Origin of the sequence: Kineococcus sp. G2, from assembly GCF_037154035.1 — a bacterium.
Lineage (GTDB): Bacteria > Actinomycetota > Actinomycetes > Actinomycetales > Kineococcaceae > Kineococcus.
This window is the reverse complement of the sequence record NZ_JBBBEM010000064.1, coordinates 1-46,369: the sequence shown is the minus strand read 5'-3', so window position 1 is coordinate 46,369 and position 46,369 is coordinate 1. Positions and strand designations below refer to the sequence as shown.

At 77.4% G+C, this 46,369-nt stretch carries 29 protein-coding genes; 11 read left to right on the top strand and 18 right to left on the bottom strand.

The features are described from left to right. Positions 1 to 329 precede the first annotated feature (329 nt). Positions 330 to 2,243: a diguanylate cyclase domain-containing protein gene (locus V9U69_RS10695; RefSeq protein WP_337061773.1), complete on the top strand. Its 1,914-nt coding sequence runs from the start codon at positions 330 to 332 to the stop codon at positions 2,241 to 2,243. A 48-nt stretch (positions 2,244 to 2,291) separates the two neighbouring features. Here V9U69_RS10695 and V9U69_RS10690 read toward each other — a convergent pair whose 3' ends face one another. The 12 genes from V9U69_RS10690 to V9U69_RS10635 all read right to left on the bottom strand — a co-directional run bounded on the left by V9U69_RS10690 (position 2,292) and on the right by V9U69_RS10635 (position 26,565). Then, entirely contained in the window at positions 2,292 to 3,116 is an 825-nt protein-coding gene (locus tag V9U69_RS10690) for an aldo/keto reductase (protein ID WP_337061772.1), read from the bottom strand. Between the two features lie 142 nt (positions 3,117 to 3,258). Beyond that, the gene (locus tag V9U69_RS10685) at positions 3,259 to 3,519 is read right to left on the bottom strand and encodes a phosphopantetheine-binding protein (RefSeq protein ID WP_337061770.1); all 261 of its coding nucleotides are present in this window, start codon (positions 3,517 to 3,519) and stop codon (positions 3,259 to 3,261) included. A 101-nt stretch (positions 3,520 to 3,620) separates the two neighbouring features. Further along, a complete protein-coding gene (gene entS / locus V9U69_RS10680) occupies positions 3,621 to 4,862 on the bottom strand; it encodes an enterobactin transporter EntS (protein ID WP_337061769.1) in 1,242 nt (413 codons plus the stop codon). A 10-nt stretch (positions 4,863 to 4,872) separates the two neighbouring features. Then, positions 4,873 to 5,904, bottom strand: coding sequence for a Fe2+-enterobactin ABC transporter substrate-binding protein (locus V9U69_RS10675; RefSeq protein ID WP_337061768.1), 1,032 nt, complete (start codon positions 5,902 to 5,904; stop codon positions 4,873 to 4,875). 11 nt (positions 5,905 to 5,915) lie between these two features. Next, entirely contained in the window at positions 5,916 to 19,589 is a 13,674-nt protein-coding gene (locus V9U69_RS10670) for an amino acid adenylation domain-containing protein (protein ID WP_337061766.1), read from the bottom strand. A 65-nt stretch (positions 19,590 to 19,654) separates the two neighbouring features. Beyond that, on the bottom strand, positions 19,655 to 20,515 hold the full coding sequence (locus V9U69_RS10665; RefSeq protein ID WP_337061765.1) for a siderophore-interacting protein: 861 nt from the start codon (positions 20,513 to 20,515) through the stop codon (positions 19,655 to 19,657). Continuing rightward, complete coding sequence (locus V9U69_RS10660; protein WP_337061763.1) at positions 20,512 to 20,760, bottom strand: MbtH family protein; 249 nt, start codon at positions 20,758 to 20,760, stop codon at positions 20,512 to 20,514. The genes V9U69_RS10665 and V9U69_RS10660 overlap by 4 nt, the downstream gene beginning before the upstream one ends. 39 nt (positions 20,761 to 20,799) lie before the next feature. Further along, entirely contained in the window at positions 20,800 to 22,110 is a 1,311-nt protein-coding gene (locus tag V9U69_RS10655) for a lysine N(6)-hydroxylase/L-ornithine N(5)-oxygenase family protein (RefSeq protein WP_337061761.1), read from the bottom strand. Beyond that, the gene (locus tag V9U69_RS10650; RefSeq protein WP_337061760.1) at positions 22,107 to 22,790 is read right to left on the bottom strand and encodes an isochorismatase family protein; all 684 of its coding nucleotides are present in this window, start codon (positions 22,788 to 22,790) and stop codon (positions 22,107 to 22,109) included. Before V9U69_RS10650 ends, V9U69_RS10655 begins: the two co-directional genes overlap by 4 nt. Positions 22,791 to 22,793: 3 nt before the next feature. Beyond that, complete coding sequence (locus tag V9U69_RS10645; protein ID WP_337061758.1) at positions 22,794 to 24,539, bottom strand: (2,3-dihydroxybenzoyl)adenylate synthase; 1,746 nt, start codon at positions 24,537 to 24,539, stop codon at positions 22,794 to 22,796. After that, positions 24,536 to 25,741, bottom strand: coding sequence for an isochorismate synthase (locus tag V9U69_RS10640; protein ID WP_337061756.1), 1,206 nt, complete (start codon positions 25,739 to 25,741; stop codon positions 24,536 to 24,538). The genes V9U69_RS10645 and V9U69_RS10640 overlap by 4 nt, the downstream gene beginning before the upstream one ends. Positions 25,742 to 25,770: 29 nt before the next feature. Further along, positions 25,771 to 26,565, bottom strand: a complete 795-nt coding sequence (locus V9U69_RS10635) for an SDR family NAD(P)-dependent oxidoreductase (protein WP_337061755.1) — start codon at positions 26,563 to 26,565, stop codon at positions 25,771 to 25,773. Between the two features lie 68 nt (positions 26,566 to 26,633). Between V9U69_RS10635 and V9U69_RS10630 the strand changes: the two genes are divergently transcribed. Together V9U69_RS10630 and V9U69_RS10625 are read left to right on the top strand one after the other, a co-directional pair. Continuing rightward, entirely contained in the window at positions 26,634 to 27,353 is a 720-nt protein-coding gene (locus tag V9U69_RS10630; RefSeq protein WP_337061754.1) for a 4'-phosphopantetheinyl transferase family protein, read from the top strand. A 37-nt stretch (positions 27,354 to 27,390) separates the two neighbouring features. Further along, positions 27,391 to 28,518 carry a hypothetical protein gene (locus V9U69_RS10625; RefSeq protein ID WP_337061753.1) on the top strand — a complete coding sequence of 376 codons (1,128 nt, stop codon included), beginning with the start codon at positions 27,391 to 27,393 and terminating at the stop codon, positions 28,516 to 28,518. Here the strand turns inward: V9U69_RS10625 and V9U69_RS10620 are convergent. The 3 genes from V9U69_RS10620 to V9U69_RS10610 all read right to left on the bottom strand — a co-directional run bounded on the left by V9U69_RS10620 (position 28,443) and on the right by V9U69_RS10610 (position 32,093). Continuing rightward, entirely contained in the window at positions 28,443 to 29,396 is a 954-nt protein-coding gene (locus V9U69_RS10620; protein WP_337061751.1) for a hypothetical protein, read from the bottom strand. The genes V9U69_RS10625 and V9U69_RS10620 overlap by 76 nt on opposite strands. Further along, complete coding sequence (locus V9U69_RS10615) at positions 29,393 to 30,682, bottom strand: RNase A-like domain-containing protein (RefSeq protein WP_337061750.1); 1,290 nt, start codon at positions 30,680 to 30,682, stop codon at positions 29,393 to 29,395. The genes V9U69_RS10620 and V9U69_RS10615 overlap by 4 nt, the downstream gene beginning before the upstream one ends. 124 nt (positions 30,683 to 30,806) lie before the next feature. Then, a complete protein-coding gene (locus V9U69_RS10610) occupies positions 30,807 to 32,093 on the bottom strand; it encodes an MFS transporter (protein ID WP_337061748.1) in 1,287 nt (428 codons plus the stop codon). A gap of 116 nt (positions 32,094 to 32,209) precedes the next feature. Here V9U69_RS10610 and V9U69_RS10605 point away from each other — a divergent pair, with 116 nt between their 5' ends. Both V9U69_RS10605 and V9U69_RS10600 read left to right on the top strand, forming a co-directional pair. After that, a complete protein-coding gene (locus V9U69_RS10605; protein WP_337061746.1) occupies positions 32,210 to 33,100 on the top strand; it encodes a LysR family transcriptional regulator in 891 nt (296 codons plus the stop codon). A gap of 128 nt (positions 33,101 to 33,228) precedes the next feature. After that, a complete protein-coding gene (locus V9U69_RS10600; RefSeq protein ID WP_337061745.1) occupies positions 33,229 to 34,236 on the top strand; it encodes a hypothetical protein in 1,008 nt (335 codons plus the stop codon). Positions 34,237 to 34,246: 10 nt separating this feature from the next. Here V9U69_RS10600 and V9U69_RS10595 read toward each other — a convergent pair whose 3' ends face one another. After that, on the bottom strand, positions 34,247 to 35,758 hold the full coding sequence (locus V9U69_RS10595; RefSeq protein WP_337061744.1) for a hypothetical protein: 1,512 nt from the start codon (positions 35,756 to 35,758) through the stop codon (positions 34,247 to 34,249). A gap of 191 nt (positions 35,759 to 35,949) precedes the next feature. Between V9U69_RS10595 and V9U69_RS10590 the strand changes: the two genes are divergently transcribed. Together V9U69_RS10590 and V9U69_RS10585 are read left to right on the top strand one after the other, a co-directional pair. Beyond that, positions 35,950 to 37,419, top strand: a complete 1,470-nt coding sequence (locus V9U69_RS10590) for a hypothetical protein (RefSeq protein WP_337061742.1) — start codon at positions 35,950 to 35,952, stop codon at positions 37,417 to 37,419. Between the two features lie 154 nt (positions 37,420 to 37,573). Further along, positions 37,574 to 38,878 carry a sensor domain-containing phosphodiesterase gene (locus V9U69_RS10585; protein ID WP_337061740.1) on the top strand — a complete coding sequence of 435 codons (1,305 nt, stop codon included), beginning with the start codon at positions 37,574 to 37,576 and terminating at the stop codon, positions 38,876 to 38,878. Between the two features lie 101 nt (positions 38,879 to 38,979). Here the strand turns inward: V9U69_RS10585 and yicI are convergent, their stop codons facing one another. Beyond that, a complete protein-coding gene (gene yicI, locus V9U69_RS10580; protein WP_337061738.1) occupies positions 38,980 to 41,232 on the bottom strand; it encodes an alpha-xylosidase in 2,253 nt (750 codons plus the stop codon). Next, positions 41,229 to 42,638, bottom strand: coding sequence for a GH1 family beta-glucosidase (locus tag V9U69_RS10575; RefSeq protein WP_337061736.1), 1,410 nt, complete (start codon positions 42,636 to 42,638; stop codon positions 41,229 to 41,231). The genes yicI and V9U69_RS10575 overlap by 4 nt, the downstream gene beginning before the upstream one ends. 185 nt (positions 42,639 to 42,823) lie before the next feature. Here V9U69_RS10575 and V9U69_RS10570 point away from each other — a divergent pair, with 185 nt between their 5' ends. The 4 genes from V9U69_RS10570 to V9U69_RS10555 form a co-directional block, all read left to right on the top strand. Continuing rightward, positions 42,824 to 43,717, top strand: a complete 894-nt coding sequence (locus V9U69_RS10570) for a LysR family transcriptional regulator (RefSeq protein WP_337061734.1) — start codon at positions 42,824 to 42,826, stop codon at positions 43,715 to 43,717. Positions 43,718 to 43,847: 130 nt separating this feature from the next. Next, the gene (kdgD, locus tag V9U69_RS10565; protein ID WP_337061733.1) at positions 43,848 to 44,762 is read left to right on the top strand and encodes a 5-dehydro-4-deoxyglucarate dehydratase; all 915 of its coding nucleotides are present in this window, start codon (positions 43,848 to 43,850) and stop codon (positions 44,760 to 44,762) included. Between the two features lie 26 nt (positions 44,763 to 44,788). Further along, the gene (locus V9U69_RS10560) at positions 44,789 to 46,114 is read left to right on the top strand and encodes an enolase C-terminal domain-like protein (protein WP_442907724.1); all 1,326 of its coding nucleotides are present in this window, start codon (positions 44,789 to 44,791) and stop codon (positions 46,112 to 46,114) included. 28 nt (positions 46,115 to 46,142) lie between these two features. Beyond that, a partial coding sequence (locus tag V9U69_RS10555; protein ID WP_337061730.1) for an aldehyde dehydrogenase family protein occupies positions 46,143 to 46,369 on the top strand: 227 nt, incomplete at its 3' end.

The window sequence follows — 46,369 nt, the reverse complement described above, 5'->3', positions numbered from 1 at the left end:
CTGCTGGGCATCGGCTTCGCCGTCAACGACTCCGGCGCCGCGGTGCCGGCGGTGGGCGCGATGCTGGCGGTGCCGCTGCTGATCGCGACGTGCACGCGGACGATGGAGTCGCTCGAGCCGGACGGCCACCGCGCCGCCGAGCCCTCCCCCGCCCCCCGCTGACCCCGCTGACCCCGCTGACCCCGCCCCACCGTTCTCCCCCGACCCAGCGGTGATCGAGGAAGTGGCAACTTCCTCGATCACCGCGGGGTGGAGGGGCGGGGGCGGGAGTGCCGGATTCACCCGGGCGGAGGGCTCAAGTCCCGGCCCGCACCTGCCGATGAGGGCGCATGAGCACCACGACGCAGCGTCACGACGGCCTGCAGCTCGCCCGCGCGGGGGAGGTGGGTGGCGCCGGGGATCGGAGGGGATCCCGGCGCCCCCTCTCCCCCCGCTCGGCGGGCGTGCGCCTGGCCGTGACGACGGCGGTGCTCGTGGGGGCCCTGGTCGCCCTGACCCCGCTCGTCGGGGGGGACGGCGCACCGCTCACCGCGGTGTGGTGGCCGGCGGCGGGGGCGGCGCTGGCGCTGGCGGTGCGGCGGCCGTCCCGGCGGTGGTGGTGCGTCGCCGGGACGCTCGTCGGCAGCGCGCTGGCGCTGCGCTGGATGGGCGTGGCCCCGGCGCTGACGGCCGTCCTGGCCTGCGCCCAGGCGCTGCAGTGCGCCGTGGGGGCCTCGGTGACGAGCCTGCTGACGGGCGGGCGGCCGGTGCGGATGCGCACCACCCGCGACGCGTGGCGGCTCGCGGTGGGGGCCGTGGCCGGGATCGCGGCCGCGTGCGCGCTGCTGCAGCCGGCGGTCGCACCCGGCGAGGTGCTGCGGTACGCGCCGGCGCAGCTGCTGGGCGTGCTGCTGGTGGCGCCGCTGCTGCTGCCGGCCGGGTCGCCGCGCGCGGTGGACCGGCGCACCCGCGCCGCCCGCGCGGAGTGGGCCACGGCCCTGGTGGTCTCCACCGCCGCGGCCGTGGCGCTGTTCTGGCGCTCGGGCCCCGGCCCGTGGTCGTTCCTGGTGGTGGTCCCGGTGCTGTGGGGCGCGGCGCGCCTGGGGCTGGGCCGCGCGCTGTCCTGCCTGCTGGTGGTGGTGGTCGTGGCGACCACGGGCACCGTCGCTGGCCTGGGCCCGTACGGGCAGTTCGCCGAGGCGCACCGCACCGCCGTGCTGCAGGCGCTGCTGTTCACGTGCGGCGCGGTGACGATGGTGATGTCGCTGGTGGTCCGGGCCCGCGAGCGCGCGCTGGTGGAGGCCGGGCAGCGCGAGGAGCTGTTCCGCCGCACCTTCGACGACGCCCTGCTGGGGGTGGCGCTGCTGCGGCTGCGCACCGACGGCACCGCGGTCGTCGCCCGCGTCAACGACCGCCTGGCCTCGATGCTGGGGCACGACGTGCCGATCGGTTCCGACTGGTCGGCGCAGGTGCACACCGAGCACCGGGAGGCGTTCGTGGAGGCGGTGCGCGAGATGGTGGGTCGCGTCCGCGCGGGGCAGGACGCGCACTGGCACGCCGAGGTGCAGCACGGCGACGGCGACGTGTGGCTGGAGCTGGCCGCGTCCGCGTGGCCCACCTGGCGCGAGGACGGGCGCGCCGGGGAGGTCGCCGCGGTCGTGCAGGTCGCCGACGTCACGCAGCGGCGCCTGGTGCAGCGCAGGTTGCGCGAGGCCGCGCTGCACGACGCGCTGACGGGCCTGCCGAACCGGACGCTGCTGGAGGACCGGCTGCGCCACGCCCTGGGGGCGGCGGCCCGCTCGGGGCGGCGGGTGGCGCTGCTGTACTGCGACCTGGACGACTTCAAGCCCGTCAACGACACCGGCGGGCACGCCGCCGGCGACCACGTCCTCATCGGGGTGGCGCAGCGGCTGGCGGCCGCGGTGCGCCCGGGCGACACGGTGGCCCGCATCGGCGGCGACGAGTTCGCGGTGGTGTGCCCGGACCTGCCGGACGCCTCGGCCGCGGAGGCGGTGGCGGAGCGGATCGTGGCGGCGATGGCGGAGCCGTTCCCGGTGGCCGGGTGGAGCTTCCCCGTCGGCATCAGCGTCGGGTTGTCGATCGCGTCGCGCGGTGCGGACGCGCACCGGGTGCTGCAGGAGGCCGACGCGGCCATGTACGAGGCGAAGGCCGGCAAGGGCGAGCGGGGCCGCGCCCCCGGCGGCGGGGTGCGCTCGGCGTCGGCGCGCGTGGTGGACGTTCGCTCCGCCGACGGCGGCCGCTGACCCCCGGGCCGCGCACGGGCCCCCGCGGGAGCCCGTGCGCGGGGTGCGTCAGCCGAAGGTGTCGGGGTCGGGGCCGGTGCGCTGGTCGCGGTTCAGGGCGGTGAGGTCGGCGACCTGCTCGTCGGTGAGGGTGAACCCGAACACGTCGATGTTGCTCGCGATGCGCGAGGGCGTCACCGACTTCGGGATGACGACGTTGCCGAGCTGCAGGTGCCAGCGCAGGACGACCTGGGCGGGTTCCTTGCCGGTCTCGGCGGCGATGCGGGTGACGACGGGGTCGGAGAGCAGTTCCCCGCCGCGGGCCAGCGGGCTCCACGCCTCGGTGGCGATGCCGTGCTCGGCGTGGAAGGCGCGCAGGTCCTCCTGCACGAGGTAGGGGTGCAGCTCCACCTGGTTCACGGTGGGGACGACGCCCGTCTCGTCGATGATGCGGCGCAGGTGGGTCTTCTGGAAGTTGGAGACGCCGATGGTGCGGATGCGACCGTCGCGGTGCAGCTCCCCGAACGCCTTCCACGTCTCGACGTAGTCGTCGCGCTGGGTGGGCCAGTGGATGAGGTACAGGTCCAGGTACTCGAGCTGGAGCTTGGCCGTGCTCTCGTCGAAGGTGCGCAGGGTGGCGTCGCGGCCGTGCCGCTCGTTGGGCAGCTTGGTGGTGATGAACACCTCCTCGCGCGGCACGTCGCTCACGCGCAGGGCGTCGCCGACACCGGCCTCGTTGCCGTACCCGGCGGCGGTGTCGACGTGCCGGTAGCCGGCGCCGAGGGCGGTGAGCACGACCTCGGCGGTCTGCTCCTGCGGGACCTGCCACACCCCCAGACCGAGCTGGGGGATCTGCACCCCGTCGTGCAGGGTCAGGTTCGGGACTGCGGGCACGTCGTCTCCTCCGTCGTCCGGGCGGGTCGCGCCCGACGCTACGGCTGAGCGCCGCGCCCCGCACCCCGCTCCCCCGCACCCGCCCCCCGCCCCCGCGGTGGCCGAGGGGGCGGGGACCTCCTCGACCACCGGGGCGGGCGGGTCAGGAGCGGGTGGCGAGCAGTTCCTCCCAGCGGCGCAGCACCGGCTGCTCCGCCAGGTCGGGGAACTCCAGGGCGCCGGCGCCGGCGCGGCGCCAGCGCTCGACGAGCGTCATCAGCCGGATGGAGTCCAGGCCCCGGTCGAGCAGGTCCTCGTCGGCGTCGAGGTCGGCCGGGTCGCAGCCGAGCAGGCCGGCGACGTCGGCGCGCAGCCGCTCGGCGGTCAGCGGCGGCGGGGCGGCGGCGGGTCCCGGTGCGGTCATCGGGGTCGTCCTCCTGTCGTGGTCGTGGTCGTGGTCGGCGGTCCGGCGGTGGCCGGTGGTGCGGTCGGGGGTGCGGGGACGGGGTCCTCGGCGGGCGCGCGTCACCGCCACAGCGGTCGGACGGCGGCGGTGAGCACCAGCGCGAGGGCGAGGCCGGCGAGGCCGTGGACGAGCAGCGCCACGTCCGGGGCGAACCAGCGGCCGAGCAGCCCGGCGGCGGCGGAACCGAGCGCACCGCCCGTGACGGCCTGCACCTGCCACAGGCTGGACACCCGCCCGCGCAGCGCGTCCGGGGTGTGCCGCTGCACGAGCGCGAAGCGCAGCACGTCGCCGAGGGCGCGGCCGAGGCCGTGCCCGGCGAGCCCGCAGAACGCCACCGCGGCCACGACCGGTGCGCCGCCGGGGACGCGGGGGGAGGCGCCGAGCACCAGCGGCCCCAGCGCCATCACGGCGACCGCGGCGAGCAGGGCGACGCCGGCGCGGCGCACCCGCCCGGTCCACCCGCTGGTCAGGGAGCCGACGACGGCGCCCGCGGCGGGCGCCGCGTACAGCAGGCCCAGGGTGGTGGGACCGGCGCCCAGCACCCGGTCCACGAACGCCGGCAGCAGCACGAGCGGCCCGCTCGCCAGCGCGGCGAGCAGCCCCACGAGGAGGGCGCTGCGCACGACCGGCTGGCCGGCGGCGAACCGGACCCCCGCCCCGAGGGCGCGCAGCGGGTGCTCGTGCGCCCCGTCGCCGGGTGGGCAGCGCCCGAGCCCGGTGACGAGGGCGACGGTCGCGGCGGTGGCCGCGGCGGCGGCGAAGTACGCCACCGCCACCCCGCCGGAGGCGATGAGCGCACCGGCCAGGGCGGGGGTGAGGACCGTGCCGAGGTCGGTGGTCAGGGCCAGCAGGGCCCCGGCCGCGGGCAGCTGCCGCGCCGGCAGCAGGCCGGGGACCACCGCCATGAGGGCGGCGCTGCTGACCCCGCCGGCGAGCCCGTCCACCGCGGAGGCGGCGTAGAGCACGCCGAGCGAGGGGTCGGGCAGCACGGCGTTGACACCCAGCACCGCGAAGGCCAGCCCGGCGGTGGACCTGGCGAGCTGGATGGTGCGCCGGCGCTCGAAGCGGTCGGCGAGCACGCCGCCGGCGAGGCTGCCGGCGAACACCGCCACCGCCGTGACGACGGTGACGCCGGCGACGTGCCCGCTGGAGCCGGTGAGTCGGTACGTCTGCGCGGGCACGGCCACGACGAGCAGGCCGATGCCGAGCAGGGACACCAGCCGCGCCGCGAAGGCGAACCGGAACGGCCGGCTCTCCCGCAGCGGGGTCAGGTCCACGACCAGCGCGCCGAACCGCCTCACCGGCACTCCCTCACGCGCCGAACTCCTCGGCGATGGCGTCCAGGGCGTCCATCGCGCCGTCGTAGTCGGGCCGGTAGCTCGTCGCGGGCAGCTCGTGCACCTGCCCGTTCCGGAACGCCGGCAGCGCCGCGTACACCGGGTCCTGCGCCAGCTCCTCCACGCTGGCCCCGCCGAGGTCCACGACGAACGCGACGGGGGCGTCGGCGACCTGGCCGAGCAGTTCCGGGCTCACCTCGAAGGAGTCGCCGCTGCCGTACAGGGTGGGGTTGCCCGCCTTGGTGAGGACGTCGTCGGGGGTGAAGCCGACCTCCTCGGCGAGGGCGGGCAGCGCCGCGTCGGCGGGGATCAGGAACGGCTTGCCGACGGGCAGCGAGAGCAGGAACACCGCGTTCCCGTCCGGCACGGTGATGGACGAGCGCACCTCCTCCACCCTCTCGTCGTAGGCGGCGACGAGCTCGTCGACGCCGTCGGTGCGACCGGTGGCCTCGGCGACCAGTTCGAGCTGCTCCTGCCAGCTGGTGGTGCTGGTGGGCACCAGCACGGTGGGGGCGATGTCGCTGAGCTGCTCGTACGCCTCCTGCGCCTGCACGGCGGTGATGCCCTGGCCGCCGCCGATGATGAGGTCGGGGTTCGCCGCGGCGACGGCCTCGATGTTCAGCTGCTCGCCGGCGGGCAGGGCGGTGGTGCCCTGCTCGGTGGCCTCGTCCGCCCAGGCGGGCGGGAAACCGCCCTGCAGGTCGGTGACGCCGAGCACGCGGGTGTCGGTGGCGACCACGGGCGCGTCGAGGGCGAACAGGTACCCGGCGAGGCCGCCGCTGAGCACGGCGATGCGCTGCGGGTCGCCGGGGACCTCCACGGCGCCCTGCTCGGTGGTGACGGTCCGCAGGGCGGGGGCGCTCGAGGTCGTCGCCGCCGGGGTCTGCTCGGCGGCCTGGCCGCTGCCGCCGGAGCAGGCGGTGAGCGCCAGCAGCGCCAGGCCGGAGGCCCCGGCGAGGACCGCCCGCCGCGAGGTGCGGGGGTGGGCGGTGGTGGTCGGTCGCATGGTTCTCCTCATCAGGGGTGGGTGGGGTCGGTGCGCACCGCGGGGTCGGCGTCGAGCAGCGGACCGATGACGGACCACCCCTCGCTCGAGGCGACGCCGACGTGGTCCTGCGGGACGTGGTGGACGACGAGCCGGCCGGGGGCGTGGGCCTGTCGCCACGCCCGCGCCAGCCGCTCGCCGGGGGTCTGCCCGGAGGTTTCCCCGGGGTCTCCGCCGGGGGTCTCCCCGGTGGGGAGGTCGGCGGTGAACAGGGTCAGGGTCCCGCCGTACCGCGCGGGGCGGGAGGCGGCCAGCAACCGCAGGCACTCCTCGTACGAGGCGCGCACCGCGGCCGCCAGGGCGGGTTCCCGCTGCGCGGCGCCGTCCGGCAGGGCGGCGGCGACCTCCCGCTCGACGTCGCGCCCGGCCGCGCGCCGGTGCGCGCGCGGCGGTTCGCTGTCGATCATCCCGGCGAACGCGACCTCCTCGCCGAGGGCGGTGAGCCGCGCGGCCAGCGCGTGCACGACGTTCCCGCCGAAGGAGTAGCCGAGCAGGTGGTACGGCCCGCGCGGCTGGTGCTCGCGCACGGTCCTCGCGTACCGCTCGGCCAGCTCGTCGACGGTCGCGGCGCGCGGGCCGTCCTGCGGCAGCTGCAGGCCGACGACGGGCCGGTCGGCGCGCAGGTGCGGCACCAGGCCCGCGAACGGCCACGCGTACCCGCCGGCCGGGTGGACGCAGAACAGGGGTTCCGCGGTGCCCGCGGCGCGCAGCACGAGAACGTGCTCGCGCTCCGGCGCACCGGGGTGCCGGGGTTCCCGCGTCCCGGGGCCGCGCGTCCCGGGGGCCTGCGCGGCGAGGTGGTGGGCGAGGTCGGCGGCCGCCGGGTGCGCCAGCAGGGTTCCCACGGCGACGGGGAACCCGAGCTCCGCCTCCAGGGCCGCGACGATCCGCATGGCGCTGAGCGAGTCACCGCCCAGGTCGAGGAACCCCTCCTCGGGGTCCACGTCCGCCACGCCCAGGACCCGCGCGAACACGCGGCACACGGCGCGTTCCCGCTCGTCGCGCGGTGCGCGGCCGGCGCCGCGCGGCGGTGGGGCCGGCAGGGCGGCGCGGTCGAGCTTGCCGTTCGGGGTCAGCGGCAGCGCGGGCACCTCGACGACGACCGAGGGGACCAGGTGCCCCGGCAGCGTCCGGCGCAGCCGCGCGCGGGGGTCCGGCAGTTCCCGGCCGGGTTCGGCGACCACGTACCCGACGAGGCGGGCGGTCCCGCCGTCGGTGCGCACGCCCGCGGCGGCGCGGCGCACCCCGGGGCACGCCTCCAGCGCCGCCTCGACCTCACCGAGCTCGACCCGGAAACCCCGAACCTTCACCTGGCCGTCGGCGCGGCCCAGGTACTCCAGGGAGCCGTCGCCGCGCAGCCGCACCAGGTCGCCGGTGCGGTACATCCGGCTGCCGTCGCCGGCGAACGGGTCGGCCACGAACGACGCGGCGGTCGCACCGGGGCGGCCCAGGTAGCCGTGGGCGACGCCGTCGCCGGACAGGTGCAGCTCGCCGGTCGCCCCGGCAGGCACCGGCGCCAGGCCGGAGTCCAGGACGAGGGCGCGGGCGTTGCGCACCGGCCGGCCCAGGCACGGCGTGGCGCTGCCGCGCACCGGGGAACCCATCGCGTTGATGGTGAACTCCGTCGGCCCGTACAGGTCGTAGCCGTCGACGCCGTCCTGCTCGCGCAGCCGCGTCCACAGCTCCGGCGGCACCGCCTCCCCGCCGAGCATCACCAGGACGGGGGTGCGCTCACCGTCCAGCAACCCGGCGGCGACGAGTTCGCGCGCGTAGGAGGGGGTCACGTTCACCACGTCGACGCCCACCCGGCGGTAGTGCCGCACCAGGGCGGCGGGGTCCAGCCGGGCCTCCTCGCCGACCACGTGCACCTCGTGCCCGGCCAGCAGCCAGAACAGCTCCTCCCACGACATGTCGAACGAGAAGGACACGGTGTGCGCGACGCGCAGCCGCCGCCCCGCCGCCGCCTCGGTGGGGCGGAAGATCTCCTCGACGTGGTTGTGGAACATCGTCGTCAGGCCCCGGTGGCCGACGACGACGCCCTTGGGGGTGCCCGTCGAACCGGAGGTGTGGATGACGTAGGCCGGCTGGTCGGCGTGGACGGGGCCGCGCACGGCGCGCTCGGGCACGGCCGGGGCGGCGGCGGTGCCGTCGAGGACGGCGGCGACGGCCGGGTCGTCCAGCAGGACCTCCACCACGGCGGTGGCCTCCCCGTCCGCGGTGAGCGCGGCCCGGGTGGCCGCGGTGCTCACCAGCAGCGTCGCGCGCGCGTCGGCGAGCAGGTGCCGCAGCCGGGCGGGCGGGGTGGATGGTTCCAGCGGCAGGTACGCGGCACCGGTGCGCAGCACCGCGAAGATCGCCACGACGTGGTCGGCGGTGCGGGGCAGCAGCAGCGCCACCGTGCCGCCGGGTCCGGCGCCGCGGGCGGCGAGGACCCGCGCGAGCCGGTCCACGCGCTCGTCCAGCGCGGCGGTGCTGAGCGCGACGTCCCCGCAGACGAGGGCGGTGGCGCCGGGGGCGGCGGCGGCCCGCTCGCGCAGCAGCGCGTCGACGCTGCCGCCGGGTTCGCCGGGCACCGGGACGGGGACCCGGGCGGGTGCGAGCGCCGCCGGGGGCGCCGCCGCGGGCACCGCGGTGGCGGCGACGGTGCGCCCGGCCGCGCCGGGGGCGGCGAGCACGCCGAGGACCGCGAGGAGGCGGTCGAGGAAACCCTGCGCGGCGTTGTCGGGGACGAGGTCGGGCCGGTTCTCCAGCACCACCCCGATCCGCCCGCCCGTCCCGGCCACCGGGTCGACGTCCAGCGTGAGGGCGTAGTGGGTGCCGTCGACCGCGTCGGCGGCGACGATCCCGTGCCGGGCGAACGCGGTGGCGCGGCCCGCCTCGTCGGTGGGCAGGTTGCGGAACACGTACAGCGTGTCGAACAGGGCGGGGTGGCCGGTGGCGCGCTGGATCCGCCCGAGGCCGACGTGGTGGTGGGCGGTGAGCCGGCCCTGCTCGGTGCCGGTGCGGCGCAGCAGGTTCGCCACCGCCTCGCCCGGCCGGGTGCGCAGGCGCACCGGCACGGTGTTCAGCAGCAGCCCCACCGTGCGCTCGGCGCCGGGGACCTCCGGCGGGCGACCGGAGACGGTGGAGCCGAACACGACGTCGTCGGTGCCGGTGGCCCCGCGCAGGGTGAGTCCCCAGGCGGTGGACAGCACCGTGGACAGCGTCACGCCGGCCGAGCGCGCGAGGTCGCGCAGACCGGTGGCGGTCGCCTCGTCCAGGAGCGCGCGGCGGTGCACCGGCAGCGGCGTGCGGCGCTCGGCGGAACCCGGGGCGGGGGGACGGTCGCCCGCCACGAGCGTCGGCTGCGCCAGGCCGGCCAGGTGCTCGCGCCAGGCGTCCTCGGCCGCGGCGGGGTCCTGCCCGCGCACCCAGCGCAGGTGCTCTCGCACGTCCGGCGCGGGCGGCAGCGCACCGTCCAGCTCCCGCGGGCCGGAGCCGCCGCGGGCGAGGTCCAGCAGCTCGAAGAACTCCCGCAGCAGCAGGGCCTGCGACCAGCCGTCGGTGAGCAGGTGGTGCTGGGTCAGCACCAGCCGCGCCCCCCCGCCGGGCAGGTGCACCAGCAGCATCCGCAGCAGCGGCGGGGCGGCCAGGTCGAAACCGGCCGCGAACTCGGCCTCCTCCGCGGCGGCGAGCGCGGCGGGGACCTCCGGCTCGGGGGTCGCGCGCAGGTCGGCCTCCCGGTGCGGGAGGTCGCAGGGCGGGGCGGTGAACTGCACGGGCTCGTCGAAACCGGCGTGGGTGAAACCGGCGCGCAGGTTCGGGTGGCGGCGCAGCAGCGCGGCGCCCGCGGCGCGCAGCGCGGCCGCGTCCGGGGCCCCGGTGCCCGTGGGGCCGGTGCCGAACGTGAACCGGTGCTGCACCAGGTACGCGTCCGCGCCGGCTCCCAGGACCGACTGGTAGTACATGCCCTCCTGCAGCGGACCCAGCGGCAGGACCTCCTGCCAGCCGGGGCACAGCGCGTCCAGGCGGGCTCGCCGGTCGGCGTCCAGCGGGACCGACAGCTCCCCGGCGGCGCCCGCGGGTTCCCGGGGGTTCCCGGCCGGGGTCGCGGCGCGGGCCAGGTCGCCCAGCGTCGAGTGCTCGAACACGTCGGCGACGGTGAGGTGCAGGCCGGCGGCGCGGGCGGCGGCGACCAGGCGCACCGAGCTGATGCTGTCGCCGCCCAGGGCGAAGAACCCGTCGTCCGGGCCGGCCCCGGAGATGCCGAGCACCTGCGCCGCCAGCGCGCACAGGCGGTGCTCGGCCTCGGTGGCGGGGGTGCGCCCGCCCGCCGGGGCGGGGGCGGGTTCGGGCAGGGCCCCCCGGTCCACCTTGCCGTTCAGGGTGAGCGGCAGGGCCCCCAGCACGGCCACGGCCTGCGGGACCATGTGGTCCGGCAGCAGCCGGGCGGCTGCCTCGCGCACCGCGGCGGGTTCCACCCTGGCGCCCGGCTCGGGCACCACCCAGCCGAGCAGCCGGCCGGTGCCGGAGGCGTCGGCGCGCACGGCGGCGGCCGCGCGGGCCACTCCGCCGGCGGCGGCCAGGGCGCCCTCCACCTCGGCCAGCTCGACGCGGAAACCGCGGACCTTCACCTGGTCGTCGACCCGGCGCAGGAACTCCAGGCGGCCGCCGCGGCGGCGCACCAGGTCCCCGGTGCGGTACAGCCGGCGCCCGGGCGCCCACCGGTCGGCCACGAACCGGCTCGCGGTCAGGCCGGGCCGGCCGAGGTAGCCGCGGGTGACCTGCGCACCGCCGAGGTGCAGTTCCCCGGCGACCCCGTCGGGGACCTCGCGCAGGTGCTCGTCGAGGACGCGGGCGTGCACGTCGGTCCACGGCTCACCGATCGTCACCGGGTCGCCGGCGGCGAGCTCGGCGCCGGTGGCCCACACGGTGACCTCGGTGGGGCCGTACACGTTGCGCACGGCCGCGCAGGTGGCGGTGAGGCCGGCGGCCAGGTCGGCGGGCAGCGCCTCGCCGCCCACCAGGGCCCGCACGCCGCGCAGCCCCGGTGCGCGCTCGTGCTCCAGCAGCGGCCGCCACAGCGACGGCGTGGCCTGCAGCACGGTGGCGCCGCTGCCGGCGACGAGCTCGTGCAGGGCGTCGGGGTCGCGCACGGTCCAGCGGTCCGCGAGCACCACGGTGGCGCCGACCAGCAGCGGGCACAGCAGTTCGAGCGCCGCGATGTCGAAGGAGACGGTGGTGACCGCGACGAGCCGGTCGCCGGGGCGGACCCAGCCCTCGTCGACGACGGTGGCGGTGAACGCGGCGAGGTTCGCGGTGGTGACCATCACCCCCTTGGGGCGGCCGGTGGAACCGGAGGTGTGCAGCACGTAGGCGAGGTGCTCGCCGGCCGGGGGCGGGGCGGGCAGCCCGGTGGGCGCTCCCCCGGGTTCCCCGAGGGGCCGGTCGGTGAGGACCGGGGCGGGCACCCGCACCGGCAGGTCCGCGAGGACCGCCGAGGTGGTCAGGGTGCACGCGGGGCGCGCGTCGTCGAGGACCTGCCGCAACCGGTCGGCGGGGTGCTCGACGTCCAGCGGCAGGTACGCGGCGCCGGTGCGCAGCACGGCGAGGATCCCGGCGACCAGGTCCGCGCCGCGCGGCAGCGCCAGGGCCACGAGGCGTTCGGGGGCGGCGCCCGCGGCGAGCAGGTGCCGCGCCAGCTCCTCCACCCGGTCGGCGAGCTGCCGGTAGGTCAGCGTCGCGCCGTCGGCGACGAGCGCGGGCGCGCCGGGGGTCCGCCGGGCCTGCTCGGCGAACGCGACGGCCACGCCGGCGGGGGTGCGCTCGCGCCGGGCGGGGTCGCGCCGGTCGCTCGGCGCGGTGAGCGCCACCTCGGCGACGGGGCGGTCGGGGTCGGCGAGGACCTGCTCCAGCACCCGGACGAGGTGCTCGCAGAACGCCTGCGCGGTGGTGGCGTCGAACAGCTCCGCGTCGGCGACCAGGCGCAGCGCGGAACCGGTGCCGGGCCGGTCCACCAGCCACCACGCCACGTCGAAGCGCGAACCGGTCGTCGGCACGGCGATCGGTTCCACGACGAGGTCGTCCAGCGGCGGCGGGACGGGGACCCGCTCGTGCGCGACGGCGGTCTGGAACAACGGGTGCCGGGCCGTCGAGCGCGGTGGTGCCAGCAGGTCCACGAGCCGCTCGAACGGCAGGTCGGAGTTCGCCAGGCCGTCCAGTGCGGCGTCGCGCACGCGGTGCAGGAGCTCCGCGAACGAGGGTCGCCCGGTGAGGTCGCAGCGCACCACGAGCGTGTTGACGTGGTAGCCGATCGCGGTGTCCGCCCCGGTGTCTCCCGTGCTCCCGCCGGTGTGCTCCCCGGCGTGGTCGCGCCGGGTGACGGTGGTGCCGAGCGGGACGTCGTCGCCGGCGCCGAGCGCCTGCCAGGTGACGGCCACGGCCGCCTGCAGCACCATCAGGGGGCTGGCGCCGTGCTCGGCGCACAGCGCGGTGACGCGTTCGCGCAGCGCGGGCGCCAGGGGGCGTTCCAGCGCGTGCCCGCGGTGCGCCGAGCGCGCCGGCCGCGACCGGTCCAGCGGCAGGTCCAGCTCCACCGGCAGGCCCGCGAGGGCCTGCCGCCAGTACCGCTCCTGCTCGGCGAGCGCACCGCCCGGCGCGGAACCCTCCCGCAGCCGGTCGCGCTCGCGGCGCGCGTGCGCGGCGTACCCGGGCCCGGCGGGTCCCCACGCGGGGGCCCGCCCGGTGCGGCGGGCGGCGTAGGCGGTGCCGAGGTCGGCCAGCAGCGGGCCGAAGGAGGGTTCGTCGATCGCGACGTGGTGCACCACGAGGACCAGCACGCTCTCGGTGGGCGAGAGGGTCAGGAGCGCCGCGCGCGCGGGGGCGGCGGTGGTGATGTCGACGGGCACCGCGAGGTGGGCGGCGATCTGCTCCTGCACCCGCGCGGCCTCGACGTCCCGGACCCGCAGGGCATCGGCGGCCGTCACGGGCAGCACCCGGGCGGTGGCCGAGCCCGCGGCGTCCTCGGGGTAGACGGTGCGCAGCACCGGGTGGCGCTCCAGCACGTCGCTCCACGCGAGCGCCAGGGCCCCGGCGTCCACCGGGCCGTGCAGGCGCGCCACCACCGGCACGTCGTAGGTGGTGGAGGGGCCCCCCAGCCGGTGCAGGAACCACAGCCGCTCCTGCGCCGGGGACAGGGGCAGGTCCTGCCCGGCACCCACGGCCGGGGGTTCCGCACCGGTCGTCGCACCGGTCGGCGCGGGGGTTCCCGCGGGGGTTCCCGCGGGGGTTCCCGCGGGGGTTCCCGCGGGGGGTTCCGCGGGGGGTTCCGCAGGAGTTTCCGCGCGGACCCCGCGGTCCGGGTCCACGTCGGCGCGCGCGGCGATCGCGGCGGGGGTCCGCGCCTCGAACACCTCGCGCACCCCCACCCGCACGCCGTCGCGGCGCAGCCGGCCGACCAGGCGCATCGCGGTCAGCGAGTGACCGCCGAGCGCGAAGAAGTCGTCGTCCGCGGCGACGTCCGGCAGTTCCAGCACGGCCGCCGCGGCGGCGCGCACCGCGGCGACGACGTCCAGCGCCGCCGCACGGCCGGCGGCCTGCCGCCCCACCGCGGGGTCAGCGAGGTTCGCGGGTTCCGCGGGCGGGGCGGGTTCCACCACCGGCGCCGCGGTCGCGTCCGGCGCCAGCGGTTCCGGCACCAGCGGTTCCGGCACCAGCGGTTCCGGCGCCCGCAGGCCCGGATCGGCCGCCAGGCCGTCGAGCAGCTCACCCAGGCGCCGCACCAGTTCCCGCGCCCGCTGCTCCGGCACGGCCGCCGGGTCGTGGTGCAGGACCAGTTCCAGCTCGTCCGCGGGCGGGGCCGTGAGCGTGAGGGGGTAGTGGGTGCGACCGCGGTGCACGATGCCGGTGACGCGCAGCCCGCCGGTCGTGGCCGGGTCGGTCGCCGGCGCGGGGAAGTTCTCGAACACCACGAGGGTGTCGAACAGCCGGCCGAGGCCGACGGCCCGCTCGACCTCCGCCAGGCTCGCGTGCTCGTGGTCCTGGACCGCGAGCTGCGCCGCCTGCAGCCGCGCGAGACCCTCCAGCAGCGGCTCGCCGGGAACCGCCGTGAACCGCACCGGGACGGTGTTGCTGAACAGCCCGACCATGCGCTCCACGCCGGGCAGGTCGGCGGGGCGACCGGACACGGTGGCGCCGAAGACGACGTCGGCGCGGCCGGTGACCCCGGCCAGCACGCTCCCCCACGCCCCCTGCACGAGCGTGTTCACGGTCAGGCCGCTCCGGCGCGCCAGGCCGGCGAGCGCGGCGGGCGTCGCCGCCGCCAGCGGCACCGGCAGCTCGACCGGTTCGGCCCGCCGGGCCGGGTCGGCCGCCGGCGCCAGCAGCGTCGGGGCGGCCAGGCCCGCCAGGCGCTCGCGCCACGCCTCGCGCTGCACGTCCGGGTCGAGGGCCGCGAGGCGCTCCAGGTGGGTGCGGTACGGGGCCGGGGCCGGCAGGGGGACGGCGCCGTGGTGCAGCTGCAGCAGTTCGCGCACGACGACGGGCGTGGACCACCCGTCGGTGAGCAGGTGGTGCGCTCCCAGCACCAGGCGGTGCCGCGGCTCCCCCGTGCCGGCGTCGGGCAGGCGCACCAGCAGCGCCCGCAGCAGCGGGGGCCGGGTCACGTCCACGGCCTCGGCGGCGAGCTCGTCCTCCAGGGCGTCGGCGGCGCGCAGCGCGGCGCGCCCGGGCAGCGCGGACAGGTCCACGTGCCGCCACGGCACGCCGGCGGTGCGCGGCAGCGCCTGCACCGGCCGGTCCAGGCCCTCGTGGTGGAACGCGGCGCGCAGGTTCGGGTGCCGGTGCAGCACCTGCTCCAGCGCGGCCTCCAGGCGCGCGGCGTCCAGCGGGCCGGTCAGCTCCAGGCGGGCGGTGAGGGTGTAGGCGTCGGCGGCGCCGTCGTGGAGGGCGTGGAACAGCAGGCCCTCCTGCAGCGGCGACAGGGGCAGCACGTCGTCCAGGGGACCGTGCAGCGCCTCCAGCTCGTCCAGGGCGCGCTGGTCGACACCCGGGGCGGCGCAGTCCGAGGGGGTCAGCCCGCCGCGGGTGCGCACGGCGTGCGCGGCCAGCGCCTCCAGCGCCTGCTCCCAGTGCTCCTGCAGCGCGGCGACCGAGGCGCCGTCGAGGACGCCGGACGCGGCGGTCCACTCCACGGCCAGGGAGCCGTCGGCGTGCACGAAGGAGTTCAGCGCCAGCACCTCGGTCAGCGCCTTGGTGGCCGGTTCCAGCACGGAGAACGCGTCGTCCTCGGGCAACCGCCACGCGGCGCCGGGGGCCGGGGTGAACCGGCCGAGGTGGTTCAGCAGCAGCTCGGGGTTCCCGGCGGTGGCCAGTCCCGGCGCGGTGGCGGGGTCGAGGTGGCGCAGCACCCCGAACCCGGTCCCGGCGGCGGGGGTGGTGCGCACCGCCTCCTTCGCGGCCTTCAGCAGCCGCCCGGCCGCGGCGCCGCCGGCGAGCGCGTCGGCGAGCGCGGCGTCGGTGCCGATCGCCTCCGCGGGTACCCGCACGGGGAACTCGGTGGTGAACCAGCCCACGGTGCGGGAGGTGTCCAGGTCGTCGGCGAGCTCCTCGCGGCCGTGGCCCTCCACGGCGACGAGCTGCGCCGGGGCGGCGCTCTCGCCGCGCTCGTGCCGCCAGGAGCGCACGGCCAGGACGAGCGCGGCCAGCAGCACGTGGTCCACGCCCGCCCGGTAGGCCGCCGGCAGGGCGGTCAGCAGCGGCCCGGCGATCGACGGCGGGGTCGTGGTGCGGGTGCGCACGGCGGTGGCGACGGTGTCCCGGGCCGGGTCCAGGGCGCGGGCGCCCAGGCGCGGCGCGCCCGGCGCGAGCACGGCGCGCCAGTGCTCCAGCTCGCCGCGCCGGGCCCCGGTGCGGCCCTGCTCGGCGAGCAGGCGGGCGTGCCGGCGCCAGGAGGAGGGCACCGGCGCCAGGGCGGGCACCCGGCCGGCGCGCACGGCGGTGCACGCCCGCTCCAGGTCGGGCAGCAGGACCCGCCAGGAGACGCCGTCGACGGCGAGGTGGTGCACCACGACCACCAGCAGGTCCGGCCGCCCGGCGCCGGTGCGCACCAGCTCCACCCGCAGCACGCGGCCGGCGCGCGGGTCCAGCCGCGCGGCGGCCGCCCGGGCCACCCGCGCGGGGTCCGCGTCCTGCAGCTCGCCGACGACGTCGGCGGCGCGGACCGCGCCGGCTGCGCGCACCACGAGCTCGGGCGCCTCGCCCGGCGCTCCGCGCAGCAGCAGGCGCAGCGCGTCGTGGTGGTCCAGGACCGCCTGCACGCCCGCGACCAGCTCGGGCAGCGCCGGGGCCTCGTCCAGGCGCACCGCGGTCCACTGCGCGTACCCGGCCACGGCGTCGGCGGGGTTCGCCTCCAGCAGGGCCCGCACGATCGGCGGGGCCGGCACGGCACCGGTCGCCACGTCGGCCGCGCCGGGCCGCCGGCCGCCGACCGGGCGCGCGGCGGCGGCCAGCGCGCCCAGGTCCCGGCGGGCCAGGACCTCCTTGGGGCGCACGTCCAGGCCGCGCTCGCGCAGCCGGCTGCTCACCGCGATCGCGGTGATGCTGTCGCCGCCGAGGCCGAAGAAGTCGTCGTCGGTGCCGGCGCTCTCGTGACCGAGGACCTCGGCGACCGTCTCGCACAGCACCCGCTCGGCCTGCGTGGCCGCGGCCCGGCCGCCGCGCGCGGCCGGCGGGACCGGCAGCGCGGCCCGGTCGAGCTTGCCGTTGACGGTCACGGGCAGCGCGTCCAGCACCACCACGGCCGACGGCACCAGGTGGTCGGGCACGCGGGCGGCCAGCGCGTCGCGCACCGCCGCCGGCTCCAGCCGTTCGCCGCGGGCGGGCACGACGTACCCGGCGAGGCGGGTGCGCCCGCCCTCCTCGCGCACCGTCGCGGCGGCCGCCGCGACGCCGTCGAGGGCGGCGAGCGCGGCCTCCACCTCGCCCAGCTCCACGCGGTGCCCGCGGACCTTCACCTGCCCGTCGCCGCGCCCGAGGAACTCCACGCCCAGCCCGGGCACCCAGCGGCCGACGTCGCCGGTGCGGTACATGCGTTCCCCCGGCGCGCCGAAGGGGTTCGCCACGAACCGTTCGGCGCTGGCGCCGGGGCGCCCCAGGTAGCCGCGCGCCAGGTGCGGGCCGGCCAGGTACAGCTCGCCGCGCTCGCCGTCGGGCACGGGCCGCAGCGCGGGGTCCAGCAGGTGGACGCGGGTGCCGGCCAAGGGGTGCCCGATGCGCGGGCCGTGCGCGTCCACGGGCGCGGCCAGCGCGTCGACGGTGGCCTCGGTGGGCCCGTACAGGTTCCAGGCGGCCGCGCCGGAGGCGGTGACGCGCTCCCACAGCGCCGGCGGCGCGGCCTCGCCGCCGAGGACGAGCAGCACCGGGCGGTGGGCGCCGGTGAGCAGGCCGAGGTCGAGCAGCTGCGCCGCCATGGAGGGGGTGGCGTCCACGACGTCGACGCGGTCGCGGGCGAACGCGGCCAGCAGCGCCTCCGCGTCGCGCTGCAGCTCGGCGTCGTACAGGTGCACCTCGTGCCCGCACAGCAGCCACAGCAGCTGGTCGATCGAGGCGTCGAAGGCGAAGGAGGCGGTGTGCGCGGTGCGCAGCGCCCGGCCGCCGGCGAGCTCGGCGGCCCGCGCGCAGATCGTGAAGCGGTGGTGGTGCAGCAGGGCGCTCAGCCCGCCCGCGCGGGTCAGCACCGCCTTGGGCCGGCCGGTGGAGCCGGAGGTGGAGGTGACGTACGCCAGGTGCTCGGGGTGGCGGGCGGCGGCCAGCTCGTCCGGGCGCAGTGGCCCGTCGGGCAGGCCCGCCAGCTCCTCGCGCAGCGACGCGGGGTCGACGGCGGGGCGGCCGGGGGCGCCCAGCGCCCCGGCGAGGCGCTCCTCGGTGAGCACCAGCACGGCACCGGCGTCCTCGACGGTGCTGCGCAGCCGCTCCAGCGGGTGCCCCAGGTCCAGGGGCAGGAAGGCGGCGCCGGCGTCCAGGACCGCCAGCAGCGCCACGACGAGGTCGGCCGAGCGGGGCAGGGCGAGCGCGACGACGTCGTCCGGGCCGGCGCCGCGGGCGCGCAGCGCGCGGGCCAGGCGGTGCACGCGCCCGGCCAGCTGCGCCGCGGTGAGCCGCTCGGCGCCGCACGCCAGCGCGGGGGCGTCGGGCTGCGCGGCGGCCAGCTCCGCCAGGGCGGCCGGCACGTCCCGCACGGGCGCGCCGGCCGGCGGCTCCCCCGCCGCGGGCCGAGCGCGCTCGGCCAGCAGCCGCTGCTCCTGCCCGGGCGCGAGCAGCTCCACCTGCCCGACGGCGGGGGCGGCGGGTTCGGCCAGGGCCGTGATCGTGCGCACCAGGGCGTCCATCCGCGCCTCGACGGCGGCGCGGGCGGCGCTGCGGGCGTCCACCTCGAACCCCAGCAGCAGCTCGCCGTCACCGGTGGGGTCGCCGAGCGGGGTGACGGTCAGCCCCAGGTCCTCCGGCGGGCCGCCGGCGACGTTGCGCAGCACCCCGCGCGCGCCGGCGAAGTCCAGCTCGGTGTCGAACGCCTTGAGGTTCACGCCGATGCCGTGAAGCAGCGCGCCCGCCCCGGGCACGCCGAGGTCGGCGGGCAGGTCCTCGCCGCGGTAGCGCTGGTGGGCGCGCACCCCCAGCAGGGCCCGCGCCACGCGCTGGGCGAGCTCACCGAGCCGGTCGCCGGGGCGCACCGCCACGCGCAGCGGCAGCACGTTCACGGCCATCGCGGGGGTGCGCAGCGCGGCGCCGGTGCGCGCCATGACGGGCAGGGCGACGACGACGTCGGTGTCGCCGCGCAACCGGTGCAGGAAGGCGGCCCAGCAGGCCAGCAGCACCTCCGCCCAGGTGGTGCCGGTGGCGTCGGCGACCTCGCGCAGCCGCGCCAGCACCGGGGCGGGCAGCACGGCGCGCGCGTGCACGGTCCGCTCGGCGGGGCCGTCGGGGGCGGTGGTGCGCCCGGTCAGGTCCGGCAGGGGGGTGAGCACGTCGCGCCAGTACGCGCGGTCGCGCTCGAACCGCTCGCTGCGCCGGTACTCCTCGTCCTCGGCGACGACGTCGGCGAGCGCGCCGAACGGCGGGGGCGGGACCTCGGTGCCGCGCACCAGGGCGGTGTAGCGGGCCGCGACCCTGCGGGTGACCATCGCGGTGGAGTACCCGTCGACGACGACGTGGTGGTACAGCTGCACGCACCACACCTCGGTGCCGGACAGCCGCAGCAGGGTGTGCGTGTGCAGGGGCCGGTCCACCATCGCCCGGCAGGCCTCCGAGGCGCGGGCGCGCTCGGCGTCCACGAGGGCGTGCGCGACGGTGCGCGGGTCGCTCTCGCCGCGCAGGTCCACCACCGCCGGAGCGGGCACGGGGTCGTCGACGACGACCTGGCGGGGACCGTCGGGGGTCTCGTGCAGCCGCACCCGCAGCGTCTCCACCTCGGCGACGGTGGCGCGCACCGCCTCGGCCAGGGCGTCGACGTCCACCGGTCCGTCGCCGCGGACCTCCAGCACCTCGCCGACGAGGTAGCTGCGCGAGTCCGGTTCCAGGCGCTGGGCGTTCCAGATGCCGAGCTGGGCGGCGGACAGCGCCAGCGCCTGCCCGGTGCGCGCGCGGTCGCCGGCGACCAGGGGGGTGCTCAACTCGTGCTCCTCGCGGGTTCTGTGCTCGTGGGTGCTGAGGGCGGTGCCGGGTGCGGTGATGGGGGTCAGTGCTCGTCGTCGAAGTCGGCGACGCCGCGCTTCCAGTAACCGGTGACGCGGTGGTCGCCCGCCTCGACGCCGAGGTCGTGGCGGACCCAGCGGCGCAGGGGTCTCAGGGCGCCGGCCTCACCGGCGATCCAGACGAACGTGCGGCGCCCGTCCGGCAGCGGGACGGTGCGCACCGCCCGTTCCAGCGCGTCGCCGTGGCCCGCGGGGACGTCGCCGCGGTGCACCCAGCGCACCTCGAAACCCCCCGGGGCGGTCAGCTCGACCTCCTCGGAGGCGTCGGCGACCTCCACGAACGCCCAGCCGGTCGCGGTGGCGGGCAGGGCCTCCAGGTACCGGGCGATCTGCGGCAGCGCGGTGAGGTCGCCGGCGAACAGGTACCGCTCGTGCGCGTCGGGGACGACGACGCCCCCGGGCGGCCCGGCGACGTGCACCCGGTCGCCGGGGCGCGTGGACGCGGCCCAGCCCGACGCGACCCCGCCGGGGTGCAGGACGAGGTCCACGTCGATCTCCCCGGTCACCGGGTCGTGCCGGCGCACGGTGTACTCGCGCGACACCGGCAGCGGTCGCGGCCACCTCAGGGACGGCCCGTCGCGCTCGGGCAGGCGCAGCACCCCGTGCTCGTCGGGGAACACCAGGCGCACGTGCTCCTCGGGGACGTGGCTGACGAAACCCTCCGCCCCGGGTCCCCCGAGCGTCACCCGCACCAGGGCCGGACCGAGCCGCTGCGTGCGCAGCACCTCGACCTCGCGCAGGCCGATGGGGTACCCGACCTTCGCGGCAGCGGTCCCGGCGCGCGCGGCGGCGATGCGCGCGAGGTGGTCCGGTGCGGTGCCCGCCCGCGCGGCCTGCGCCGTCACGACCGGTCCCCCGCCGCCTCGCGGTCCATCGCCTCGCGGTCCATCGCCTCGCGCAGGCTGCGCGGCCGCAGGTCGGTCCAGCGCTCCTCGACGTGCGCCAGGGCGCCGTCGCGGGGACCGGGGCCGAACACGGTGCGCCAGCCGGCCGGCACGGGCGCGAACGAGGGCCACAGGGAGTGCTGCTCCTCGTCGTTGACGAGGACGAGGAACTCGCCGTCGGGGTCGTCGAACGGGTTGGTGCTCACGGTGTCCTCCGGTGGTGGGGTGGGTGCGCCGGGTGGCGCTCAGACGGGCAGGCCGCCGGCGCGGGCGCCCGCCGGCGCGCCGCGGCGCCGGCGCACGGACGCCAGGACCTCCCCGGCGCGGGGGGCGACGTTCGACAGCAGCGAGGAGCTCAGCCCGTGGCTGTGCTCGGTGCCGCCCATGAGGTGGATGCCGCAGGTGACGTCCGGGTCGGTGACGAGCCGGTGGTCGCGGTGCACCAGGACGCGCCCGGCGGCGTCGCGGCGCACCGCCGGCGCCAGCTCCCCCAGCAGCACCGCGGGGTCCAGGTGCTCGAAACCCGTCGCGCACACCAGCACGTCGGCGCGCAGCCGCCGCACGGCACCGCTGGTGCGGTCCAGCACGTCGACGGCCACGGCCGTCTCCTCCTCGCGCACCTCCAGCAGTTCGCTGGCGCGGTGCACGTGCAGCCGCCGCGCACCGGCGACCGTCTCGGCGTACTCGGTGCGGTACAGCTCCTGGATGAGGTCCTGGTCGACGACCGAGTAGTTCGTGCCGGCGTGCCGGCGCAGCAGGTCCTCGCGCACGGCCGGCGGCGCGGTGTGGAACTCGTCGACGGCCGCCGGGTCGAACACCCGGTTGGCGAACGGGCTGTCGTCGGCGGGGGCGTAGCCGAAGGAGCGGAACACCGAGTGCACCTCGGCTCCCGGGTAGCGGGCGTGCAGGTGCTGCACGACCTCGGCGGCGCTCTGCCCGGCACCCAGCACCACGAAGGAGCGCGGCGCGGTGCCGGTGGCGGCGTGGGCCTCGTCGAGGGCGCGCAGGTCGCCGAGCAGGGTGTGGTTGTGCCACACCCGCGGGCCGCGCGGCACACCGCGGGGCATCCGCGCGCGCAGCCCGGTGGCCAGGACGACGTCCCTGCTGCGCACGCGGGTGCCGTCGGACAGCTCCGCCTCCACCGCCCGGACGGCGCCGTCCTCGCGCACGGGGCGCAGGGCGGTGACCTCGGTGCCGTAGCGCACGCTGCCCGCGACCCGGGCAGCGGCCCACTCCAGGTAGTCGTGGAACTCCAGGCGCGTGGGGAAGAACGTCTTGGCGTTGACGAAGTCCGCCAGCCGGCCCCGCTCGTGCAGGTAGGCGACGAAGCTGGCCGGGCTGGTGGGGTTCCGCTGGGTGACCAGGTCCTTGAGGAAGGAGACCTGCAGGGTCGCCCCCGGCAGCAGCATCCCGCGGTGCCAGCCGAAGCGGGGCTGGCGCTCGCAGAACAGCGCGCCGAGGCGGTCGTCGGGCGGCAGCTCGTCCACGGCCAGCGCCAGGGCGAGGTTCGCCGGGCCGAACCCGACGCCCAGCAGGTCCAGCTCGCCGCGGCTCACGCGAGCACCTCGGCGGTCCGCGCACCGGTGCCGGTGCCGTCCCCGCCGGCCAGCGCGCGCACCGCCGAGGCGGCGTCGACCACGACGCCGCAGGTGTCGGCGACCCAGCGCAGGGCGCCGTCGTGGCGCGCGCGGTCGAAGTCGGCGACGGCGTCCCCCACGAGGAACGGCTGGACGTCGCGCATGAACGCCTCGCAGGCGGTGACCTGGCAGCCGATGCCGGCGTAGACGCCGGTGACGAGGAGCTGGTCGCGGCCGGAGGAGGCCAGGACACCGGCCAGGTCGCAGCGCTGGAACGCCGAGTACCGCCACTTGGTGAGCACGGTGTCGCGCTCGCGCGGGGCCAGTTCGGGCACCAGCCCGGCACGGTGCGGGCGCCGCCCCAGGCCCTCGCCCCAGAAGTCGCTGAGCAGTGCGCGGTCCGCGGGGTCCTGGTGCGCGGGCTGGGCGGTGTACACGACGGGCACGCCCGCGCGGTCGCAGGCGTCGCGCAGCGCGCGGACGGTGCGCAGCAGCTGCGCGCGCAGCTCGGAGCGCTCGCCGTAGGCGTCGAGGAAGTGCTCCTGCAGGTCGTGCAGGAGCAGCACGGCGCGTTCGGGCCGCAGCGTCCACGCCACCCGCGGTGCGGGCATCTCGGCGCTGGTGGGCAGGGGGTAGCCGTCGACGGCGGGGAGGGTCACGGTTCAGGACTCCCGGGGGCGGGGGCTCGCGGCGGCGGGGCCGGGTCCGGCGAGCAGGGCGGCCAGGGCGGTGCGGAGCTGACGCCGGCTGGTCTTGCCGACGGCGGTGGGCGGGAACCCGGCGACGACCTCGACGCGGTCGGGGACCTTGAACTCGGCGAGGCCCGCGGAGCGGACGTGGGCGCGCAGTTCACGGGGGGTGGGGTTCGCGCCGGGGCGGGGCACGACGAACGCGCAGGTGCGCTCGCCGAGGTGGTCGTCGGGGACGCCGACGAGGGCGGCGTCGTGGACGTCGGGGTGGGTCAGCAGGACGTCCTCGACCTCCTCGGCGGAGACCTTCTCCCCGCCGCGGTTGACGCGGTCGGCCGCGCGCCCCTCGACGACGAGGTTCCCGTCGGGGCGCAGCCGCACGACGTCGCCGGTGCGGTAGAACCCGTCGGCGGTGAACGACGAGCGGTTCTGCGCCGGGGCGGCGTGGTAGGCGCGGATCGTGTACGGGCCGCGGGTCAGCAGGTACCCGTGTTCGCCGGGTGGCACGTCGCGGTCGTCCTCGTCGACCACGCGGACCTCGTCGTGCGGGCTGATCGGCCGTCCCTGCGTGTGGACGACGACGTCCTCGGGGTCGTCGAGCCGCGTGTAGTTCACCAGTCCCTCGGCCATCCCGAACACCTGCTGCAGGCGTGCGCCGAGGGCCTGCGGGACGCGGCGCGCCAGTTCGGGGGTGCACTTGGCGCCGCCCACGCCGACGACCCGCAGCGAGGACAGGTCGTGGTCGGTGTCGCCGGCGGCCGCGGTCCACAGCAGCGCCAGCGGCGGCACGAGGGAGACGTGGGTGACGCCCTCGGCGGCGACGAGCGGGAACGCGGTGCCGGGCGAGGGGTCGGGGGCCAGCACGACGGTGCCGCCGGCGAGCCAGGTGCCCAGGATCCCGGGCGAGCTCATGGGGTAGTTGTGCGCGACGGGCAGCACCACGAGCATCCGGCTGTCCTGGTCCAGGCCGCAGATCCGGGCGCTCTCGCGCACGGTGAGCGCGTAGGCGTCGTGGGTTCGGGGGATGAGCTTGGGAACTCCCGTGGTGCCGCCGGACAGCTGCAGGAACGCGACGTCGTCCGGGGCGGGAGGTTCGGGCAGCGCCGCCTCGGCGGCCTCGGTGTCGGACACGGCCAGGTCGGCCAGGTCGCCGAACTCCTCGGGCTCGCCGGTGACCAGCACGAGCCGCAGCGCCTCGCAGCCCGGGGTGCGCAGCAGTTCGCGGGCCAGGTCGCGGTGGTCGCACCCGGTGCTGCCGGTACCGGTGCGGTCCGCGGTGACGAACGCCACCGCCCCGCTGGTGGCGGCGACGTGCCGCAGCTCCGCGGAGCGGTGCGCCGGCAGGGCGAGCACCGGCAGCGCCCCGAGCCTGAACAGCCCCAGGACGACGGTGGCGAACTCGGCGGTGTTCGGCAGCTGCAGCAGCACCCGCTCACCGGGCCGCACGCCCGCGCGGGCGAAACCGGCGGCGGTGCGCACCGCGGCGTCCCGCAACCGCTGGAAGCTCCAGCGGACCTGCTGCCCGGTGCCGTCGCGGGCGACGAGCGCCGTGGCGGCCGGGGTGCGGGCCGCGGAGGTCTCGAACTGCCCCCACAGCGTCTGCCCGGGCAGCACCCCGAGCTCGCGCCAGCGCGGGTCGGCGGCCGCGCCGTCCACCGCCGGGACGCGCTCCACGGGGGCCGGTGAGGCGGCCGGTGCCGCCAGGCCCACCGGGTTCACCGGGCCACCCCGAGCGCGGCCAGGGAGGTGCGGAACTTCGCCGTCGTCTCGGCGACCTCCGCGTCCGGGTCGGAGGCGGCGACGACGCCGGCGCCGGCGAACAACCGCACGGAACCGCCCTGGACCTCGGCGCACCGGATGGTGACGGCCCACTCGCCGTCGCCGTCCGCGTCGCACCAGCCGACCGCGCCGGTGAAGTAGCCGCGCTCGAACGGTTCCAGCTCGGCGATGACGCGGGCCGCCTCCGCCGGCGGCACCCCGCACACCGCGGGGGTGGGGTGCAACGCCGCCAGCAGGTCCAGCGACGTCGTCGCCGGGTCGGCGAGGGTTCCGGTGACGGGTGTGGCGAGGTGCCACATCGTCGCGCTGCTGCGCAGTTCCGGCGCGGCGGGCACGTGGAGCTCCTCGCAGGACGGGGCGAGCGCGGTGCGCACCGCGTCGGCGACGACGGCGTGCTCGGTGAGGTCCTTGGCGGAGGTGAGCAGCGCCTGCGCGCGGCGACGGTCCTCGGCCGGGTCGGCGCAGCGCGGTGCGCTCCCGGCGAGGGGGCAGGCGGTGACGCGCCGCCCGCTGCGCGCGACGAGGAGTTCCGGGCTCGCGCCGACGAGGGTCCTCGGGCCCGGCCCGGCGACCGGCAGGTCCACGGCGTGGACGAACGCGCCGGGATCGGCGGCCAGCAGGCGCGCCAGGACGGCGCGCACGTCGACGTCGCCGGGGACGGTCACGTCCAGCAACCGGCCGAGGACCACCTTGCCGAGCTCGTCGTCCTCGGCGCGCAGGCGCAGCAGCGCCGTGGAGACCGCTGCGGCGTAACCGTTCTCGCTGGGCAGCGCCGTCACGGCGGCGCCCGCCGCCGCGGGCGCGGGCGCGGGGCCCGGGGCCCCCTCGGCGCGCAGCACCCGCTCGGGCACGTGCAGCGCCGCGGGCGTCCCGGCGGCGAAGGGCAGCGCACCGACGGCGACGCCGGTGCCGCCGCGGGAGCGGTCCTCGCGCAGCCGGGTGGTGACCTCGGCGGCGAACCCGCGGGTGGTGCCGGTGGTGGCGGCGAGGAGCTCGCGCTGCCCGGTGGCGAGCAGGTGCCGGCCGCCGGCGGAGAACCACGTCCCGGTTCCGGGCCGGTAGCGCTCGAGCAGTCCGTCGGTGGTGGCCCGGGGCGCCGCGAGGGGTTCGCGGGCGCGCTGCAGGGGGGTGGTGCTGGTCAAGGGTGCTCCCGGGGGGTGGGGACGGGGCGTCAGTCGCGCAGCGACGCGCCGCCGTCCACGAGCAGGTCGGTGAGGGTGATGTGCCGGGCGGCGTCGGAGAGCAGGAAACCGACGCCCTCGGCCACGTCGGCGGGGTCGGCGAGGCGGCCCAGCGGGATGCCGAGCCGGAACGTGGCGGGGTCTCCCCGCAGGACGGTCTCGGTACCCGTCACGGGGTCGGGCAGCAGGTCGCGCTGCATGGCGGTGTCGGTGGAACCCGGCGAGACGACGTTGCAGCGCACGCCGAGCGGGGCGAGCTCCAGGCCCAGGCACATGACGTACCGGGTGGCGGCCGCCTTGGAGGCGGCGTACGCGGCCATGCCGGTGCGGGGCAGCCGCGCGGCGTTGGAGCTGACCGCCACGATGGCGCCGCCGCCGCGCGCCGCCATGCGGCGACCGACCGCGCGGCAGACGTTCACCGTTCCGGTGGCGTTGACCGCGAGGGTCTCCTCCCACTCCGCGTCGGTGACGTCGAGCGCGCCGCCGGGTCTCAGGGACCCGGCGACGTGCGCGAGCGCGGTGAGGGCACCGGCCTCGTCCTCGGCGCGCGCCACGGCCTCCTCCACGTCGGTGGACCGGCGCACGTCGCAGGGGATCGCGAGGGCGCGGTGACCACCGGCGCGCAGGGCGCCCGCGGTGCGGTGCAGGCCGGGCTCGTCCCGGTCGAGCAGGACGAGCGCGGCACCGGAGCGCGCCAGCACCCGCGCCACGGCGGCGCCGATGCCCCCGGCGGCCCCCGTGACGAGGGCGACCGCGGGCGCGGTCACGGGGACGTCGTCGCTCACGGAGGGGAGGTTAGCCTCACCTCAGGTGGGTTCGTCAACACCCCGCGATCTCCGGCACACTCCCCGCCGTGCCGACCGTCCTGCTGCTGCACGCCGCGCCCGAGCACGGCGAGCGTCGCCTGGATGAACTGCTGGAGAACGAGTCCCGGCGTGCCGCGGGTTTCCGGGGTCCGGTGGACCGGGCGCGCTCGGCGACCGCGGCCCTGCTGCTGCGGCGGGCCGTGGCCGAACTCACTGGGGTCCCGGAGGCCGGTGCGCGCACCTCCCGCTGGTGCAGGAACTGCGGTTCCACCGGTGACCACGGACGTCCCGTGGCACTCGGCGACGACGGGCTCGTCCTGCCCGGCGTGCACCTGTCGGCCTCCCACGCCGGCGGCGCCGTGCTCGTGGCCGCGTCCGCGGACGCCCCCGTGGGGGTCGACGTGGAACTCGTGCGCGGCGTGCGGTTCCCGGGTTTCGACGAGGCGGCCCTGAGCCCCCGCGAGCGCACCGCCCTCGGCGCGGTCCCCCCCGCGGAGCGCGACGCGTGGCGGGCGCGCGCCTGGACGCGCAAGGAGTCGCTGCTGAAGGCCACCGGGCACGGCCTGGCCGTGGCGCCGCACCGGGTCGGGTTCGAGGGCGGCGCGCTGCGCGAGTGGCCGGCGGAGCTCGACGCCGACGTGGCCGGCGGTGCGGTCCTGCTGGACGTGGCGGCCCTGGCGGCGCGGGCCGTGCCCGCCGGGCACGTCGCCTCGATGGCCGTCCTGGACGCTCACCCCCCGCGGGTGCGGGTGCTCGCCGCCGGGTGAGGGCGGCCGTGTCGGGGGTGGGACCCACGATGGGCCCATGCTCCCCCGCACCGCCGCCGGCCACCGGGCCGCGACGGCGCCGGTGGGCGTCGTGCACGCGCTGTGGGTGCGGCCGGCGCGGCTGCTGTGGTGGGTGGAGCGCGGCGGTTCCCCCGCCGCGCGGGGCGGGCGGGCACCGCAGGGCGGCACCCACCCGGCGGCCCTGGACGGCGGGCAGCGGGTGGAGCTGCTGCGCTCCGGCCTGGCCGGTGAGGCGCTGCACGCGGTGCTGGCGGGACCGACCCGGTGGGTGCCGGCGCTGGTGCCGGTGCGCGACGGGGTGCCGGTGCCCAGCCCGGACGCGTTCGCGCGCGTGCCGGTGCCGCGCCGGCACCCGGCCCCGGTGGAGCTGGCCGTGGTCCACCTGCCGTGCACGGCACCGGCGCTGGGGGTGAGCGTCGACGCGCTGCGCGGGATGGGCGCCCGCGCCCGCTCCGGCGGCGGGCTGCTCGTGCCGGGGCGGGAGGTGCTGCGCCTGGCCGCGCTGGTGCGCGACCTGGCCGCCTTCGCCGCGGCGGACCCGTCCGGCAGCGCCCCGGGGGTGCGGTGGCGGCGGCGGTGGGCGGCGACGCTGCCCGCGGCGCTGCGCTCGGCCGTGCGACCGGGTGGCGAGCGGCCCGCCGTGGGCGCCCAGCAGGTCGTCGACGACGTGGTCGCCGCCGTCCTGCCCCACCTGCGCCGCGACCGGCTGCCCGTTCCGGCGGCGGCGACGGCCCGGGTGGTGCTGCTGCTGGCCGGTTCGGCCGCCGACGGCTGGTGGGTGGACGTGGCGCTGTCGGTGGGGGGCGCCGCCCCGCTGCGCCTGGGGGAGCTGACCGGTGACCCGCTCGCGCTGGAGGCGCTGCGCGCCGGCCTGGCGCAGGCGGTGCGGGTGTGCCCGTCGCTGCGCTCCGCGGCCCGCGACGGCGCCGACCCGGGCCGGTTGCGGCTGCCGGCGGCGGTGGCCGCCGAGCTGGCCGGGCGGGAGCTGGAGCTGCTGCACGGCGCGGGCGTTGCCCTGCTCGCCCCGCGGGAGGTGCTGGCCGCGCTCGCCGGGGCGCGGCGCCCCCGTCAGCTCCAGTCGAAGCGCTGGATCCGCCAGGCCAGCCACCCCAGCCACCGGCGCAGGTGGGGCGGCTCGGCGTAGCAGCCGAGCGCCTCGACCGCGGCGGGCAGCTCCAGGTCGCTGCGTGCCAGCAGCCGCGGCACCTCCGCGGCCACCCGGTCCAGGAAGGCCACCGGTTCGGCGTCCAGCGCCCGCCGCTCGTTCCAGTCGGGTTCGTCGTCCAGGTCGGCGGCGTTGAACCAGCCGCCGAGGAACGACGTCAGCGCCGGCAGTTCCCACCGCCAGCTCGCGGCGCTCGGGTGCTCCCACGGTTCGCCGGCGTGGACGGCCGCCACCTCCCACGCCGGTGCGGCGTCCGCGGCCTCCAGGCGCTGCAGCACCACCGCGGCGCGCGCGGTCTCCACCCCGGAGGCGACGACGTCGCGCCTGAGCAGCGGCGCCCGCCGCACGGCCTGTCCGACGACGGCACCGACGTCGCCCACCAGGTGCAGGCGGGTGCCGGCGTCCGGGTCCTCCAGCCAGTCGCGCACCTCCTCGCGGTGCCGGGCGGTGAGCACGCGCACCGCGTGCCGCAGCGAGTCCGCGCTCACGGCGGCCGAGTCGCGCACCTTCCACGGGTAGGGCCACTCCGGGACCGCGCCGGGGGACAGGATCGTCGTGGGGTCCTCGACGGCTTCGCGCAGCCGCTCGCCGTACCAGGCCATCCACGCGAGCCAGGAGTTCCCGTCCGGCGGGTCCCAGAGAGCGATGTCCAGGTGGTGGGCGACGGTGCGCATCCTCTCCTCGGTGGTCACACCGGCGGTGGCACGCTCCCAGCGGTCCAGGGACGCGGCGGCGCGTTCGGCACCTCCAGCGGTGAGCTCCCGCTCGATCGCCTCCCGCGGCGAGGTGGTGGCGATCAGGTCCATGTCGTGGCTGAGCGCCCAGAACAGGACCTCGTCCTGCGGGTGGTCGGTCATGCGGGTTTCTCCCTGTCGAGGTACGAGGTGAGGACGTGCGGGGCGCCGTCGGAGTCGCGGCGGAGGACGACGACGGCCTGTTCCGCGGGAACCTGCTGGAACCCGGTGCCGTCCCGGACGAGGACCGTGCCCGCGGAGACGTCGACGGGCACCCGCAGCTCGATGCGCCTGCCTCCGGCGAGCGCCCGGCGCACCTGCGCCTCGTTCTGGCGCAGCGCCTCTGTGATGGTGCGCTCGGCGGTCTCCAGGTCGGCCCACCGGGAAGCGGCGGGTGGGGCCGGGTCCCGGCCGCCGGTCCTGGAGTTCGGCGTCCCCAGCGTCAGCCGCTGCCGCAGGTACTCGTCGTCCACGTCCACGTGCCTCTCCAGGGTGTGCCCGCGCCCGTCCCCCTCGCTGCGCTCGAGGTCGACCCCGGCGAGCATCTCGTCCAGCGTCTGCGGCAGCAGCCTGCCGTCCGCGTCGCGGGGCCGGTCGTCCGGGAGGTGCCCGCCGGGCAGCAGGTCGTCGGCGGCCCGTCCGGCGCCGCGGCCGGCCAGGGCCGCGGCCGCACCGCCGGCCACCGCGCCCCACCGCCCGTCGCGGGCGTCGTCCAGGTGCAGGGCGTCGGTCGCGGTGCCAGCGGGGTCGAGCAGGGCGTCCAGCGCCGCGCCGGGCGCGGCGCGCACGGCGTCGACCCACCCGTGCGGGTCCCACGCCCACCCGGCGACGGCGTACGCGGCGGCGGCGCCCTCGGCCACGACGGTGCGCACGGCGTCCCCGACGTGCTCGCCGGCGGTGCGCGGGCGGCCGGCGACGTCGTCGACGAGGGCGAGGAGCCGCTGCGCCAGGCGCGCGGAGGACTCGTCGTGGTCGGCGACCAGGCGGGTGCGGCTGGCCCGCCAGTGCTCCAGCTCGGAGCGTGCGCCGTGGAAGCCGGCGAGGTCCAGGGAGGGGTCGCGGGTGCGGCGCTCGGCCGCCTCCAGGGCGGCGTCGACGGTGCGCAGGCGCCCGGCGAGCATCCCCAGCTCGGCGGCGTGCTCCTCCACGACGCGGGCACCGGCGGCGGCGGTGCGCGTCAGCAGCTCCAGCTCGCCGGACAGGCGCCGCAGCCGCTCGTCGAAGCCGTCGCGCGCGGGACCCCACCAGCCGTCGCCGCGCCGGGCCGCCTCGACGTCCGCACCCGCGCCCGCCAGCGCACCGGCCACCGACCGCGCCGTGCGCGCCGCGTCGTCCGCCGCCGCCGGCGACAGCACCGACAGCTCCGTCGGAACCCCCGGCACCACCGCCGCACCCACCTGCCCGCCCACCCGCACCTCCCCGGTCGCGGGGAACCTAGGCAGGTGGGGGCGGCCTCAGCGGGTGTCGTCCACAGGTGCGGCCCGGCCCCGGCGCGCGGCGCGCCTGTGGACCCCGCGGCGCACGCGGCGGGGGTCAGGCGGCGAGGGCGGCCTCCCTGCGGCGCGCCCGCACCGGCCGCACCGCCAGGACCGCCGCGACGGCGAGCGCCACGGTCAGCGGCACCAACCCGCACAGGGCCATGCCGGTGCGCACCCCGGCGTGCTCGGTGACCCACCCGATCAGCGGCCCGCCCAGCGGGGTGCCGCCCATGAACACCAGCACGTACAGGCCCATGACGCGCCCGCGGTACTCGCGGTCCACCCACAGCTGCACGGAGGAGTTCGCGATGGCCTGGAACGCCAGGTTCGTGGTGCCCATGACCACGAGGACGGCGACGAACACGCCGAGGTTCGGGGCGAGCGCCGCGGCCGTCTGCGCCACGCCGAACGCGGCGGCGAGCAGGAGGATGGTGCGCAGCCGCGTGCTCGTCCTGCCCCCGGCGACGAGCGCACCGGCGATGGATCCGACGGCCAGGACGATGTTGAACAGCCCGTACAGGCCCGCGTCGCCGTGGAACGTCTCGTCGGCCATGGCGGTGAGGACGACGGGGAAGTTCAGCCCGAACGTGCCGAACACGCCGACGAGCAGGATGGTGAACGCCACGTGGGGGCGCTCGCGGACGTAGCGCAGCGCCGAGCGCAACTGCCCCTTCTCGCGCGGCAGCGGCGGGGTTCGCACGAGTTCGCCAGGGCGCAGGAAGAACCCGAGGGCGACGGTGGGGCCGAGGTAGCACAGGGCGTTGGCGGCGAACGCCCACCCGGTGCCGACGGTGCCGATGAGCAGGCTGGCGAGGGCCGGGCCCACGAGCCGGCTGGTCTGGAACGTGGCGGCGTTCAGCGCGACCGCGTTGCGCAGGTGCTGCGCGGGGACGACCTCCCCGACGAACGCCTGGCGGGTGGGGTTGTCGAGGGCGACGACGAGGCCGCCGGCGAGGGCGAGGAGGTAGACGGCGCCGACGGTGGTGTTCCCGGTGAGGGTGAGCACGGCCAGGGTGGTGGCGACGGCGGCGCTGCAGCCCTGCGTGACGAGCAGGATGGTCCGCTTGGGGTAGCGGTCGGCGATCATCCCGCCGTGCATGCCGAGCAGCAGGATCGGCAGGAACTGCAGGGCCATCGTGATGCCCACCGCGGCGGGGGAACCGGTGAGCTGCAGCACGAGCCAGTCCAGGGCGATGTTCTGCATCCACACGCCGGTGCTGGCCAGGGCCTGCCCGCTGACGTACACGCGGAAGTTGGGCACGCTCAGGGCGGCGAACGTGGCGCCGGTGCGGGGGGGCGGTGCGGCGTCGGGGGACGCTTCGGCTGCGGCCGGCGGTGTCACGATCAGCCCTTCGGGATGCGGTTTCCTGGAACCATCATCACGGGCGGGCCCGTGAGATCGCACGGCGATAGGGTGACTATCAGTCATCACGTGTCGTGATGAGGAGGGAGGCGGTCGTGAGCGTCGTCCGGGGTCCGGGGTTCGACCCGGTGCAGCTGCGCTCGTTCCTCGCCGTGGCGCAGACCCACTCGTTCACGCAGGCCGCCGCCCGCCTGGGGGTGCGCCAGTCCACGGTCAGCCAGCACGTGCGCAAGCTGGAGCTCGCGGCGGCCCGCACGCTGGTGCACCGCGACACGCACTCGGTGGCGATCACCCCGGACGGGGAGGCGATGATCGGTTTCGCCCGGTCCATCCTCGCCGCGCACGAGCGGGCCTCGGCGTACTTCACGGACGAGCGCCCGCGCGGGCGGCTGCGCATCGGCATGTCCGACGACCTGGCGCTGACCCGGCTGCCGCAGATCCTGCGCGACTTCCGCGCCGAGAACCCGCGCGTGGACCTGGAGCTGACGGTCGACCAGTCCGGCACCCTGCACCGCCGGCTGGGCAACGACCGCCTGGACGTCTTCATCGGCAAGCGGCCCCGCGGCTCCGGCGAGGGGCAGCTCGTCAAGCGCGAGCGCCTGGTGTGGGTGGGCAACCCGTCCACGCGCCTGGACCTGTCGCAGCCGGTGCCGCTGGTGGTGTACCCGGCGCCCACGCTCAGCGGCAGCGCCATGCAGGAGGCGCTGGAGCGGGCGGGGCTGGGGTACCGCAGCGCGTGCGTGTGCCGCGGCGTGAACGGCCTCATCGCGGCGGTGGTGGCGGGCATCGGGGTCTCGTGCCTGGCGAGCTCGCTGGTGCCGGTGCAGCTGACGCGGCTGGGTCCGCAGCACCGGCTGCCGGAGCTGGGCCAGATCGACCTGGTGCTGCTGCGCAACCCGCGCACGGCCGACCGCCCGGCGTCGCGGGCGCTGGCGGCGGCGGTGCTCTCCAGCGGCCCCGGCGGCCTGAGCCCGTCGGCGCCGTGACCGCACCCCTCCGGCGTCCCACCCGTCCGGCCCACCCGGCCCGCGGCGGGCGCGCGGGTGCGCCCGCCCCGAACTACGGTCGGGCGCGTGCCCGGCCGCCCCTCGACCCCCCGCCCGCCGTGCGCCGCGTGAGCCGCGCGCTGCGCATGGACCTCGTGCGCAGCGACGAGGGCGCGCGGCACCTGACGACGCTCGTGGTGGCGGCGGTGTCCACGGTGCTGCTGACCCGGTTGCTGCTGGCGCTGACGGGGTACCCGCGCATCGGCGGCGACAGCGACCTGCACGTCGCCCACGTGCTGCCCGGCGGGCTGCTGATGCTGGTGGCGATGGTGCTGCAGTTCGCGTACGTGGGGCGCGGCCCGCGGCCGGTGGCGGCGCTGCTGGGCGGGGTGGGCTTCGGGCTGTTCATCGACGAGGTCGGCAAGTTCGTCACCGCCGACAACGACTACTTCTACGAGCCCGCCGCGGCAATCATGTACGTGGTGCTGGCGGGGCTGGTGGTGGGGGCGCGGCGCTGGCGCGGGCACCGTCCCCTCGACGACGACGAGCGGGTCGCCAACGCCGCGCACGCCCTCGTCGACGGCATCGCCGGGCACCTGACGGCGCGCCAGCGCGCGGAGGCGCTGGACGGGCTGGTGGGTCTGGACGGCGAGTTCGGCGCGCGCGAGCTGCGCGACCTGCTGCAGCGGGTGGGGCCGGCCCCGGTACCGGTGCCGCAGCGCCTGGAGCACGCGTGGGCCGGGGTGGAGCGGCTGTTCGACCGCCTGTCCACGTCCTGGTGGGCGCTGCCGCTGATGGGGGTGTGCCTGCTGCTGCAGGCGGGCGGCGCGGCGCTGGTGGCGACGGGCGCGTGGGTCGCCGGCCGCGGGTTCGGCGTCGCCGGGCTCGGCGTGCTCGCCGGGGCGGGGGCGGCGCTGGTGTTCGCGCTGCTGGGGCTCGCACAGGCCCGCCGGCGGGGGCGGCGGGCGGCGGTGGAGTCGTTCCAGCGCTCGGCGCTGACGTCGTTGCTGGTGACGCAGGTGTTCCTGTTCGCCGCCTCGCAGTTCGCGGCGGTGTCGGGCCTGGTGGTGGACCTGGTGCTGCTGGGGCTGGTGAACGCCGACCTGGACCGGATGCGCTCGCGGCCCGCGCGCTGAACCGCGCGCGTCAGCGCTCCCACAGCTCCACGCGCACCTGCCCGGACTCGGCGGCGAAGGTCCGCGTCCGGCCGGCCCGGGCGGGCTCCACCCAGGAGGCGAACACCTCCTCCCACGGGTCGTTCAGCAGCACCCCCACCAGCCACACCCGCTCGTGCCCGGCGAGGGCGGCGGCCCGCTGGTCGTCGGGCAGGTCGTCGCCGCCGATGGAGACGCTGACGTCGGTGTCGCGCGCCAGCAGCGCATCGTCCAGGGGTGTGCCGGCGGGCAGGTAGTACCGCAGGTGCGGGCGCATCGTGTTGCCGAGCAGGACGACGGCGTCGCCGGGGCGGGCGCGCTCGGCGAGCACGGCGGCGACGGCGGGCACGTCCTCGCTGACGTAGGGGCGCTGGCGGGTCTGCACGAGGTGAGCGGCCTGGCCCAGCGCGACCGCACCCGCGGCGAGGACGGCGACGGCGGCCCGGGCGGAGCCGGTGCCCAGCCGCCGCGCCAGGGCCCCGGCACCGGCGCCGGCGAGCACGGCGAGGGCTGGTGCGGTGGCGGCGGCGTAGCGCTGGGCGAACAGCTGCCCGCCGGCGGCGGAGGCGGCCAGCGCGGCGACGGGGGCGGCGACCCAGGCGAGCAGGAGCAGCAGGACGGCGCGGTCGCGGCGCAGGTGCACCACCGCGGCCGCGCACAGCACGGCGAGGACGAGGACGGCCAGCGCACCGCCGGCGTAGGCGGAGGACAGCCGCAGCGTCTGCCGCAGCAGCGGGAAGTCGTCGGCGATGCGGCCGGGGGCCTGCGAGAACCCCACGGCGAGCATCGCCAGGGTCGTCGCGGCGGCGGGCAGGGACCCCAGCAGTACCCGGCGCCGGGAGGCGCTGCCCGGCAGGGCGAACGCCACCGCGAGCAGCGCCGCGACGGCGGGGGCGCCGGTGATGACGTGCAGGGCGGCGGCGAGCACCGAGCCGGTCACCCACAGCGCGAGCCAGCGCCGGCGCGTGTCCTGCCGGTCGCGCAGCACGCCGTACGCGGTGGCGGCCACGCACGCCAGCACCACCGGGTAGGGGCGCGCCTCCTGGCTGTGGTCGACGACGACGGGGGTGAGGGCGAAGGCGACGCCGGCGACGACGCCGGCGACGGCGCGGGCACCGCCCGGCGAGCCGGCGCGCAGCACCCGTGCGGCGGTCAGGCCCACGAGCGCGGCGGCCAGGACGGTGGCGGCGGCGCCGGGCAGCCGCAGCCACGCCTCGTCGCGGGAGACCTGCACCCACGGGTGCACCAGCGCGTACCAGGGGCCCATGCCGGCGTCGGTGACCCGCAGCCCGCGCAGCAGCACCGCCCAGTCCCGCTCGGCGGTGGCGAGGGTGTAGACCTCGTCGCGCCACAGGGGCTTGGCGTCGTAGCGCCACGCGGTGACCGCGAGGGCGACGGCGGCGGGCACCAGCCACGCCCACGGACCACCGCCGCGCTCCCGCCCGCGCCGCTCCGCCCCGACCGCTTCCACCCGCGCGCGCGTGCTGCCCGTGCTGCCCGCCACCCGTGCCCTCCTCGTCCACCCCGCCGGGCGGCCGTGCGCGCTCCGCCCCGCGGGCAGTACCCGCTGCGGGTCGCCGGGAACCCCGGCCGGGTCACCCGTTCGGCTCAGGTGGCCCGGTGGCGCGTCGATGGGTCGGCGGCCCCGCCCGGGAACCGGGGGGGCGGCACCCGACACCTGCGGAGGGAACGACCTTGGCGTTCGTGCGCGAGTCCCTGCTGGAGCGCGGCCTGGGACGCGGTGCCGTCGGGCTGCTGCGCCTGGTGGCCTTCGGGCAGGTCAGCGGCTCGTCGCTGGCCTCGGCGGGCACCGCGGCGACGGTGGCGCGCGTCCTGGTGCGCTCGGGCCGGGCCGCCGGTCGCCGCGCCGCGGGCTCCGGGGGTGCGCTGCGGCTGCTGCGCCGCGCCGGGCGGCCGCGGGCCCTGGCACCGCGCGCCCTGGCACCGCGGGCGGCGACGTCCCCGGTGCTGTCGGGGACGGTCGTGGAGCGCCCGCGGCGGGTGGACGCACCGGCGTCGCCGGTGTCGCTGGTGGTGGCCGACCGGCCGCGCCAGGGGACGGTGCAGCTGGTCCTGGGGCGCGAGCTCGACGCGGCGGCGGAGTCGCTGGTCGTCGAGGTGCGCCGGGGTGACGGGCCCTGGCGCGCGGCGGGGGCTCCGCAGCCGGTGGCCGGCGCGCGCGACCGGTTCGGCGTGCCGCGCCCGGACGCGCCCGGCCGGTACGCGTACCGGGCGGCCTGCGCCCGGCACGGTGTCGTCTCCGAGGCGTGCGCGGACGCGGTGAACGCCGTCGTCGTGCCTCCGGCCCCGCCCGCCTCCCTCACCGTGCACGACGACGCCGCCGCCGGTGTGGTCGTGCTGGACCTGGGGCGTGAGCTGGACCGCGGCAGCGAGTCGGCGTCCGTGGAGGTGCGCCGGGACGGCGGCGCGTGGGTGCCGGTGCCGGCCGCCGCGGTCGCGGGTGCGGCCGGGGCGTCGCTGGTCGAGGTGGCCCGCCCGCTCGAACCCGGTGCGTACGCCTACCGCGCGGCCGTGGTCGCGGGGGGTGCCGCGTCACCGGTGCGCACGGACCGCACCCGGGTGCTCGTCGCCCCGGCCCCCCTGCGGGGCCTGCGCGTGGAGGACCTGCCCGGGCAGTCGCTGGTGCGGCTGGTGCCGGGCCGCGCCGTCGACCTCGGGCGCGAGGAGCTGGTCGTGGAGGTGCGCCGCGGCCGGGCGGCGTGGGCGCCGGTGCCGGTGACCGCGACGGGCGAGGTGGTTTCCGTGGTGGTGCCGCGACCGGCCGCCGCGGGCTCGTACACGTACCGGGTGAGCGTGCGGGTGGCGGGCGCCTGCTCGGACAAGCCCACCGCCACCGACGCCAAGGTCGTGGTGGCACCGCGCCCGCCGGGGTCGCTGAAGCTGCGCAGCCCGCGCGCGGGCGCGGTGGAGCTGCTGCTGCACCCCGCCCCGGTGGAGGGGGAGGCCGTGGTCTTCGAGGTGCGGCGCGGTGCGGGGGCGTGGCGGGCGGTCAGCCCGGCACCGGTGCCCGACGCCGGGGACGCGGCCCGCTTCAGCGCGGCGAGCCCGGCGGCGCCGGGGCGCTACGCGTACCGGGTGGCGGTGCGCGCGTTCGGCGCGACGTCGGTCCCGGTGGAGGCGGAGACGGACTTCACCGTGCGCTGACGTCCTCTCGGTGCCCCGGAGACACGAGTTCTCGTGACGGAGCGATTACTCACAGGCACACTGGTGCTCGCGCCGCCGCCGGAGGGACCGGGGGCACCGGTCCGCGCACCACCGCGCGGCCCGGCGCGCAGACGCACGTCCCCGAGGAGGTCGCGTGGGCAGCCCACCACCGCACCGCACCGCGGAGGCCCCCGGTGAGGGCCCGGAGGTGCAGCGGCTGCTGGACCTGGCGCGCGCCCACCTCGGCATGGACATCGGGTGGGTCTCGCACTTCACGGAGGACCGTCAGCGGATCAGCGCGCTCAGCGGTGACGGGGCGAGCATGCACGTCGCGGTGGGCGACGCCCCGCCGCTGCAGGAGTCGTTCTGCGTGCGCGTGCTCGCCGGCAACCTGCCTCCCGTCGTCCCGGACGCCCGCCGCGACCCGCGCACCCGCGACCTGGCCGTCACGGCGCGGATGGGCATCGGCTCCTACGTGGGCGCTCCCCTGCACGACGCGGCGGGCGAGGTCCTGGGGATGCTGTGCTGCCTCAGCCGTTCGCCGGACCCGCGCCTGGGCCGGGACGCCGCCCGCTACCTGGACCTGGTCGCCGACCTGATCAGCGACCACCTCAGCAGCCCCGGTGCGCTGCAGCGCCACGCGGAGGCGCGCACCCGCCGGGAGGTGCAGCACGTCCTGGACACCGGCGAGGTGGATGTCGTCTTCCAGCCGGCGGTGCGCCTGGCCGACGGCACCGTCGTCGGTCACGAGGCGCTGGCGCGGTTCCGCTCCCCCGCCTTCCCCCGCCCCGACCTGGCGTTCGCCGCGGCCACCCGGGTGGGGCTGGGGGTCCCGCTGGAGCTGCTGGCGGTGCGCGCCGCGCTGGGCCGGCTGGAGCGCGTGCCGGCGGGCACGGCCCTGAGCGTGAACCTCTGCGCCGAGGCCCTGCAGGACGCGGAGGTGCAGGGGGTCCTGCTGCGGCACGCCGCCGAGGCCACCGGCGGCCGGGTGGTCGTCGTCGAGGTCACCGAGCACACCCAGGTCACCGATTACCCGGCCCTCGTGGCGGTGGCGCGGCGGCTGCGCGCCGGCGGGGTGCGCCTGGCCGTCGACGACGCCGGCGCCGGGTACGCCAGCTTCCAGCACGTCCTGCAGCTGCGCCCGGACGTCATCAAGGTCGACGCCAGCCTGGTGCGGGGGGTCGACGTGGACCCGGTGCGCCGCACCCTGATCCGCTCCCTGGTGGAGTTCGCCGCGGACCTGGGCGCCACGCTGCTGGCGGAGGGCGTGGAGCAGCGGGCGGAGTCGGAGGTGCTGCGGCAGCTGGGCGTGGCGCTCGGGCAGGGGTTCCTGTACGCGCGCCCCGGGCCGCTGCCCTCGCCCGGCGGGGGCGCGGCCGCGCGGGAGCGCACGGTCGTGCTGCCGGGCCCGGAGCACACCCGCCCGCCGGCCCAGCACCGCTCCCCCCGCCCCCGCTGACGGCCCCCCTCCCCACCCACCCCCCGACCCCTCGGTGATCGAGGAAGTTGCCACTTCCTTGATCACCGAGGGGGTGGGGCGGGGCCGCGGGCCCGCGGGGGTCAGCCGCGGGCGACCTCGGTGCGCTCGGTGCCGCGCACGACGAGGGCCCGCCACGGCTTCGCGGTGTCCGCCCGCACGCCGGGCACGCCGTCGCGCCAGGTGGTGGTGAACGTCGCCGCGACCGCGCCGGTGGTGTCCGGGACCGCGGTGGTCACGGTGGTGTCCCCCGCCGGCGGGAACAGCAGCAGCTCCACGCCGTCGGCGTAGTCGTAGTCGGGCCGGTCGGCGACCGCCCCCCACGCCAGCACCGCACCGGGCCGCACCAGCAGGGGCAGGCTGTCCGGAGCGTGCGTCTCGGTGCGCCAGCACGGCCCCTGCACGACCTCGCCGGTCAGCAGGTGCGTCCACGCGCCCTCCGGCACGTAGTACGTCACCTCCCCGTTCGCCGACATCACCGGCGCCACGAGCAGGTCGGGGCCCAGCAGGTACTGCCGGTCCAGGAACGCCGCGGTCGGGTCGTGCGGGAACTCCAGCAGCACCGGGCGCATGACGGGCGTGCCGCTCTCGTGCGCCTCGACGGCCGCGGCGTACAGGTACGGCATGAGCCGCATCTTCAGCCGCGCGTAGTCGCGGGCGGCGCGCACCGCGGTCTCGCCGAACGCCCACGGCACCCGGTACGAGGAACTGCCGTGCAGGCGGCTGTGCGAGGACAGCAGCCCGAACGCCAGCCACCGGGTGAACAGGTCGTCGTCGGGCTTGCCCTCGAACCCGCCGATGTCGTGGCTCCAGAACCCGAAACCCGACAGGCCCAGCGACAGCCCGCCGCGCAGGCTCTCCGCCATCGAGGGGTAGGTGGAGTCGCAGTCGCCGCCCCAGTGCACCGGGAACTGCTGACCGCCGGCGGTCGCGGACCTGGCGAACAGGACGGCCTCACCGCGGCCGCGGACCTCCTGGAGCAGTTCGAAGACGGTGCGGTTGTACAGCTGCGCGAAGTGGTTGTGCAGCTTCTCCGGGTCGGAACCGTCGAACGGCACCACGTCCAGCGGGATGCGCTCGCCGAAGTCGGTCTTCAGGCAGTCCACCCCGGAGGCCAGCAGGGGCCGCAGGCAGTCCGCGTACCAGGCGCGGGCGTCGGGGTTGGTGAAGTCCACCACGCCCATGCCGGGTTGCCACAGGTCCCACTGCCACACCGAGCCGTCCGCGCGGCGCAGCAGGTACCCCGCCTCCGCGGCGGGCCGGAACAGCGGGGACGCCTGCCCGATGTAGGGGTTGATCCAGGCGCTGACGTGCAGGTCCCGCTCGTGCAGGCGCTTGAGCATCCCCTCCGGGTCGCCGAACACCTCCGGGTCCCACTCGAAGTCGCACCACTGGTACTCGCACATCCAGAAGCAGTCGAAGTGGAACACGCTGAGCGGGATGTCCCGCTCGGCCATCCCGTCGATGAACGAGGTGATGGTCTCCTCGTCGTAGTCGGTGGTGAACGACGTCGACAGCCACAGCCCGAACGACCACGCCGGCGGCAGCGCGGGGCGGCCGGTGAGGGCGGTGTACTTGGCCAGGACCTCCTTGGGGGTGGGGCCGTAGACCACCAGGTACTCCAGCTCCTGGTCGCGCACGCTGGCCTGCACGGTGCTGACGCTCTCGGAGCCGACCTCGAAGGAGACCTTCCCGGTGTGGTTGACGAACACCCCGTACCCGGCGTCGGACAGGTAGAACGGCACGTTCTTGTACGCCTGCTCGGTGGCGGTGCCGCCGTCGGCCTGCCAGACGTCGACGACCTGCCCGTTCTTGACGAACGGCGTGAACCGCTCGCCGAACCCGTAGACGTGCTCGCCGACACCGAGGTCGAGCTGGACGACGGTGTGGTGCTCGCCGTCGTCGGTGGTGACGATGCCGGTGCCCTTGGCGCCGGCGCTGGTCAGCGCCCGGCCGTCCCCGGTGAACCGCAGCGCGAAGGGGACCTCGGGGTCGGTGTCCAGCTCCAGGGCCAGGCGCCCGGAGACCAGCCGCACGAGGGACCCGTCGCGCTCGGTGCGACCCGGGCTGACGTCGGCGGTGCTCAGCTCGAAGTCGGGGCCGCGGCGCGCCCCGCCGGCGAAGTGGGTGGTGCGCACGGCGATGACGTCCTCGGCGGGGGCGGACCAGTCGAGGGTGAGCACCGGGCCCTTGAGGGTGTCGCCGCGGTGCCGGATGCGCTGCACGGGCGCGACGACGCGCACCGTGGACTCCCCGGTCTCCACGCGCCGGGCGTGCGCGGCCCACTGCGGGTGCATCCCGGGACGGGAGAGCCAGTAGCCGTCGGAGAACTTCACGCCGACCCCTCCGCCGCGTCCGTGCGGGCGGCGCGCTGCGCCGCGGTGAGCCGCTGGAACCAGCGGTAGCTGTCCTTGGGGGTGCGCACCTGCGTGTCGTAGTCGACGTGCACGATCCCGAAGCGCTGGTCGTAGCCGAACGCCCACTCGAAGTTGTCCATGAGGGACCACACGTAGTACCCGCGCACGTCGGCGCCCTTCGCCACCTGCTCGGCGACGGCGGCGAGGTGGCCGGCGAGGTACTCCACCCGGTCGCTGTCGTGCACGACGCCGTCCTCGCCGACGGCGTCGGCCTCCGCCGAGCCGTTCTCGGTGATCCAGATCGGCGGGCAGTCCGGGTAGCGCTCGGTGACCTCGGCGATCAGGCGGCCCAGGGAGGGCGGGTCGACGGGCCAGCCCATGGTGGTGCGCCGCAGGTGCGGCAGTTCCACCTGGCGGGTGCCGACGTCCATCGCGGTGCGCTTCGCCGGGTCGGGTTCGGCGTGCGGGGCGTCGGCGATCACGGCGGGCGTGTAGTAGTTGATGCCGAGGAAGTCGACGGGCGCGCCGATGACGTCCAGGTCGCCGTCGCGGCGGTAGGAGCCGTCGGCGAGCTCGCCCCAGGTGGCGCGCTCGGACTCGGGGTAGCGCCCGGCCAGGAGCGGTTCGGTCCACACGAGGTTGTGGTGGGTCAGGGCGCGCAGCGCGGCGGCGCGGTCGGCCTCGGAGTCGCTGGCGGGGGTGACCTGGTCCAGGTTCAGGGTGATGCCGACCTCGCGGGCGCCGGCTTCGCGCAGCTGCGCCACGGCCAGGCCGTGCCCGAGCAGCAGGTGGTGGGCGGCGGCCAGCGCGGGCGTGCCCTCCTGCGCGCCGGGCGCGTGGTGGCCGTTCGCGTACCCGAGGAACGCCGCGCACCAGGGTTCGTTGAGGGTGATCCAGCGGGTGACGCGGTCGCCGAGGGCGTCGGCGACGAGGCGGGAGTACTCCGCGAACCGGTGCGCGGTGTCGCGGGTGCGCCAGCCGCCGACGTCCTCCAGCTCCTGCGGCAGGTCCCAGTGGTAGAGCGTCACGGCCGGGTCGATGCCGCGGGAGAGCAGCTCGTCGACGAGGCGGTCGTAGAAGCCGATGCCCGCGGGGTTGACCGGGCCGCGACCGCCGGGCTGCACGCGCGGCCAGGCGACGGAGAAGCGGTAGGAGTCCACGCCGAGGTCGGCGAGCAGCGCGACGTCGTCGCGGTAGCGGTGGTAGTGGTCGCAGGCCACGTCGCCGGTGGCGCCGCCGAGGGTCTTGCCGGGGGTGCGGCTGAAGGTGTCCCAGATGGAGGCGGTGCGCCCGTCCTCGGCGACGGCGCCCTCGATCTGGTAGCTGGCCGTCGCCGCGCCCAGCACGAAGCCGGGCGGGAACGTCGGGAGGTCGGGGGTCGGCACGGGGGTCCTCCTGGGGCGCGGTGGTCGGCGGCGACGCCACCGGGGCCCCGCCACAACCTCGTCGAAGCGCTTCGACGGGCTCGACCACGACGCTAGGTCCCCCTGCGCCCCCGGTCAAGGAGGTCGCCGGAACCACCCCACCACGGGACGGCTGCCCGTGCGACGACGGGCGGTACCGTCCCGGCATGGCGATGACGCTGGACCAGCTGCGCGGCTTCGTCGCGGTCGCCGAGGAGCTGCACTTCGGCCGCGCCGCCGAACGGCTGCGCATGACCCAGCCGCCGCTGAGCCGGCAGGTGCAGAAGCTGGAGCGGGCCGTGGGGGCGCAGCTGCTGGAGCGCGACAACCGGCGGGTGGCGCTGACCGCGGCGGGCGCCGCGTTCCTGGAGGAGGCGCGCCGCCTGCTGGCCCTGGCGGAGTCCGCCCCGGTGACCGCGCGGCGCGTCTCCTCCGGCGCGCGCGGTCTGGTGCGCATCGGCTTCACCGCCGCGGCGGCCTACGGGCCGCTGGGCGAGCTGCTGAACACCCTGGGGCGCGAGCTGCCCGAGGTGGACCTGGACCTGCGCGAGACGGTCTCCAGGACCCAGCGCGACGCCCTGCGGCACGGCGACCTGGACCTGGGGCTGGTCCGCCCGCCCGTCGACGAGGACGAGTTCGGCTCCCGCTGCCTGCACCGCGAGCACATGCTCGTCGCGGTGCCCGCCGGGCACCGGCTGACCACCCTCGGCCGGCCGGTGGGGGGCCGGGACCTGGCGGACGAGCCGGTGATCATGTACTCCCCCACCGAGGCGCGCTACTTCTACGACCTCGTCGTCTCCTCGCTGCCCGTGGTGCACGGCAACGTGGTGCACACCGTCGGGCAGGTGCTGACGATGCTGTGGCTGGTGGCCGCCGGGCGCGGGCTGGCGTTCGTGCCGGCGTCGGCGGCCCGCCTGGGGGTCCCGGGGGTGCAGCACGTCCCGCTGGCCACGCCGGAGCCGGAACCGGTCGAGCTGCACCTGCTGTGGTCCCGCGGGTCGCGCAACCCCGCGCTGCGCCGGGCCCTGGAGGTGGTCGGAGCCCTGGACCCCCTGCGGTGATGCCCGCCGGGCATCCCGCGATGCGAAGAGAGTCCTGGACGGGCATCGACCCGCTTCCTACGGTGGTGGTGCCCGTCGCCGGAGACGCCCGATCCCGCGTCCGCGCCGCCACCGACCCGAGGACCCCGCCATGCCGCAGCTCGACCCCGCAGACCTCGCCGCCCGCCTGGGTTCGGGGTTGCTGTCCTTCCCCGTCACCCACTTCGACGACGAGCTGCGCTTCGACGAGGCCCGGTACCGCGAGCACCTCGCCTGGCAGGCGTCCTTCGGCGTGGCCGGGCTGTTCGCCGGCGGCGGCACCGGCGAGGGCTTCTCCCTGACCTCCGCCGAGCACGAGCGCGTCGTGCGCGTCGCCGTGGAGGAGATCGGCGGGAAGGTCCCCGTGGTGGCCTCCGCCACCGGCGGCACCGCCCAGGCCGTCGAGCAGGTCCGGGCCGCCGAGGCCGCCGGCGCCGACGGGATCCTCCTGCTGCCGCCGTACCTCACCGAGGCCAGCCAGGCCGGGCTCGTCGAGCACGTCACCGCCGTGTGCGCCGCGACGAACCTCGGCGTCATCGCCTACAGCCGCGCCAACGCCGTCCTGGAGGACGTCACCGTCGAGCAGGTCGCCGACCGCAACCCGAACCTCATCGGGCTCAAGGACGGCGTCGGCAACATCGAGCGGATGACCCGCACCTACGCCCGGCTCGGCGAGCGCCTGCTGTACGTGGGCGGCCTGCCCACCGCGGAGACGTTCGCGCTGCCGCTGCTGCAGCTGGGCGTCACCACCTACTCCTCGGCGATGTACAACTTCGTGCCCGAGTTCGCGCTGGAGTTCTTCGCCGCCGTGCGCGCCCAGGACCGCGCGAAGGTCTACCGGATGCTCAACGACTTCGTGATCCCCTACCTGGACATCCGGGACCGGCAGAAGGGCTACGCCGTCTCCATCGTCAAGGCCGGCCTGACCGCCGTGGGCCGCGACGGGGGCCGGGTGCGCCCGCCGCTGACCGACCTGCGCCCGTCCGAGCTGGCGGAGCTGACGGCCCTCGTCGAGAAGGTCCGCTGAGCGTGCCCCTCGAGCAGGACCTGCCCGTGCGCACCCCCACCGTCACCGCCGTCGAGGTGGTCCCGGTCGCCGGGCACGACAGCGCGCTGCTGAACCTGTCCGGCGCCCACGCCCCGCACTTCACCCGCAACATCACGATCCTCACCGACAGCTCCGGGAACACCGGCCTGGGCGAGGTCCCCGGCGGTGAGGCGATCCGCCGCACCATCGCCGAGGCCGGGGAGCTGCTGATCGGGCAGCCGATCGCCCAGTACGCGCGGCTGCTGGCGCGCGTGCAGCGCGAGTTCGCCGACCGCGACAGCACCGGCCGCGGACTGCAGACGTTCGACCTGCGCACCACCGTGCACGCCGTCACGGCCCTGGAGTCCGCGCTGCTGGACCTGCTCGGCCAGCACCTCGGCGTCCCGGTGGCCGAGCTGCTCGGCGAGGGGCAGCAGCGCGAGACCGTCCCGATGCTCGGCTACCTGTTCTACGTCGCCGACGCGGAGGCCACCGGCCTGCCGTACGTCACCGAACCCGACCCGGCCGACGACTGGGAGCGGCTGCGCCGCCGCCCGGCGCTGACCCCCGAGGCGGTCGTCGCGCTCGCCGAGGCCGCGCAGCAGCGGTACGGGTTCAGCGACTTCAAGCTCAAGGGCGGGGTGTTCCCCGGCGAGCAGGAGGCCGAGGCCGTGCGGGCGCTGGCCCGGCGGTTCCCGCAGGCGCGCATCACGCTGGACCCCAACGGCGCCTGGCTGCTGGACGAGGCCGTCGCCCTGGGCCGCGAGCTCACCGACGTCCTCGCCTACGCGGAGGACCCCTGCGGCGCCGAGGGCGGTTTCTCCGGCCGCGAGACGATGGCGGAGTTCCGCCGCCGCACCGGGCTGATGACCGCCACCAACATGATCGCCACCGACTGGCGGCAGATGGCGCACGCCGTGCGGTCCAACGCCGTCGACATCCCCCTGGCGGACCCGCACTTCTGGACCATGCGCGGCTCGGTGCGCGTAGCGCAGCTGTGCGACGACTTCGGCCTGACGTGGGGCTCGCACTCCAACAACCACTTCGACGTCTCCCTGGCGATGTTCACCCACGTCGGCGCCGCCGCACCGGGGTCGATCACCGCCCTGGACACCCACTGGATCTGGCAGGACGGCCAGGGACTGACCACCGAGCCGCTGCGCATCGTCGACGGTGCGATCGAGGTCCCCCGCCGCCCCGGCCTGGGCGTCGAGCTGGACCGCGACGCCCTGGAGGCCGCCCACGAGCTGTACGTCGAGCACGGCCTGGGCGCCCGCGACGACGCCGCGGCGATGAGAACGATCGTGCCCGACTGGACGTTCGACCCCAAGCGCCCCGCGCTGCAGCGCTGACCACCCGAGCACTTCAGGAGGAACCCCCGTGACCGACGTCGTCAGCACCGACCCGCGCACCGGAGCGGCCGTGGAGACCGTGGCCGCCGAGACGAGCTCGCAGGAGGTCGCGGCCCTCTGCGAGGCGGCGCTGGGCGCCGCCGGCGCCCTGGAGGAGATGGGCCGCGAGCGCCGCGCCGCGCTGCTCGACGCCCTCGCCGACGCCCTGGACGCGCGCCGCGAGGACGTCGTCGCCCTCGCCGACCGCGAGACCGC

Excerpts from the sequence above, each read along its gene's own strand:
- V9U69_RS10695 (WP_337061773.1), top strand. The coding sequence starts at position 330 with ATGAGCACCACGACGCAGCGTCACGACGGCCTGCAGCTCGCCCGCGCG.
- V9U69_RS10685 (WP_337061770.1), bottom strand. The coding sequence starts at position 3,519 with ATGACCGCACCGGGACCCGCCGCCGCCCCGCCGCCGCTGACCGCCGAG.
- V9U69_RS10675 (WP_337061768.1), bottom strand. The coding sequence starts at position 5,904 with ATGCGACCGACCACCACCGCCCACCCCCGCACCTCGCGGCGGGCGGTC.
- V9U69_RS10625 (WP_337061753.1), top strand. The coding sequence starts at position 27,391 with ATGCTCCCCCGCACCGCCGCCGGCCACCGGGCCGCGACGGCGCCGGTG.
- V9U69_RS10620 (WP_337061751.1), bottom strand. The coding sequence starts at position 29,396 with ATGACCGACCACCCGCAGGACGAGGTCCTGTTCTGGGCGCTCAGCCAC.
- V9U69_RS10570 (WP_337061734.1), top strand. The coding sequence starts at position 42,824 with ATGGCGATGACGCTGGACCAGCTGCGCGGCTTCGTCGCGGTCGCCGAG.
- kdgD (WP_337061733.1), top strand. The coding sequence starts at position 43,848 with ATGCCGCAGCTCGACCCCGCAGACCTCGCCGCCCGCCTGGGTTCGGGG.